Below are 57,671 nucleotides of genomic sequence, written 5' to 3'. Positions count from 1 at the left end.
GGTGACCTCTGCCTTTGCCTCCAACTCGACGCCCCGCGAGCGGGTTTCACCGAACTGCACGGTGTTGCCGGTGAGGTCGGTGCTCAGCGAGTTTTTCTGTTTGAGGTCATAGACGGCGGCGGTCAACAGGGCATTGGTGCCTGGTGGTGTATAGCGCACGCCCACTTCGTATTGTTCACCCTCGGTCGGTTCGAACGAGGTGTTGGCATTGGCGTTGAAGACGTTGGCCGGCAGGAACGACTGGCTCCAACTGATGTAGGGGGCCAGGCCATTGTCCGCCTGATACACCAGGCCTACACGGCCAGTGGCTTTCTTGTCGTCGCGTGGGGTGCGCGCGCCGGTAGCGTTGACGTAGGTGCGGCTTTCCGCCCAATCCTGACGTCCGCCCAGGAGCAGGATCCACTTATCGTCGAACTTGATCTGATCCTGTACGTAAACGCCCGCCTGGGCGCTGTGCAGGTCCGAGCCGGTGTCGGCCGACGTGATGCGTGTAGGCGCGCCGTACACCGGGTTGGCCGGGTTGAAGAGGGAGTTGGCGCCGGAGAAACGGTGTGAGTCGTAGGTCTTGTGGTAGTAGTCCACGCCGGCCAGCAGGGTGTGCTGCCAGCGGCCGCTGTTGAGGGTCCATTCCACGTTGTTGTCGCTGGTCCAGCCTTCGGAGCGCTCGCGGCGAATGCTCGCCCGGCGCGCCAGCAGACCCTGGTTGCGTAAGGCGGCGCTGCCGGTATCGGCGACTTGCATGTAGTCCCAGCTCAGGTCGGCGTCGAAGTGGCGCAGCGCGTGGCGGACTTTCAGGTCAGGCGTGAAGTTATGTTCAAACAGGTAGCCGACCGTGGTCGAGTAGTTGTTGTAGTGATCGAAGCCACGCTCGCCCGTGAACAGATCGCGGTCGACCTTGGGGTAACGGGCGCTGGACGAGGTCGTCAGGTCGTAGTCCAGGGGCGGTGCGAAACCGGTACGGGTTTCCTGATAGCTGGCCAGGAGGGTCAGCGAGGTGTCTTCGTTTGGACGCCAGGTGAAGGCCGGCGCGATGTAGCGGCGGTCGTCGTCGGCATCGGTGGTCTGGGTGTCGCTGTCGCGCCACAGTCCTGTGAGGCGATAAGAGAACTTGCCTTCGTCATCGATCGGGCCGCCCAGGTCGAAGCTGTACTGCTTGCGTGCATGGCTGCCATATTCAACGTTGATTTCATGCAGGGGCGTGTCGGTCGGTCGCTTGGTGATGGTGTTGATCAGGCCACCCGGCGACAGTTGGCCGTACAGCACCGAAGAGGCGCCCTTGACCACTTCCACGCGCTCCAGGCCGTAGGGTTCGATGCCGCCGTCATACACGCTGCCTTGCAGTTTCATGCCATCGCGCAGGATGCCGCCGGTGCCCGAGCCCACGTTGAAGCCACGGATCACGAAGTCATCCCCCACACGACTGAAACCGCCCGGCTGTGAAATCACGCCTGGCGTGTAGCTCAAGGCTTCAGCCAGGGTGTCGCTCTTGCGGTTGTCCATTTCATCGCGAGTGACGACCGAAATCGACTGCGGAATCTCCTTGATCGCCGAGTTGGTCTTGCTCGCGCTCGTGCTGCGCGTCGCGACCGGGCCGGTGAGCTGGCCTGTTGGGTTCTCGACCGCCTTCGCATTGACGTTGGTTTCCTGCAGCACCAGCGCGGTACCGGGGGCAGCGGTATCGGTGCTGTCGGCGGCGTGGACTGCGCTCAATGGCAGGCCACTGAGAAACAAGGCCAGCGCCAACGGATGGTAGTGGAAGACGTTCTTTGCGTGCATGGAGGCTCCTAAGTGTGACGTAGTTTTTTTAAGTGGGTGGGTATCAGGCCGCCCGTTGCTTGATCCCCATCAAGCAGCGGGCAGCCAACGGATAACGGTCAGGGGTAGTACTCGTCGAAGAACGTCTCGCGTTCCAGGCGCAGCAGGGCGGCTTTCTTGTGCGGCAAGGTAATGGTCTTGAGGCGGCCGTAGCCCTGGGATTCAAGGAAGCCGATCTGTCGGGTGTGGTCGATCCGCGGTTCGCCGAGGATGCGCTGGGTGCGAGGCTCGTCGATGAACATGTAATGCATGAGTGAGCGGAACCAGCCCTTGAGCTTGCCGGCGCTTTGATGCTTGCTCTCGCCAACCACGACGTGCCAGCCACGGTCGTGGTCCTGCACGTCGTAATAGGGGGCGATGCGATCTTCCTTGCACCAGTAGACCTCGAAGTAGGCGAAGGGCTCATCGTCGTAGCTGCCTATCAACGGCAACACCCGCGGGTCGTCGAGCATCTGCTGCAGGTAGGCAGCATGTTCGTCCAGGCTGCCGGTCTGCTCCCAGAAAAACGCGACTTGCTCCAGGTTCATCCAGCGGTTGAAACGCTCCAGGTCGAGCCCGAGGTCTACGGTGCGCAGGCTGAAGGTGGTGTTCAGGCCGGGCAGCTCGCGGCGATAGACTTCGCCGTGCGGGATCGGCGGGCGCTGGGGGTGACGTTTTTCGCCGCTGAAGGTGTAGCGCAGCGGCATGCCCGCGGCAGAACGGGTGGTCAGCCAGGGCAGGGGGTGTTGCCAGAAACTGCTGCGTGCGCAGGCCAGGCGGGCCGTATGGCCGTCATGGCCCAGCAGGGTGTCGAATACGCCTTCGCGTACCGCGTCGCGCGCGCGGTCGAGGGTGAGCGGGGCACTGATTTCCAGCATTGGGACACGGGACGAGTTGCAGAAAACTTGGCCAAGCAGCGCCAGCAGGCCAAGCACGGGGAATACGTCGGGCATGTTTTCCAGGCGCACGTAGCCGTCTTGCCGACGGAAATGCACGGCGTCGATGCCTTCGATGACCAGGCTGCCGTTGCCATCGTCCGCCACTTGGGCGATCACACTGCGGCCGTCAGCCAGATGTAGGGTGAAGTTCGGCGTGGTCATGATGATTCTCCGTTAGTGGTTTCTCACGTATGCCGACCCGCAGAAACCTCGCGGGCCTTGACCTGCTGAGTTCGTCCAGGGCATAGCTTAAGTAAGTCTGTAACGAATGGGAATCACAACTATTTAGAATTTGTTTAAAAAACCTGCATTCACGCTCCGTCAGCGCTTACGCGCCAACAACCACATGAAATAAGGACCGCCGATAAAGGTCGCGAACATCCCGGCCGGGATTTGCCACGGGAACACCAGGTTGCGTCCCAGCCAGTCCGCCAGCACCAGGAGCGTGCCGCCCAGCAGTGCCGAGAGCAGCAATTGCGCGATAGGCCGTTGCGCGCCGAGCAGCCGCGCCATGTGCGGTGCGATCAGACCGATGAAACTCAGCGGGCCTACTACCAGGGTCGCGGCGGCGGTCATCACGGCGGTGAGCAGCAGCAAGACCAGGCGGCTGCCGCCCAGGGAAATACCCAGCGATCGAGTGTATTCAGCGCCCAGCGGCATGATCGCCAGCCAACGGTTGCACAGCGGCGTGACCAGCAGGAACACCGCCGCAAGGGCACTGATGACCACTGCCTGGCTGGCATCGATACGATAGGTCGAACCGGTCATCCAGCTGAGCATGAGCAGCACGCGGGAGTCGCCGCTGACCATGAACAGCGCGGCGAAAGCATTGAGCAGAGTGCTCAGCGCGACGCCAATCAGCAGCATGCGATCCGGCGCGAAGGCGCTACGCCAGCTCAGCGCGACAATGGCCAGCAGGGCCAGCAGGGCGCCGAACGTGGCCGCCAGCAGCAGTATCAGCGGGTTGAAACCGGGTACGAACAGCAAGGCAAGAATGCCGCCCAGCGCGGCACCCGAACTGACCCCGAGCATTTCCGGGCTGGCCATGGGGTTGCCTGTCATGCGTTGCATCAGGGTGCCGGCCAGAGCCAGCAGGATGCCCGCGGCGAACGCGGCGGCCACCCGTGGCGCACGCCATGGCAGCAAGGCGTCGAACTCTGCGCCGCCGCTGAAATACCAGCCATCCGGGCCGCGTCCCCAGGTCAGCGCCAGGAACACGGAGGCTGCCAGCACCGCAAGCAGTATCCATGCAGTGCGTTTAAGTGGGGTGACGTGAGCGGCGGCGCGTTGGGTGGGTGCGGCGATCCGGGTTTCATGCAGGCGGGTCAGCAACACCAGCAGCAGCGGTGCGCCGAGGAACGCAGTGAAGATGCCGGTGGGCATTTCTGCGCCCAGCAGGGCCGCCGACGCCTGCACTACCTGGTCAGCGAGTAGCAGCAGCAAGGCCCCGAACAACGGGGCCCAGGCCAGCCGTTGGCGCAGGGTACGGGCACCGGCCAGGCGGGCCAGGGCGGGGGCGGCCAGGCCGACGAAGCCGATCACGCCGACGCTGGCGATGGTGCTGGCGCTCAAGACCACCGCCACCGCCAGGGCCAACAGGCGCAGGCGATTGGGCGACAACCCGAGGCTACCCGCCGCCGCATCGTTGAGGCCGAGCAATTCCAGAGGGCGAGCGAGCAGGACGGCGAGCGCGGCCGCCACCGCCAGGCGCGGTGCCAGGTGATACACATCCTGCCAGCTGTTCTGGTTCAGCGAACCCGATTGCCAGATGAACAGGTTGCTCAGGACCTCGTGGTTGGCCAGCACCAGCAAGGTGCTCAGGGTCCCGCAATACAGGTTGATGATAAGCCCGGAAAGAATCAGCGCTACCGGCGACAGGCGCCGGCTCCAGGCCAGGCCCAGCACTGCCAGCATGCCCAGGGCGGCACCGGCCAGGGCTACGCCTTCCTGCCCGCCGTCGAGCAGGCTCGGCGCATAGATTGCACAGGCGGCCAGGGCCAGGTAGGCGCCGGAAGCGACGCCCAGGGTGGTTGGCTCGGCGATGGGATTGCGCAGGACTTGCTGGAAGATCACCCCGGCCAGGGCCAGGGCCGCGCCCACCAGCAGGCTGATGACCAGGCGTGGCAGATAGCTGTAGCGCACCAGCAACGCGGGCAGATCGCTGGTTGACGCTGAGCCGATGGCATTGCTCCAGGAGTGGCCGGCCAGCAGTGAGTTGCCTTGGTAAGCGCTCAGGGCCAGGGCGATGAATAACAGGCCGAGGGCCAGCCATATCGGTTGGCGGCGCAGGCGTGAGGTGCTGTCAGGCATGCTTGGTTTCCATGGCGAGCAGTTGCTCGGTGATCGACAGGGCCAGGCGTTGCGCAGTCAGCAAGCCGCCGCTTGGGTAGAAGCGGGGCAGTGCCTGGATACGGCCTTCGCGAATCATCGGTAAGGCGCCCCAGATAGGGCTGTTATTCAGTCGGCGTTGCGCGGCCACGGCTTCGCGGGGGTTGGTGTAATACAGCAACGAGGCGTCCGGATGTTCCAGCAGCGTCTCGATGCCCACCGCGGGGCTGCCGCCCCATGCATTGGTGCGGCCCTGGTAGGCGTTGCGCAAGCCCAGTCTTTCGAGGACGGCCTGGTACATGCCCTTGGCGCCGAACAGCAGCAGGTGGCGGCCGTCTGGATTGAGGCGTGCGATATAGACCGGACGGTCGCTGATCGGCGTGAGCCTGGCGCGTAAGTTTTCGAGCAGGTCGTCCGTCTGTTGCAGCAAGGCGCGCGCTTCGTCGCGTCGATCCACCAGGGCGCCGAGGTCCAGCATCACCTGGCCGGCATTGCGGTAGGGCTGGGCATTCGAGGTATAGATGTCGAAGGTGCGCAACGGTGCGATGCGGCGCAGTAAGGTGCCTTCCAACTGCCAGGACGTGCCGATGATCAGGCCAGGCTTCAGGCGTTGCAGATACTCCAGATTCGGCTCGATACTCGGGCCCAGGTCCAGGATGTCGTCGGGCATTTCCGGCTGGACGACGAACTCGCGATAATAACTGGCGTTGACCACGGCCATGGGGGCTACACCCAGGCCTAGCAGGCTTTCGGTGAGGGCGGGCTCGAAACTGACGATATCGACTTTCGGCATTGTAGGGCCAGCGGCGCGGGCCAGCGGCGAGCCGCACAGCGCGAGCGGCAGCAGCGCGAGGCCGGTCAAGGCTCGACGGCGGGTAATGAGCATTGCAACAGACTCCGGAGCAGGCAGGTCGCCTTTTGGCGAGGATAGGAGTCTATAGCAACAGCATCTGATTCCCAATACCTGTAATAATGCCGCCGACGCGGCTTAAAGAATCTGCCGCAGGCTTCGTTTACTCCAGTGACCCCACTCTATCGACGGCGACGGCGTGACGGCCCGCGCCGGCCGACCCCAAGGAGACACCATGTCATTGTTCGGTATGCTGGTCCGCGCTTCGCGCACTCGGTTGGCCGTGGCCATTGGCGCAAGCCTGGTCTGCGGGCTGGCCAACGTGTTGCTGGTGGCGCTGATTAACCAGGCCCTGAACGCACCGCTGGACGGCTTGGCCGGCTACGCGCTGCCTTTCGTACTGGTGATAGCGCTGGTGATGGGCAGCCAAGTGCTGTCCCGCACGCTATTCGCCCATCTCAGCCAGCAAGGCCTGGCCACCCTGCGCCTGCACATCTCGCGGCATGTGGTTGCCGCGCCTTTGCGCGGTCTGGAGACCACCGGTCGCGGGCGCATCCAGGCGGCCCTGGCCGACGACACCACCACCTTGTCGAACTTCTTCACCGGTTTCCCGATGCTGGTGACCAGTGCCGTGGTGGTGCTTGGCTGCCTCGGCTATCTGGCGTACCTGTCGTGGGCGATTTTCCTGGTCTCGGTGCTGGCCATCGGTCTTGGCTCGCTGGGCTACCACCTGTGCCATTCGCACATGCTCCAGTACTTTCGCAAGGCGGGCTCCAGCCAGGACGAACTCTTCAGTCACTTCGACGCCATGGTGTCAGGTGCCAAGGAACTCAAGCTCAACCGGTCCAAGGCAAGGCGCTTTCTCGATGAGGTGCTCGTCAATGCTATCGAACAAGTGCGTCACAACCGTGCCAAGGGCCTGATGCTGTTCGCCATCACTGGCGGCTGGGGTCGCTTGCTGTTCCTGGTGTTGATCGGCGTGGTGCTGTTCCTGCGCTTGTGGATTCCTTCCGACACGGCGGTGATCACCGGCTACGTGATGGTGTTCCTGTACATGATGGGACCGCTGGAAGGGGTGCTGCTGAACCTGCCGCAGATGAGCCAGGCGCGCGTCGCCAGTGCGCGCATCGAAACCACGCTCGAACAGTTGAAGGCTGAAGCTCAACTGCAAAGCCCGATTCCCGGCGTACAGCCCAAGGGCGTGACATTGGAGCTGGATGGCCTGACCCATGGTTATTTCAGTGAGCGAGAAGACGAGGTATTCACCCTCGGTCCGGTGATGCTGACCCTCAACCCTGGCGAGATTACCTTCCTGGTGGGGGGGAACGGCAGTGGCAAGACCACCCTGGCCAAGCTGATCGCCGGCCTGTACCGGCCGGAAAGTGGTGAAGTGCGCGTCGATGGCCGGCCGGTGGCGGCGGATGAATGGGACGATTATCGCCAGCTGTTCTCGGCGGTGTTCTCCGACTTCCACCTGTTCGATACCCTGCTCGAGGCGCCTGACTCCAGTCTGGATACCCAGGCGAGCGAATGGCTGGCCAAACTGCACCTGGACCACAAAGTCAGCGTCAGCGACGGTTCGTTCTCCACCCGTGAACTGTCCCAGGGCCAGCGCAAGCGTCTGGCGTTGATCGTTGCTTGCCTGGAGGGGCGGCCAGTGATCATCTTCGACGAATGGGCCGCCGATCAAGACCCCGCGTTCCGCGAGGTGTTCTACTGTGAGCTGCTGCCCGAGCTGCGCGCCCAGGGCAAGACGCTGTTGGTCATCTCCCATGACGACCGCTACTTCCACCTGGCCGACCAGTTGATCAAGCTCGAACGCGGCCAGATCGTCCAGCGCCAGGCGCCCGCCGTGGCCTCGGGTTTGCAGCCGGTGGTCTGAAGATCGATGAAGAGGGGAGGCGCACCCCGCGCGCCTCCCCCCGTCCAATCCGCCTCCCCGCAAATAACAATATTTATCAAAGACACTTAATTCCTCGCGCATTTCTTTCGTCCTTATTAGCAGTGTTCCAGGCAAGGCCGGTCCGGCTTGTCGATTGCTTCCAAGGAGATTCGCCGTGTCTGTCGCCCCTGATCGCATCCGCCTGTTCTGCTTCGCTTGTTCTGGTGCGAGCGCCATGGCGTTCGCACCATGGCGTGCTGCCTTGCCGGCCTGGCTCGATGTTCAGCCAGTCGAGCTGCCCGGCCATGGTCGCCGCGCCGATGAGCCACTGCAGGTGGACATGCCTGGCCTCGCGGCAAGCCTGGCGAGCGAGTTGGCGCCGCTGATCGACGGTCCTTACCTGATGCTCGGTCATAGCGTCGGCGGTGTCATTGCCCTGGAAGTGGCGCATGCGCTGGTTGCCCTGGGTATTGACCCGCCCAGCGCCTTGATCGCCGTGGCCAGCACCGCGCCCAGCCAGCGCGGCGGCAATCCCGATGCGCAACCCATGAACGATGCCGAGCTGATTGCCGAGTTGCGCCGCCTCGACGGTACGCCCCAGGCGGTACTCGATGACCCCGAGTTGCTGGCCATGGTGCTGCCCGTGCTGCGCGCCGACTTCCTGCTTGGCGACCGCTATCAACCACCCGGCCGCGCGCCGTTGCCATGCGCGCTGCATGTCTTCGGTGGGCGTGACGACAGCGTCGCGATCAGTGCCCTGGCGGCCTGGGAAGTTGAATGCAGTGGGCCGTTCCAGCTGGAGATGTGCGCCGGCGGCCATTTCTTCCTGCACCGCCAACGCGATGATTTCTTGCTGCGCCTGGTGGCGCTGGTCCAGGCACAACGTCCCTCACTCCCTTCCTTGCGCGCCCTGGGCTGACCCATGCCGCACCGTCTTCCTCGTTTCGCGGAGTCTTCCATGCTTGATTCACGCTTCGACATCCGGCCCCTGCGCCATGCCAGTACCCCGTTGCCCCTGCTGATCGAGGCCCGTGAGCCTGGCCTTGATCTGTCGGCTTGCCTGTCCGATCTGCGAGGTTTGATCGATGAGCAATTGCTCAGTGCCGGTGGCGTGCTGCTACGTGGCTTTGATGTGCAGACCGCCGAGCGTTTTCGCCGTTTCGCCGTGGGCTTCGGTGCGGACCTGCTCACCTACGAATTCGGCTCCACGCCGCGCAGCAACGTCGCCGCCGGGATCTACACCTCCACCGAATACCCGCCGCACCAGCATATTCCGCTGCACAACGAGCAGGCCTACACCCGGGACTGGCCGATGAAAATCTGGTTCTTCTGCCAGCAGGCATCACCGGTGGGGGGCGCGACGCCAATTGGTGACAGCCGGGCGATCTACCGGCGGGTTGGCGAGCAGATTCGCGAGCGCTTCGCCGCCAAAGGCCTGATGTACACGCGCAACTACGGTAACGGCCTGGACGTGTCCTGGGAGCAGGTGTTCAACACCGAGGACCGCAGCGTCGTGCACGCCTACTGCGAGGCCCATGGCATCCGCCTGGAATGGAAGGAGGACGGTGGCCTGCGCACGCGTCAGGTCTGCCAGGCGGTGGCCACTCATCCACGCACCGGCGACGCGGTGTGGTTCAACCAGGCGCACCTGTTTCATGTTTCCAATCTGCCCGAGGAAGTCCGCGAGACGCTGCTCGATCTGGTCGAGGAAGAGGACCTGCCGCGTAACGTCTATTACGGCGACGGCAGCCCGCTGGAAGAAACCCTGCTCGAAGACATCCGTGGCGTGATGCGGCAGGAGCAGGTCGAGTTCGCCTGGCAGGACAACGACGTGCTGATGCTCGACAACATGCTCACCGCCCACGGCCGTGCGCCCTTTGAGGGGCCGCGCAAGGTGGTGGTCGCCATGGCCGAGCCCCATGGCGCCGACAGACGCTGAGCCGCCCTCGACTTTTACTGAATTTTTTTGCGATTGCAGGAGGACGCCCCATGGCCATCCCACATCAGCCTCAACCCCAATCCCTCATCGAGATGCTGGCGCAGCGCGCCGAACAACAAGGCGAGCAACTGGCCCTGCGTTTTCTCGGTGACGGCAACGAAACCACCGAGCTGTACACCTATGCCCAGCTCGACGCCCGGGTCCGTCACCTGGCCGCCTGCCTTGAGCAACGCGCCGAGGAGGGTGATCGCGTACTCCTGCTGCTGACCAACGGCCCTGACTACATCGTGGCGTTTTTCGCCTGCCTCTACGCGGGGCTCATCGCGGTGCCGGCCTATCCGCCGGAGCGCAATCGCCAGTTCCATGCCGAGCGCCTGCAAGGCATGGCCATGGATGCCGAACCGTCGCTGATTATCTGCGAGCAGGGCGCGCTGGAAGCCTCCCTGCTCTTGCGTGACGGCCTGACCCTGGCGAACCGGCCGGTCGTGGCAAGCGTCCAGGACCTGGAGGCCCAACCGGCCCAGGCCTGGCAGGCACGCGAAGTGCCGGGCGACACCATCGCCATGCTGCAATACACCTCGGGTTCCACCTCCGAACCCAAGGGTGTCGAAGTCACTCACACCAACCTGCTGGACAACCAGCGCCTGCTGCAAATGGGCTTCGGCACCCGGCCGGGCGATGTATTTGTCAGCTGGCTGCCGCTGTACCACGACATGGGCCTGATCGGCGGCATGCTGCAACCGATCTACGCCGGCGTGCCGCTGGTATTGCTGACCACCCAGCACTTCCTCGCCCGGCCGGCGCGCTGGCTGGAAGCGATCCACCGCTATGACGGCACCTTGAGCGGCGGTCCGGACTTTGCCTTCCGCCTGTGTACCGAAAGCGTGCGCGACAACCTGCTCGCCGAGCTCGATTTGAGCCGCTGGCGTGTGGCGTTCTGCGGCTCCGAGCCGGTGCGTGCCGATACCCTGGCCGATTTCGTTGAGCGCTTCTCGCCGGCGGGGCTGTCGGCAACCACGCTGCACCCATGCTATGGCCTGGCCGAAGCGACCTTGATGGTTACCAGTAATATCCGGGGCGGTCCCTACTACACGCTGCATGTCGACCACGAAGAACTGGCCCATGGCCGAGTGGTGCCCGATCCGTCCGGCACCGAAGTGGTCAGCAGCGGCGGGTTGCTGTTCGACGATCAGGTACGCCTGATGGACCCGCACACGCTGCAGCCCGTCGCGCAAGACACGGTCGGCGAAATCTGGGTGCGCGGCCCCAGCGTCGCGCGTGGTTACTGGCGCAATCCCGAGGCCACCGCCAAGACGTTCCTCGACTTGCCCGATGGGCGTTGGCTGCGCAGCGGTGATCTGGCGTTTCTGCACAACGGGGGTTTGTTCATCACCTCGCGGGCCAAGGACGTGATCATCATTCGCGGCCAGAACCGTTACCCACAAGACATCGAAAAAGCCGTGGAGCAGGGCGTCGAAGCGGTACGCAAAGGCCGCGTCGCCGCGTTCCCGGTACAAGTCGACGGCCGGGAATGCATCGGCATCGCCGCCGAGATCGGCCGCAGCGTGCAAAAGAAATTCGATCCGCAGACGTTGATCGATGCCATCGACCGGGTGGTCAGTGAAACCCAGCAGGAACCCGCCAGTGTCATCGCCTTGCTGGAGCCGGCGGCCTTGCCCAAGACCACCAGCGGCAAACTGCAACGCTCGGCCTGCCGCCTGCGCCTGGAAACCGGCGAACTGGGTGCCTATTACGTTTACCACCGTCCGGTCGCGGGCCTGGTCACCGCCGGCCAGGGCGATGCCCCTCAAGGTGATACCGAGCAGCGCCTGGCGACCATCTGGTCCGACGTGCTCGAGGGCGCAGAGGTCAGCCGTGACGATGTATTTCTCGCCAAGGGCGGTCATTCCCTGGCCGCCGTGCAGGTGGTGGCGCGAGTGCGGGCCGAGTTCAATGTCGAGTTGCCGCTGAGCGCGCTATTTGCCGCCAAACCCCTTGCCCAGTTGGCTGCCATGGTTGACGCCGCGCCGCGTCTGGCCGACGGCGTGCCATTGCGCCGCGAACAGGCCAGCGGGCCGCAGGCCATGTCGCCGGTGCAGCGCAGCCTGTGGTTGGCACAACAGTTGGGCGGCGAACAGGGCAGGGCAGCCTATAACATGGTCGCCCGATTACGCCTGCGCGGCGACCTTCGGGTGGACGCCCTGCAGGCCGCGTTGGGCGATCTGATCCAGCGCCAGGCGAGCCTGCGCAGTGCCTTCGTGCCGGGGCCCGATGGCGTGGCGCTGGTGCACTGCGCCAGCCAGGTTGAACTGGCGTTGCCGCTGCTTGACCTGAGCGGCCTGCATGACGCAGAACAGGCCACCGCGCTGGCCGTGGCCGAAGCCGAAGCCGCCGGGCAGCCGTTCGATCTGCAACGGCCGCCGTTGCTGCGCGCTACGCTGCTGCGACTGAACCACCAAGAGCACTGCCTGCAACTGAGCATGCATCACCTGATCGGTGACGGCTGGTCATTCGGCGTACTGGTCCAGGAACTGGGCGCGCTTTACCAGGCACAAATGGCCGACAGCGAACCGTCGCTTGCGCCCTTGAACATCCAGTACAGCGATTACGCGGCGTGGCAGAACGCCAAGGCCGGCAGTGCCGAGCGCCAACGTGAACAGGACTTCTGGCGCGATTACCTGCGCGGCGCAGCGCAGCAACTGGCCTTGCCCACTGATCGCCCACGCCCGGCGACGCCACAGACCGCCGGCGCAAGCGTGACCTTCCAGCTCAGTGCCGAGCAGGTCGCACGTCTTGAAACGCTCGGTCGCGCCCACGGCGCCAGCCTGTTCATGGTCCTGCGCGGGGCCTTTGACTGGCTGTTGCATCGCATCACCGGCCAGGATGATCTGGTCTACGGGACGGATATCGCCGGTCGGCCACGTGCCGAGCTGGAAAAACTCATCGGCTTTTTCGTCAACATCGTTCCGCTGCGCGCCCATGTCCGTGAGGAGCAGTCGTTCAGCCAATGGCTGGCCCATATCAGCGCGGATTCCCTGGCGGTTTTCGAGCAGGCGGACTTGCCCTTCGAGCAGATCCTCGACGCCAGTGGCGTGGCCCGCGAGCGCCAACGCAACCCGCTGGTACAGGCGCTGTTTGTGCTGCACAGCATGCCGCGCGGGCAGTTCGCCGTGCCGGGGCTGCACGCCGAGTTGCTTGCCGCGCCGGCGCAAACCTCGAAGTTCGACATGGCCCTGTTTCTGACCCCCAACGCCCAGGGCCTGGGTGGCGAATGGGTATTTGCCACCGCGATCCTCGACGAGGCGCGGGTACGCTGCTGGGCGAATGCCTGGGTCGACCTGCTCGAACAGATTCTCGCCGCGCCCGACCAGCCTCTCGCCGCACTGACCCTCGGTGCCCTGCAACCCGCGCCTGTCGCCCCAGCCAGCGGTCGCTCGCGGCTGGAGGCCAAGCGCGACAAGCTCAAGTCCTTCACCCGCCAGGCTGCGCCGTCCGCTGGCGCATCCGCGGTGCGTTGCACTCCGCTGAATGCCGACAGTCAGTTCCCCCTGGTGATCGAGCCGGTCAGTGCCGACCTCGACCCGTGCGTCTGGGCCAGCGAGCATCGCGAGTTCATCGAAACCCAGCTGCGCCGTCATGCCGGCTTGCTGTTCCGAGGCTTCGGCTTGAGTACCGCCCAGGATTTCGAGGCCTTCGCCGAGGCCATCCAGCCGGGTTTGTATGGCGCCTATGGCGATTTGCCGAAGAAAGAGGGCGGGCGCAACACCTACCGTTCCACGCCTTACCCCGAGCAGCAAATGATCCTGTTCCACAACGAAAGCGCTCACCTGCGCCGCTGGCCGCGCAAGCAGTGGTTCTTCTGCGAGCTGCCATCGCCGGTCGGCGGCGCCACGCCCATCGTCGACTGCCGGGCCATGTATCGCGCCTTGCCGGCCGAGCTGGCCGAGACCTTCGAGCGCAAGGGTTTGTTGTATGTGCGCACCTTTACCCCGGGTTTCGACGTGGACTGGCGCGACTTCTACAAGACCGACGAGCGTGCGGTAGTCGAGGCGGCGTGCCGCGAGCAGGACGTGGCGTTCGAGTGGTTGGCCAACGGTGGCCTGCAGACCCGCACGCCGTGCCCGGCGGTGATCCGTCATCCGTACACCGGGGAAAAGTCATTCTTCAATCAGGTCCAGTTGCACCACGACTATTGCCTGCAAGCCGACGTGCGCCGCGACCTGCTTGGCATCGTCGGTGCCGGGCACATGCCGCGCCAAGTGTATTTCGGTGACGGCACGCCCATCGATGACGCAGTGATGGAACAACTGGGCCAACTCTATGAAGCCTGCGCAGTGCGCTTCGACTGGCAACGCGGCGATGTAGTGATGCTCGACAACATGCTTGTCGCGCATGCCCGCGACCCGTTTGAAGGCCCGCGGCGGATCGTCGTGGCCATGGGCGAAATGACCGACCGCAGCGTGTTTGACAACGCCGCCGAAGGCACCGTCGAACGCACTGGCCTCCCTGTTTAAGGACATCCCCGATGAACGATCTGAGCCTTGATTTGACCGTGCAACACACCCTGGCCTTGAGCCCCGAGCAGCGCGCCTGTCTGCTCGGCCACGACCCTGCGTGCCCCGATGCGGGCAGCCACCGTCTGCGCCTCGCGATGACGGCGGCCGATGCGGCGGCGGACCTCCCCACGGCGCTGCAACGCTACGCGGCAAGCCAGCCGATCCTCGCCGCGCGCTGGCTGCAAGTTGCCGGTTTCCGGGGCTGGCGCCAGGCCTTGCCGAATCAGGGCGGCGCGGTGCGTTGGGTGGACCTGGACAGCACGGCGCCCGCCATAACGCTGGGCGAAGACGAAGTGCTGGCGGTCAGCCGCCGAACGCTTGTGGACGGCGCGGTCGAAGTGGAATTCGTGGCTGCCGCACTGGCCCTGGACCCACCGAGCCTGGAACGCCTGGCCGCCGATGTGCTGGCCTTGGCACGCGGTGACACGCCGCTGTCCAGCGAAGTGGGCTATGAACACTACGTGCAATGGCGTCAGGACATGGCTGCCGACGAAGATGCCGCCCAAGGCCGTGCCTATTGGCAACACGCCCAGGTCGACCCCGCCCAGGGCGCCGCCTTGCAGCTGGGCCTGCGCGGCAGCCCGGCGACGGCTCAGGCCGAGCGCCTGAACGTGCGGCGCCAACTGTCGGGGTCACAGCTGCGCGGCGCCCAGGCCTTGGCGGATGGCCTCGGCCAACCCCTGGATTTCGTACTGCAAGGTCTGTGGTGGGCGCTGTTGGGGCGCGTGAGCGACCAACCGAGTTTCGTTGGCGGTTGGCTGCACGATTGCCGTGGCGACTATGACCACTTCGAACACACCTTGGGCGTGTTCGAGAAAATCCTGCCATTGCGCGTCGATCTGGACCCGGCGTGCCGTTTCGCCGACTGGTTGCAACAGGCCGAAGGTCGCCTGGGCGATCATCTCGGCTGGCAGGAATACTGCCCCATCGAGGCGCCGACCAGCACCGCGCCGCTGCTGGCGGGGTTCGTCTTTGAACAGGCACGCCTCGCGCCGGGTCAGGTGCTTGCCTACCCCAACCGACCGGCCTTTGAATTGCTGCTGCACGTGCGTGCGTGGGGCGAAACCCTGCACCTGAACCTTGAAGCCAAGGGCGCTGCCTACAGCGCCGTGGGCCTTGAGGTGCTGCTCGAACAATTGTGCACGCTGGTGGTAACCCTGCCGGCCGACGGCCATATTGCCCTGGCCGACCTGGAGCCGATTGGCGCAGGCGAGCGCGAACGCTTGTTGGCGCTGGCCCCAACTCATCCGCTGTCCAACGGTGAGTGGCTGCCGCAACTGCTGGCCCGGCATGCCCGGCAGACACCTCATGCCATGGCCCTCAGTGATGGTCGACAGCGCCTTGATTACACCACGCTGCAGCAGAAGGTCACTCGCATGGCCGGTTGGTTGCAGGGCCAGGGTGTCGGCGCTGGGCAGTGCGTGGCCATCGAGAGCGAGCGCTCGCTGCAAGGCGTGCTGCAGATTCTCGCTGTCCTCAGCGCCGGCGCTTATTACTTGCCGCTGGAGCCGGCCTGGCCGGAGGAACGTCGTCATGACCTGTTGACCCGCGCCGCGCCCGCCCTGGTGCTGTGCGACCCAGCCTCGAGCAGCGCCCAAGGTCCATGGCCGAGCGCCAGCCTGGAGCAAGCGCAAAACGATGCCGAACTGCCGTTCGTGCCGCCGACGCTCAGCGACCATCAGCTGGCCTATCTGTTGTATACCTCCGGCTCCACCGGCGTGCCCAAAGGCGTGCTCATCGAGCATGGCGCACTACGCAACTATGCGCATGCGGCCTGCACGGCGCTGGGCCTGGAGCCTGGCATGCGCCTGGCCCTGACCAGTCCGCTGACCGTCGATCTGGGCCACACCTTGCTGTTCGGCGCCTGGCAGGTTGGCGCCGAACTGGTGATCGCCGCCCAGGACGATCTCGCCGATGGTGCGGCGTTCAGGCGTTTCCTGCTCCGGGAGCGTCCGGATGTGGCGAAGTTCGTACCGTCGCACCTGGCGGCTTTGCTCGAAGGCGACGCGCCCCTGTTGCCCGGCACCCTCATTCTCGGCGGCGAAGCCACGCCGCGCCGGCTGGTTGAGCAACTGTTCGCCCAGGCGCCGACGTTGCGCCTGTTCAACCACTACGGCCCCACCGAAACGACCGTCGGCGTGCTGTTTCATCAGCTACGCGCCGACGCGCCGGACCGCGACGACCGAGTGCCGCTGAGCCGCGTCCTCGCCGGCAACCGCGTGTACCTGCTCGACGAGCACCTGCGCCTGGTGCCCACCGGCGCCTTGGGCGAGTTGTACATCGGCGGCGCGCAGCTGTGCCGTGGCTACTTGGGTGAGTCCAACGCCGAGCGCTTCGTAGACGACCCCTTCATGCCGGGCCAGCGCCTTTATCGCTCCGGCGATCTGGGCCGGTACCGCGCCGAGGGTGGCCTGCAATTGGTCGGCCGCCAGGACCATCAGGTCAAGTTGCGCGGTCAGCGCATCGAGCTGGGTGAAGTGGAGGCGGCCTTGTTGACCTTGCCTGGGGTTGACCAGGCTGTGGCGCGGCTGTGGGCACCCAGTGAAGGGGCGGCGAGCCTGATCGCCTACGTGGTCCTCACCCAAGGCGTTGCCGACGACGCCTTGCCACCGTTGTCGACGGCCCTGGCCGAGCGCCTGCCCGACGCGTCGTGCCCGACACGTCTGCTGGTCTTGCCGAGTCTGCCGCGTCTGTCCAATGGCAAGGTCGATCGCCATGCCTTGCCCGATCCGGGTCAGCTGGCGCGTCGTCAACCCGCGCGTGCACCGACCAGTGAGCTGGAAGCCAGCCTGCGTGATGCGATGGCCGAACTGCTGGGCTGTCCGCCGACCGCCTTGGGCGTGGATGACGATTTCTTTGATGCCGGTGGCCACTCGCTGCTGGTGATCAAGCTGTTGGCGCGCTTGCGCACGATGTTCAAGCTCGAAGTCCCGCCGGGCGTGGTCTTTGACCACCCCAGCGCGGCCGCGCTGGCTGTGGCGCTTGGCGAACTGGCCGACCCGGCGCGCCTGGAAAAGGTCGCCCGCCTGCGCCGCGAGCTGGACAGCCTCAGCGATCAGGAGCGCGCCGAGTTGCTCGCCAAGGCCCGCGCCGCCAAGGGCCTGGCGGCCCACTGACAATGGGCCGGCGGATGCCGGCCCCCTTTATTCCGGATTGGATTGACCATGACCGATATCGACCGCGATGAACTGCTTGCCCTGCTACTTGATGATGAAGCGCCAGCCGCACCCACCGGGCCGGGCCGACGCACCGAGAATGGGCCGGCGCCGCTGTCGTTCGCCCAGCGTCGCTTGTGGTTTCTTCAACAATACGAAGTGGACAGCCCGGCCTATAACTCGGCACGGGCGCTACGCATTCATGGCCGGCCGGATGTCGCCGCATTGCAGGCCGCCTTGTGTCGGCTGATCGAACGCCACGCCAGCCTGCGCACGCGCTTCGTGCTGGTCGATGACCGGCCGATGCAGGTGATCGAACCTCGTGTGGATTTCCACCTCGAATGCGTGAACCTGCCCGCCGACGCCAACCTGGAAGCCGAACTGCGCCATCGCGTCGCCGTGCCGTTCGACCTCGGCCAGGCGCCGCTGCTGCGCGCCAGCCTGTTGTGCGACGAAGACGGGGCGGTGTTGCTGCTGTGCCTGCACCATATCGTCGCCGACGCCTGGTCCAACCCGCTGCTGATCGCGGACCTGGGCCAGGCCTATGCCGCCGCATTGGGCGGCAACGACCGCGCCTTGCCGAGCCTGCCCCTGGATTACGCCGACTACGCGACCTGGCAGCAGCAACGCTTTGCCGGTGAGGGGGCCTCCGAAGGCCAGGCGTATTGGCGCGAATATCTGGGCCAGGACGTGCCGGTGCTGGAACTGCCCACCGATCGCCCACGCAGCGCCGTGCCACGTCTGGACGCCGCACGCCACGATATTCGTGTGCCGGCTGCCACTGCCCAGGCCGTGCGTGAATTCTGCCGCCAGCAGCATTGCTCGCCCTTTGTGTTGTTGCTGGGCGCCTGGCAAGTGTTGCTGGCGCGCTACAGCGGTCAACTCGACTTCGCCGTCGGCGTGCCCAACGCTGCACGCAGTCATACCCAGGTGCAGGACATCGTCGGTTTCTTCGTCAACACCCAGGTGTACCGCGCCCGACTCGAGCGACAGCTGACCACCCGACACCTGTGTGCCCGCCTGCGCGATGAAAGCCGCATCGCACTCGAACAGGCAGAGTTTCCGTTCGAGTGCGTGCTGGACGGCTTGAACCTGACCCGCGACCTGCATCACACCGCGCTGTTCCAGGTGCTGTTCAATTTCCGCCATTCCCGCGACGCCCAGGCCTTGCATCTGCCGGGGTTGAACGTGCAGGTTCTGGACATCGAACTGGAAAGCGCGCGCTTCGACCTGAGCCTGGACGTCATCGCCAGCCCCGACGGTATTGATTGCCGGTTGGAGTACGTCACCGCGCTGTATGACGCCGCGACGATCGACCGACTGGGTCAGCACCTGTGCCAGTTATTGCAGGGCATGGTCGCCGCGCCCGACAGTGCAGTGTTCAGCCTGCCGCTGATGGGCGTGGCCGAGCGGCAACAAGTGAGCGCCTGGAACGCCACCGAAACCCGCTATGCGCAGTACCCGAGCCTGCCTGCATTGATCGCAGAACAGGTACGTGCCACGCCTGACGCTTTGGCGCTTGTGTACGGCGACACACGCCTGAGCTATGCCGAACTGGACGCGCGCGCCAATCAGCTCGCGCATTGGCTGCAAGGCCAGGGCGTGGGCCCGGATGTGCCGGTGGCGGTTTCGGCCGAGCGTTCGGTGGAACTGGTGGTGGCGTTGCTGGGTGTGATCAAGGCCGGTGGTGCGTATTTGCCGCTGGACCCGGAGCATCCGCGTGAGCGTTTGCAAGGCATGCTCGCCGACAGTGGCAGCCCGTTGCTGTTGACGCAAACCCACCTGCTGGACAAGTGGGCGGGCGATGCCGGCGTGCCGGTGCATGCCCTCGAAAGCTTGCCGCTGGCGACCCAGTTGCAGACGGCGCCGAGGGTCGATATCGGCCCGGAAAACCTGGTGTACTGCCTGTACACCTCCGGTTCCACCGGCAAGCCCAAAGCCGTGGGTAACCGTCACGCCGGCTTGCTCAATCGTCTGCAATGGATGCAGGCCGAATATGGCCTGACGGCCAGCGACCGCGTGCTGCAAAAGACTCCGTACAGCTTCGACGTGTCGGTGTGGGAATTCTTCTGGCCGCTGCTCAGTGGCGCGGCGCTGGTCATGGCGCCACCCGGTGCGCACCGGGATCCGCAGCTGCTGCGCGAGTTGATCGTCGAGCACGGCATTACCACGCTGCACTTCGTGCCGTCGATGCTCCAGGCCTTTGTCTCGGCCGGCGAGTTGCCCGTTTGCACCTCGCTCAAACGCATCATTTGCAGCGGCGAAGCCTTGCCTGCGGAGTTGCAGCGCCAGGTGCTGGCGCAGACGGCCAGCGAGTTGCACAACCTCTACGGCCCGACCGAAGCGGCCATCGACGTCACGTCCTGGGCCTGCCGCGAGGATGGCAGCAGCGTGCCGATTGGTCGTCCTATCGCCAACACGCAAATCCATATTCTCGACGCCGACCTCAACCCCGTCCCGGTGGGCGTGGCGGGTGAGTTGTACATCGCCGGGGTCAACCTGGCGCGCGGTTATCAGGCGCGTCCGTCGCTCACCGCCGAACGCTTTGTCGCTAATCCGTACGGTGCGCCGGGTGCGCGCATGTACCGCAGTGGTGACCTGGCGCGCTGGCGTGCCGATGGTGCGATTGACTACCTCGGACGCCTGGATCACCAGGTCAAATTGCGCGGCCTGCGTATCGAGCTGGGCGAGATCGAAGCGGTGCTGCTCGCCCATGCCAACGTGCAGGAAAGCGTAGTGATTGCCCGCGACGACAAGCTGATCGGCTACTGGGTTGGCGACGCGACCGAAGAGGACGTACTCAAGGCGCACCTGGCGTTGCATGTCCCCGAATACATGGTGCCGTGGCGCCTGGTGCGGCTCGATGGCATGCCGCTTTCGGCCAACGGCAAGCTCGATCGCAAGCAGTTGCCGCAGCCTGAAGGGCAGGCCGCTGCCGAAGGTTACGTGGCGCCGCGCAGTGAGGTCGAGCAGGCCCTGGCGGCTATCTGGGCCGAGGTGCTGGGCCTGGAGCAAGTCGGTATTACCGACAACTTCTTTGAGCTGGGAGGGGACTCGATCCTGTCCTTGCAGGTGATCAGCCGGGCACGTCAGGCTGGTTGGCAGTTGAGTCCGCGCGACCTGTTCCTGCACCCGACGCTGGCAGCCCTGGCCCATGCGGCGCGCAATGCCCGCCAGGGTGCCGAACAGCAGCCGGGCGTGACCGTCGGGCCTGCTCCGCTGACGCCGATTCAGCATTACTTTTTCAGTCAGGAGATTGCACAGCGTCAACACTGGAACCAGTCAGCCTTGCTGCGTCCGCTACAGGCTCTGCAAGCCGAACCCCTGCGCGCCAGCCTTGCCGCCCTGACTGAACACCACGCCAGCCTGCGTCTGCGTTATCAGCAGGACGCCCATGGCACCTGGCAACAGGGCTACACCGAGGTTTCCGATGACAACCTGCTGGTGGAGATCGACGCCTCGGACGCCGAGACCTTTCTTCACGAGGCCGAGCGCCTGCAAACCAGCCTCGATCTGCATAACGGTCCCTTGTTGCGCGCCGCCTTGCTGGCTTTGAGCGATGGCAGCCAACGGCTGTTGATCGTGGTCCATCACCTGGTGGTGGACGGCGTGTCCTGGCGAATCCTGGTGGAAGACCTGCAGCAAGCCTATCGACAGCAGAGCGCAGGCCAGGCGGTGACGCTGGCGCCGGTGGGTGCCAGCTTCGCCCAGTGGGGCGAGCGCTTGCAGGCATTTGCACAAAGCCCGGTGCTGCTTGATGAGCTCGATTACTGGCGCGCGCAGACGCTTGGGCAACCGGCACAAGACCTGGGGTGTGAGGGCCAGGCGGTAGAGCGCCGATTGCGCCTGCCGGCCGAACTGACCCGGCGCCTGCACAAGGAAGCGCCAGGTGCCTATCGCACGCGTCTGGATGAGCTGCTGCTCGTCGCCTTGGCCCGCGTGCTCTGCCGCCAAAGCGGGCAGGCGTCGCTCAGCGTTGCCCTGGAAGGTCATGGACGCGACGCGTTGCCTGCGCCTTACCACGAAGGCTTGAATATCGAGCGCAGCGTCGGCTGGTTTACCAGCCTGTACCCCGTGCGCCTGAGCCCCGGCCTTGGCGACCTGGGGTCGGCGATCAAGGCGGTCAAGGAGCAACTGCGCCAGGTGCCGAACAAGGGCATCGGCTACGGTGCGTTGCGCTACCTCGGCCCGACGTCCGCCCAGGCATTGCTCGCCGAGCAGGCCCCGCCGCAAGTGATGTTCAACTACCTGGGGCAATACGACGCCAGCCTCGATGGCCAGCGTCTGTTTGGCCTTGCCAGTGAACCGCAAGGCCGTCAGCGCGACGATGCCGCGCCCCTTAGCCATGCGTTGACGGTCAATGCGCGCCTGGTTGAAGGCCAGTTGCAATTCGAGGGCCGCGCCGATCCTGGACATTACAGCCCCTCGCAGCTGGAGTGCCTGTTGGACGACCTGCGCGCCGAACTGAGCCTTGTCGCCGCCCATTGCCTGCTCCCCGAAAACGCCGCGCTGACGCCTTCCGACGTGCCACTGGCCGGGCTGACTCAGGCCCGGCTGGATGCCTTGCCTTTGGCCGCGCGCGACGTGGAAGACCTGTATCCGCTGTCGCCCCTGCAACAGGGGCTGCTGTTCCATTCCCTGCAAGGCGATGCCGAATCGGCCTACGTCAATCAGATCGACGTGGTGCTTGAAGGACTCGACCCGCAACGCTTCCTGCAGGCCTGGGAAACCACCGTGCAACAGCACGCCACATTGCGCAGCGTGTTTCTCTGGCAGGCTGAACTCAGCGTGCCGCTGCAAGCGGTGCTGCGCCGTGGCCCGGCCGTGGCGCAACTGCATGACGCCCGCGGGCTCAGCCAGCAGGCGCTGGACGAGTGGGCCAACGCCGAACGCGTGCAAGGTTTCGACCTGGCGCGCTTGCCGCTGCAACGGGTGCAACTGTTACGCCTGGATGCCAACCGCTGCCGCATGATCTGGACCTTCCACCACATTCTTCTCGATGGCTGGAGCAGTGCGCGGCTGATCGGCGAGGTGCTGCAACATTACGCGGGCGAACGCCCATTGGCGCCGCGCAGTCAGTATCGCGACTACATCGCCTGGCTGGGTGCCCAGGATGGACTGGCGGCCCAAACCTACTGGCAAGCGCGCCTGGCGACGATGGAGGGCCCGACCCTGCTCGCCGAAAGCCTGCCAGGCCGGGATACCCAAGGGCTTGGCGACGCGATCGGGCATGGCGTGATCCGCAGCGGCCTGTCGGTTGCGGACAGCCAGCGCCTGCGCCAGTTCGCCCGCCGCCAACGCGTGACGCTCAACACCCTGGTGCAAGGTGCCTGGGTCCTGCTGCTGCAAACCTATACCGGGCAATCATCGGTAGCCTTTGGCGCGACAGTCGCGGGGCGCCCCAGCGCGCTGGACGACGCCGAAGCCGTGGTGGGCCTGTTCATCAACACCGTGCCGGTGATCGCCACTGGCGACGCGGGCCAGGTGGTGGGCGACTGGTTGCGTGAACTGCAAACCCAAAGCGCCGAGGCGGGTGAATTCGAACACACGCCGCTGGCCGATATCCAGCGGTGGGCGGGGGTGAGTGGACAAAGCCTGTTCGACAGCCTGCTGGTGTTCGAGAACTATCCGGTCGATCACGCCATGCGCCAGCGCAGCGGCGTACGTATCGAAGCGTCGAGCACGTTGGAAGCGACTCACTACCCGCTGTCGCTGGCAATCTTCGCCGGTGAAACGTTGGACATTACGTTCGGTTACCGCCGAGATGCGTTCGCCACCGCCCGCGTCGAGGCCCTGGCCGGGCATCTCAACAGTCTGTTGCTTGGCCTGATCGCCGATGCTCACCAGCCGTTGGCCGCGCTCAGTCTGCCGACTGCTACCGAACACACTCAACTCATGGCCTGGAGCGCGTCGGACTACGTGCCGCCGGCGTTCGCCAGCGTGCAGCAGCGTATTGCCGCCCACGCGGCGGCAGACCCGCAGCGCGTGGCCCTGATCTGTGCCGGCCAGACCCTCACCCGTGGCGAGCTGGAGCAACAGGCCAACCGCCTGGCCCACCTGTTGATTGCCCGTGGCGTCTGCGCCGAAACGCGCGTCGGCGTGGCCTTGCAACGTTCCAACCGGCTGTTGGTGGCGCTGCTGGCGGTGGCCAAGGCCGGTGCGGCATTCGTGCCATTGGCGTTGGACTACCCCCGCGAACGCCTCGGCTATGTGCTGCAAGACAGCGGCATGCGCCTGCTGATCACCGAGCAGATGGCCCTGGAGCGCCTGCCCGAAGCGCCGGGCCTGGCGTTGCTCGATCTCGACACGCTGGACCTGGACCGCTACAGCGACCAGGCCCCCGACGTCGAGGTGCACGCGCAAAACCTCGCGTACCTGATCTACACCTCAGGCTCCAGCGGCACCCCCAAAGGGGTGGCCGTGGCCCACGGCCCACTGGCCATGCATTGCGACGCCACCGCGCCGTTGTATGACATGAGCGAGGAATCCCGTGAGTTCCACTTCATTTCCTTTGCCTTCGATGGTGCCCATGAGCGTTGGCTGACGGCGTTGACGTGCGGCGCCAGCCTGGTGCTGCGTGACGAAGAGCTGTGGTCCGCGGGGCGTACCTTGCAGGCATTGGCGGACCATCAGGTCACCAACGCGGGCTTCCCACCGGTCTACCTTGGCCAACTGGCTGTCGAGGCCCAGGCCCAAGGCAGTGCGCCGGCCTTGGATCTGTATTCCTTTGGCGGCGAAGCCATGCCGCAGGCCAGCTTCGAGCGCATCCGCCAGACCCTGGCGCCGCGTACCCTGATCAATGGCTACGGGCCGACTGAAACCGTGGTCACTCCACTGGTATGGAAAGTGCCGGCCAGCCAGGCCTGCCTGTCGGCTTATGCGCCAATCGGCCGTCCTGTTGGCGACCGCCGCGCCTACATACTCGACGCACGCCTGCAGCCGGTGCCGGCCGGGGTGAGCGGTGAGCTGTACCTGGGCGGCACGGGCCTGGCTCGTGAGTACCATGGCCGACCGGGGATGAGTGCCGAGCGTTTTGTGCCCGACCCCTACGGCGTGCCCGGTGCGCGCATGTACCGCACCGGCGACCGTGTGTTGTGGGGCAGCGAAGGGGTCATCGAATACGTCGGTCGCATCGATCAGCAGATCAAGATTCGCGGCTATCGCATCGAGCCCGGTGAGATCGAGGCGCGCATCCAGCAGCACCCTGAAGTCGAGACCTGCGTGGTGCTGGCCTTGCCGTCGCCGACCGGTCCGCGGCTGGTCGCCTATGCGGTGGCGACCCTCTCGGCGGATGAGCCGAGCCTGGAGTCGCGGGTCAAGCAGGCGCTGGCCGGGCAGTTGCCGGACTACATGATTCCGGCGCGACTGGTGTGGTTGCCACGCTTGCCGGTCACCCCGAACGGCAAGCTCGACCGGGCCGCGCTGCCGACCCCGGACTGGCAGGTCCAGGACGGCGAGTTCATTGCGCCCAGCGGCAAGGTGGAAACCCTGCTGGCCGACCTCTGGCAACAGTTGCTGGGGCATTCGCAGGTCGGCGCGACCGACAACTTCTTCGAGCTGGGCGGCGACTCCATCGTCTCCCTGCAATTGGTGGGGCGTGCGCGTCAGGCCGGCGTGATGCTGACGCCCAAGGATGTATTCGAACAGCAGACGATCCGGGGGCTGGCCCAGGTGGCCAAGGTTCAGGAACATGTCGAGCAGGCACAAGGCCCGGTCACGGGGGCTGCGGCATTGACGCCGATCCAGGCCTGGTTCTTTGAAAGCCCGATCCATGCGCGTCAGCACTGGAACCAGTCGGTACTGTTGCAACCGCGAGAAGCCTTGGATGCGACGCTGCTGAGTCGTGCATTGCAGGCGTTGGTGGAGCATCACGACGCCTTGCGCCTGCGCTTTACCCAGGACGCCGACGGCCGCTGGCAGCAACACCACGTCGAGACGGCGTCGGTGCCGCTGGATCAGGTGCAGGTGACGGACGCGGCACAATTGACCAGTGCCTGTAGCCGCATTCAAGCCGGGCTGAACCTCAGTGAGGGGCCGTTGCTGCGTGGTCTGCTGCTCGAGAGTGCGCAGGGGCCGCGTTTGTTGCTGGCCGCGCATCACCTGGTGGTGGACGGTGTGTCCTGGCGCATTCTGCTGGAAGACCTGCAACGCGCCTATCGCCAGCTGCAGGCGGGCCAGCCACTGGATTTGGGTCACAAAACCACTGCGTTCCAGCGTTGGGGCGAAGTGCTCCAGGCGCAGGCTCCCGCGCGTGAGGTGGAGCTGGACTTCTGGCGTGCCACTCAGGCAATCGGCGTGACCAGCCTGCCCTTGATGGATGAACTGGGCAGCCGTCGCCGCGACCAGGTGCGTGAATGCCAGGTGCGCCTGGACGAGCCACTGACGCGCCAATTGCTGACCCAGGCGCCACAGGCCTATCGCAGCAGAGTCGATGAGTTGCTGCTCACCGCGCTGGCCCGTGTGGTCCTGCGTGCCACCGGTGGCGAAAGCCTGCTGGTCGGCCTGGAGGGCCATGGCCGTGAAGCCCCGGCCGACTTCAGCGATGTTGACCTCAGCCGCAGCGTGGGCTGGTTCACCAGCCTTTACCCGGTGCGCCTGCAAGCCGACCCGTCCGCGCCGGCCGGCGCGGCGATTCGGGGCATCAAGGAGCAACTGCGCCAGGTGCCGGATCAAGGTATGGGGTATGGGATCCTGCGCTACTTCGGTGAACCGCAGGTGCGTGCCGAACTGGCTGCGGGCGCGCAACCGTCGATCACGTTCAACTACCTTGGCCAGACCGACCGTGGCCTGGATGCACAGGGGTTGTTCGGCATCGCACCTGAGCGGGGCGGTGATGACCAGGCGGCCGATGCGCCGCTGGGCAACGAGCTGATCATCAATGCCCAGGTGCGCCAGGGCGAGCTGCACATGAACTGGCAGTACAGCGGCGCGCGGCTGGCGTCGGCCTGGGTCGAACAGTTGGCGCAGGCATGCCGTGCCGAGCTGCAAGGCTTGATCGAACATTGCCTGAGCCCGGACGCGCAACGCTTCACGCCCTCGGACTTTCCGTTGGCAGGGGTGGACCAAGGCACGCTGGAAGGCCTGCTGTTGCCCGCCGACACCGAGTTGCTTTATCCGCTGTCGCCGTTGCAGCAGGGCATGTTGTTCCACGCCTTGCAGGCCCCGGACGAAAGCCACTACCTCAACCAGTTGAGCCTGGCCATCGACGGCCTCGATGCTCTGCGTTTCAAGCAGGCGTGGGACACTACCGTGGCGCGGCATGACGTGCTGCGCACCCGCTTCCTTTGGGAAGGGCTGAGCCAGCCGCTGCAAGCCGTGCTTCGCAGCGTGCCGTCGCCGGTGCGCCTGCTCGACTGGCGCGAGCGCGCGGACCGCGAAATCGCCGTCCAGACGCTGGCGGAGCAGGAGCGTAACGAGGGCTTCGACCTAGGCACCGCGCCCTTGCTTCGGGTGCTGTTGGTACGTCTGGGCGAGCAACGCTATCAGCTGATTTTGACCAGCCATCACCTGTTGCTCGACGGCTGGAGCTCGTCGCGACTGATCGCCGAGGTGTTGCAGCACTACCGGGGCACGCCGCCTGCCGAGGTGGCAGGGCGTTTCGTCGATTATGTGCAATGGCTGCAACAGCGTGATCTGGCGCAGCGTCAGGCGTTCTGGCGCGAGCGCCTGGTCGATCTGGATGAACCGACCTTGCTGGTCAACACCGTGACCGGTGAGGGCGAGGGGGTTGGTCACCGCCAGCACCATTGGCAATGCGATACGGCAATGACCGCGCGGCTGAGCGCCATCGCCCGCCGCGAGCGCGTGACCCTGAACACCTTGGTGCAAGGCGCCTGGAGCCTGTTGTTGCAGCGCTACAGCGGGCAGGCCACGGTGGCCTTCGGCGCTACGGTGGCGGGCCGTCCGGCACAGTTGCCGGACTCCGAACGCACGCTGGGGCTGTTCATCAACACGTTGCCGGTGATTCAGACGCCACCCGCTCAGCAGCCGTTGGGCGAATGGCTGCGTCAGTTGCAAGCGTTCAACAGTACGCTGCGCGAACATGAACATACGCCGTTGTTCGAGATCCAGGGCTGGGCCGGGCAGGGGGGCCAAGCGCTGTTCGACACCTTGCTGGTCTTCGAAAACTACCCGGTGGAGCAGGCCCTTGGTGAAGCCAGTGGCTTGCGTTTCTGGCCCGTGCAGCGCCACGAAACCACGCACTACCCATTGACCCTGGTGATTCATGCCGGCGCGCAGTTGCAGATCGAATTCAGCTACCGCCAGGATGCCTTCGCCGCAGCCGATATAGCCCGTTTCAGCGAACACCTGGCTGGTTTGCTGGAGCAGTTCGAAGACAGCAGTCGTCCGTTGGCGAGTCTGACCTTGTTGAGCCCTATCGAGGTGCGTCAGATCGATGCCTGGAACGCCACCGAAACCCGCTATGCGCAGTACCCGAGCCTGCCTGCGTTGATCGCCGAACAGGTATGTGCCACACCTGACGCTTTGGCGCTGGTGTACGGCGACACACGCCTGAGCTACGCCGAACTGGACGCCCGCGCCAACCAACTCGCGCATTGGCTGCAAGGCCAGGGCGTGGGGCCGGATGTGCCGGTGGCGGTTTCGGCCGAGCGTTCGGTGGAACTGGTGGTGGCGTTGCTGGGTGTGATCAAGGCCGGTGGCGCGTATTTGCCGCTGGACCCGGAGCATCCGCGTGAGCGTTTGCAAGGCATGCTTGTCGACAGTGGCAGCCCGTTGCTGTTGACGCAAACCCACCTGCTGGACAAGTGGGCGGGCGATGCCGGCGTGCCGGTGCATGCCCTCGAAAGCTTGCCGCTGGCGACCCAGTTACGGACGGCGCCGAGGGTCGATATCGGCCCTGAAAACCTGGTGTACTGCCTGTACACCTCCGGTTCCACCGGCAAGCCCAAAGCCGTGGGTAACCGCCATGCCGGCCTGCTCAATCGCCTGCAATGGATGCAGGCCGAATATGGCCTGACGGCCAGCGACCGCGTGCTGCAAAAGACTCCGTACAGCTTTGACGTGTCGGTGTGGGAATTCTTCTGGCCGCTGCTCAGTGGCGCGGCGCTGGTCATGGCGCCACCCGGTGCGCACCGGGATCCGCAGCTGCTGCGCGAGTTGATCGTCGAGCACGGCATCACCACGCTGCACTTCGTGCCGTCGATGCTCCAGGCCTTTGTCTCGGCCGGTGAATTGCCGGTTTGCACCTCGCTCAAACGCATCATTTGCAGCGGCGAAGCCTTGCCCGCCGAGTTGCAGCGCCAGGTCCTGGCGCAGACGGCCAGCGAGTTGCACAACCTGTACGGCCCGACCGAGGCGGCCATCGACGTCACGTCCTGGGCCTGCCGCGAGGATGGCAGCAGCGTGCCGATTGGTCGTCCTATCGCCAACACGCAAATCCATATTCTCGACGCCGACCTCAACCCCGTCCCGGTGGGCGTGGCGGGTGAGTTGTACATCGCCGGGGTCAACCTGGCGCGCGGTTATCAGTCGCGTCCGTCGCTGACCGCCGAACGCTTTGTCGCCAGCCCGTACGGTGCGCCGGGTGCGCGCATGTACCGCAGCGGCGACCTGGCGCGCTGGCGTGCCGATGGTGCGATTGACTACCTCGGGCGCCTGGATCACCAGGTCAAGTTGCGTGGCCTGCGTATCGAGCTGGGCGAGATCGAAACCGTACTGGTGAACCATGAGGCGGTTCGCGAAGCGGTCGTGGTTGCCCAGGGCGACAAGCTGATCGGTTACTGGGTCGGTGAGGCCTGTGATGAAGCAGCGCTTAAATTTCACCTCGGCCAGCACGTTCCTGACTATATGGTGCCGTGGCGATTGATGCGGTTGCCGGCGATGCCGCTCTCGGCCAATGGCAAGCTTGATCGCAAGCAACTGCCGCAACCCGAGGGGCAGGGCGCGCCGAGTGGGCATGTGCCACCGAGCAGCGAGGCTGAACGGGCCCTGGCGGCTATCTGGGCCGAAGTGTTGGGCCTGGATCAGGTTGGGGTCACCGACAGCTTCTTCGAGCTGGGTGGGCACTCGCTGAGCGTCATGCAAGTACGCGCCCAATTGCAGCAACGTCACGGCTGTCACCTGCCGATCAACGCCTTCTTCGATCACGTCACCGTGCAGAAGCTGGCCCAGCAACTGCCGAGCGATTTGTTCGCCGCGGCGGTCGAGCATCGTGAGCGCCTGGATGACATGGCGCGCTGGCTGGATGAATTCGAGGTTTGAGATGAGTATCGATCCGCACCAAATCGCTCGGCGTTTCGCCGAGCTGACACCTGAGCGGCGCCAGGCCTTCCTCGCCAAACTCGAGGAAAACGGTATCCGCTTCACCGATCTGCCCATGGTCGCGTTGCCGCGACCGGACGTTTCGCCGTTGTCCGCCGCCCAGCGCGGCCTGTGGATCGCCTGGCAGCGCGAGCCCGACAGCCCGGCCTACAACCTGGCGGGCGTGCTGCGCCTCGGTGGTGTGTTGGACGTCGACGCCCTGGAGCAGGCTTGCAATGATTTGCTCGCCCGCCACGAAGCGCTGCGCACCTCGTTTATTCAGGACGCCGACGGCGAGCCTCAGCAATACATCAATCCCGTGCGGTTTCAGGCACTGGCGTGCCTCGAACCGGACGAGCAGGCCTCGCAGCAGCGAGCCCGGACGCTGACCTGCGAGCCATTCGACCTGCTGGCCGGACCGGCAGTGCGCCTGGAGTTGCATCGCCTGGGCGCGCAGCAGCATCGGCTGGTTATCGTCCTGCACCACATCCTCGCCGATGGCTGGTCCATCGGCCTGATCATCGAAGACCTGGCCGCGGCCTACGCCGCGCGCTGCCAGGGGCAGGCGGTGCAATGGTCGCCGCTGGCCGTGCAATACGCCGATTACGCCGGTTGGCAGCAACGCTGGCTGGATGCTGGAGAGCAGGCCCGGCAACTCGATTATTGGCGAAAGCAACTCGGCGACGATCACACCCCCCTGGCGCTGCCGCTGGACCGCCCGCGCAGCGCGGTTCGCGACCCGCGTGGGGCGAGCGTGCGCGTGCAATTGTCGGTGGACACCAGCGAGCGCTTGCGCAACCTGGCCAAGGCCAACGGTGCGACCACCTTTATGGCCATGCTGGCGCTGCTCAACCTGTTGCTCGCTCGCCAGAGTGGTGCCGACAGGGTCTGCATCGGCTCGCCGCTGGCCAACCGCACCCGCGCCGAAACCCAGCGCGTGGTGGGCTATTTCACCACCCTGAGCGTGTTGAGCAACCGCATCGACGAGTCAGGCAGTTTTATCGAGCTGCTGAATCAGGTGCGCGGCACCTTGCTCGAGGCTCAGGAACATTCCCAACTGCCGTTCGACCAACTGGTGCAGGCCCTGGCGCCACCCCGTGAGGCGGGTACGCATCCGCTGTTTCAGGTCAAATGCACGGAGCAATCGGCCAGCCGCCCGCAGCGTTTCGCCGACCTGTCCATGAGCCTCGACGGGCTGGCGGCGGGCGAAGTGCATTTCGATCTGAGCGTGGATTTCACTGACCGTGCCGATGGCATCGAAGCACTGATCGCTTACGCCTGTGATCTGTTCGACGACGAGCGCATCGAGGGCCTGGCCGAGCGTCTGTGCGCACTGGCGGATACCGTCAGCCGGGCGCCGGGCCGACCGTTGCTGGAACTGGCCGTCGCACCCATAGACCGCGACGATGCCCCGGCAATCGCCGCCGAAGATGTGCTTGACGCCTGGCAACGCCAGCAGCGTCTCAACCCTGACGCCGCGGCCTTGACCTGCAACGGCGCGACCTTCACTCGCGCACACATCGACCACGCCGCCGATGCCCTTGGCCAACATCTGCTGGCCCGTGGCGTCGGTCCCGGTGCCAGAGTGGCGCTGCTGACCGGACGCACGCCGGAACTGGTGGTCGGCATCCTGGCGGTGCTCAAGTGTGGCGCTGCCTATGTGCCCATCGATTTGCGCTGGCCGGCCGAACGTCGTGCGGCGGTGTTGGCCGACAGCGGTGTGTGCCTGGCCCTGGGTGACAACCCCCAGGTGCCCGGCCTGGACTGGCTGGCGCTGGACCTGAACCTGCCGACGCCTTCGCTGCTGACGGCCTGGCCGGTGCAGGTGCCACAGTTGCCGGCCTATTTGATCTACACCTCGGGTTCCAGCGGCACGCCCAAGGCGGTGGTCGCCAGTCGCGGCAACCTGGCCGCGTATATCGCAGGGCTGGGCCAGCGTCTGCAATTGCCGGCGAACTGCAGTTTTGCCATGGTCTCGACGGTGGCCGCCGACCTCGGTCATACGGTGCTGTTCGCCGCCCTGAGCCAGGGTGGTGTGCTGCACCTGGCCGCCGATGAGCAGGCTTTCGACCCCGACGCCTTTGCCCAGTGGCAAGGCGAGCAGGGCGCCGATGTACTGAAGATCACTCCCAGTCATTTGCAGGCCTTGCTTAACGCCCGCGAACCGGCTCGAGTCCTGCCACGGCACACCTTGATCCTCGGCGGCGAAGCCACTGCCTGGCGGCTGCTTGATGAAATTCGCCAGCTTGCTCCGCACTTGCGCGTGTTCAACCACTACGGCCCCACCGAGACCACGGTGGGCGCGCTGTGCCAGGACGCCGCCAAGGTAGATCGCCTGCGCGCTCGCACGTTGCCCATCGGCACTGCGCTGGCGGGCGGCCAGGCCCGGGTCCTGGATGCTTATCTGAATCCGGCGGACCGCGGCGTAATGGGCGAGTTGTACCTGGGCGGCCCTGGTGTCACCCAAGGGTATTCGGGCCGACCGGGCTTGACCGCCGAACGCTACGTGCCGGACCCGTATGGCGCGCCCGGTGCGCGCCTGTATCGCAGCGGCGATCGCGTGCGCCGCCTCGACGATGGCAGCCTGGAGTATCTGGGCCGCAGCGATGATCAGGTGAAAATTCGTGGCTACCGGGTCGAGCCGGGTGAAGTCAGCACCGCGATTCGCCATCTGGCCGGGGTGCGCGACGCGGCGGTGATCGCCGTGCCCGGTGAAGACGGTGGCGACCAGTTGCAGGCTTATCTGGTGCTCGCGGCCGGGACTACGCTGGACACCGTGCGACAGTCCTTGGCGACCCAATTGCCGGACGCCTTGGTACCGTCCCACTGGACCGTGTTGGAGCAACTGCCCCTGACGGCCAATGGCAAGCTTGACCGTCGCGCCTTGCCGACGACGCCGACCCCCCAGCCTGTGAGGGAGGGCCCGCGCGGTCCGGTGGAACAGGCGCTGGCGCAGTTATGGAGCGACCTGCTGGGGCGTAGCGATATCGCGCGCGACGCATCGTTCGGCGAACTGGGCGGTGACTCGCTGCTCAGCCTCAAACTGCTCGCGCGCATCCGCAAGCAGGGCCTGCAAGGAGAGCGCAAGCTGACCCTCGCCGACTTGCTCAATGCGCCGAGCCTCGCCGCGTTGGCCGAACGCTTGGCTCCGCCGCCGGTGGCCGACCCGGAGGTGGTGTTTTTGTCGCGTTCGGGCGCCGGCGTGCCGCTGTTCTGCCTGCCGGGGCTGATCGTCAACAGCAGCGAATTCAAGCCGCTGGTGGACGCCCTGGGCGGCGAACGGCCGGTGTATGGCTTTGTCAGCCATGTCTATACCGAGCAACGCTGGCGTGGCTATGACTTACCCGCGCTGGCCGGTGAGTACGCTGACTACATTGCCCGCACCGTCAAGGGTGGACGCTGCGCCTTGCTCGGCTGGTCATCCGGAGGCGAGTTGGCCCTGGAGACCGCGCGCTTGCTGCAAGGGCGCGCCCATGTCGATTTCCTTGGCTTGGTGGATGTGTTCGAGTCGGTGCCATTCCATCCACAGCAACCGCTCGACAAGGCCGCGCGCGCCCAGGCGCAGCCGCTGCTGGAAAGCTGGTTGGCCCGCTCGGCCATGGCCACTCAATGGCGGGGGTTGTTCGCGCTGATGGACGACGCTGAGCGCGATGCCCTGGCCGGATATGTGCTGGCGTGCGACGGGCAATTGCCCTGCGACGGGCCGGATTTACTGTCTCGGGAGTTCGAGCAGTGGGCGTTGCTCGACAAGCGATTGAAAGCTGCCCGACAGGTGCATGCGCCACTGGCCATCGATGCGCATGTCTGGCAGGCCGACGACTCCCTGACCCGCAGCGAACGCCTGCGCGACTGGAGTGCCTTGGTCAACGTCGTCGAGCAGCGCTGCGTGGCGAACGCGCACCACCTGGACATTATCCGCCACCCGCAATTCATGGCAGAGCTGGCGCGGGCCTTGGCGGCCCTCGAAGCCGGCAAGCGAGTGGAGGGCGCTGGATTCGCCAAGGCCGCGAGCGTTTTCTGAAAACACCTTATCCGGCGGCCGGTCCTGATGTTCCGGCCCGCTCTCCCACCCTCTCTGGAAGGAATCGGTCACATGACCCAGCACCTCACCCCGACGGCTCCCCACGACCTGATTGGCATTGGCTTCGGCCCTTCCAACCTGGCCCTGGCCATTGCCTTGCAAGAGCGCGCGGAGCAGGGCGGCAAGGCCTTCGATGCGCTCTTCCTGGAGCGCCAGAGCGACTATAACTGGCACGGCAACACCCTGGTCGCCCAAAGCGAACTGCAGATTTCCTTCCTCAAGGACTTGGTGACCCTGCGCAATCCGTCCAGCCGTTTCTCGTTCGTCAATTACCTCAAGGTCCATGGTCGGTTGGTGGACTTCATTAACCTGGGCACGTTCTACCCGTGTCGCATGGAGTACAACGACTACCTGCGTTGGGTCGCTACGCAATTCGCCGAGCAGAGCCGTTATGGCGAGCAAGTGCTGCGCGTCGAGCCCGTGGTCGAAGTGAGCGGTCGGGTGCGGCACCTGAATGTCATCAGCCGGAACCTGCAAGGTCACGAAGTCAGCCGCCAGACCCGCTCGGTGATCGTCAGTACCGGTGGCACACCGAAGGTTCCCCAGGCGTTCGCCGGCTTCAAGGACGACCCACGGGTGTTCCACCATGGCCGTTACTTATCGGCCATGGCCACCCAACCGTGCACCCGTGGCGAGCCGATGCGTATCGCCGTGGTCGGTGCCGGCCAGAGCGCCGCCGAGGCGTTCATCGACCTCAATGACAGCTACCCGAACTTGCAGGTCGATATGATCCTGCGCGCCGGTGTGCTCAAGCCTGCTGACGACAGCCCGTTCGTCAACGAAATCTTTGGCCCCGATTACACCGATCTGGTGTTCAACCAGCCGGAAACCGAGCGCGAGCGGCTGATCCGCGAGTATCACAACACCAACTACTCGGTGGTGGACCTGAACCTGATCCAGCGCATCTACGGCATTCTCTATCGGCAGAAAGTCTCCGGCATCGATCGCCACGGTTTCCTCTGCCGGCGGACCATCGACAGCGCCAGTGAAGTGGATGGTCGCGTGCAATTGCAACTGCGCGAGCTGGACACTGGCGGCACCGAGACGCGGCGCTACGACGCGGTGATCCTGGCTACCGGCTACGAACGTCGTTCGCATCGCGAATTGCTTGCCCCACTCCACGACTATCTGGAAGATTTCCGGGTCGATCGCGATTATCAACTGCTGGCGCGCCCTGCACTGGAAGCACCGGTCTTTATCCAGGGGTTCAGCCAGCAGTCCCACGGCCTGAGCGACACGCTGTTGTCTGTCCTGCCGGCGCGCTCCGGGGAGATCGCCGCTGCCCTGGAAAAGCGACTGGAGGGCATTCAAGCGCCCCAATCGGCCCCTGAAACGCGCCGCGCGGTCGGTCGAAGCGTCTCGGCCTGATGGGCTGAATATTCACAGCCGATCGGGTATGCTGGGTAAATGATGTTGTTTCTCGTTTGTCAATTTCTATGAACAAGGGTGCCAGGGGCTGATGATCGACGTGCTTGCACCATTGTTTCGTGGTGATTTCGAGTCCTACCGTGACGTGTTGGTGCTGGCCGACGATCCTCGTCCGGCCATCCCTTACCAAAGGCTGTTGGCGCCCGACGCTTTTGACGACTTGCAAGGCCGCTTCGGCCAGCGCTACGACGGCAGCGACCGCCGTGCCTTGGTGTCGTTGTGGGCCAAGCACTACATCGTCAAACTGCTGCCACCCGTGATGGGGGCCACGTTGTTGTTGCGCTGGCGTCTGCCGCTGTCCCTGGCCGACACCGCCCTGATGCTGAATGAAGAGTTCCTGCCCCAGGCGTTTCGCCTGATAGGCAAAGGCGAGCCGTTCGCGGCCGAGGTAAGTGATCCGTTCGAGCTGTTCTCGGGCTTGCTGGACGATCACTTGCAGCCGCTGTTCCAGGCCATGGCCAGCCAGGTGAAGCTTTCGCCCAAGGTGCTGTGGAGCAATGCCGGCAACTATTTCGAAAACCTGCTCAACCTGATGGCCAAGGCCGGCATGCCCGCCGAACGCTTGGCGCCAGGCCGCCTTTTGCTGGAAACCAAGACCCGCCCCGACGGGCGCCGGAATCCGCTTTTCCAGCCTGTGCAGTATCTGCCCATCATCGATGAACAGGGTCAAGCCAGCCTGCGCCGCGAGCGCAAGGTCTGCTGCGTGCGCTATCTGTTGCCTGAGCTTGAGCTATGCGGCAACTGTCCCCTTAAGGTCAAACCATCCGGCAAGCTGGCTTGTGTCTGAGGGCTAAAAAGGCCGGACAAGCCGCGATCGGGTCGAATCGTCAGTAGTGAAAACTGATCGCCGAGCCATCGCGCGGGTGCGGCATGACGCCCATGCTGATGCCATAGATGGACTCCAGCACTTCACTGTTCATCAAGTCCGCCGGTGGACCCTGGATCAGTAACCGGCCGCTGTGCAACGCCACCAGGTGGTCGCAGTAACGTGCAGCCATGTTGATCTCGTGCAGTACCACGACCACGCCCAGGTCCAGCTTGTGGCTCAGCTCGCGGATCAATCCCAGTACCTCGACCTGATGCGCAATGTCCAACGCCGAGGTGGGCTCGTCGAGCAGCAGATAGCGGCTGTTCTGTGCCAGCAGCATGGCCAGCCAGACCCGCTGGCGTTCGCCACCGGAGAGGTTGTCCACCAGGCGGTCGGCATAGGCGGTGGTGTGAGTCAGTTCCAGAGCCTGTTCGACCTGCGCGTGATCCTCCTCGCTCAAACGCCCCAGGGCGCCATGCCACGGGTAGCGGCCAAAGCGCACCAGTTCGCGCACAGTGAGGCTGTCGGCGGCGGGCAGTTGTTGCGGCAAGTAGGCCACCTGCCGTGCGAAGTCGCGGTTTTTCCAGGCCGACAACGGCACGCCATCGAGCGTTACCGTTCCCCGGCTCGCGGCTTGCTGGCGGGCAAGCAACTTGAGGAGGGTCGATTTCCCGGAGCCGTTATGCCCGATCAAGCCGATGATCTGACCATGGGGCAGGGTCAGGTCCAGCGGGTGCAGGAGGGTGCGCTCGGGGATTTCGAAAGAGAGAGCCTGCAACTCGAACATTGGAAGTCCTAGGGTAAAAAGACACTAATCTAGATCAAACAAGAAGCATTATCAAAGATTGTGTGGCGCGCGTGGGAGCGGATGGTGTGTCACACCAACCGACCTTTGCCCGTGCAGCGGTTTATGCGTGGGGCCAACGGGTGATATTCGGCAGTCGCCGGTTCGCTGGGCGACACCTGCCCCTGCCACCTGCGCAGCTGACTTGCAACGCACCGACCCTCTCAGTCAGCAAAAAAGCTGAGCCACCGAAAGCAGGCAAATCACCTGGGCAAACAGCTGTGCTCGAATTGGATGTTTCATCGACGTGACCTCATTGACAACTGCTGGCTTCAGTGCCTTAGCCAATCTACCTACACGCGCCAGGCCACTCAAAAATTGAGGTGCCGTCCTGGCTCGCCAACAACACACGCAGTTGTTCTAGACAGTATAGGCGCTCAAGTGCATTCGTCATGGATCGCTCTGGCAAGCGCTTCTCAGAGCATCTGTCGACGCTTGCCGCACTTTTTTGCATTTTTTCGCTCTATTTCTGTCCCAGCCCCGCCAATTTCCTGTGTGGGCGCAAGCACAAGATCGGGTGCCGATGGATTGCACGTTTACTGTTTCAAAAAGTCGTCGAGGGCACCGGCCGTTATTGCTGGCTGCGGTGTTCGTGCTCTGCGCCAGCGGCTGCAGCCAGCAGCAGGGCCGGGATATCGCCAAGCAGTTCAGTAACGGCAAACCCGATGAATTCTTTCAGACCAGCGTCGATCGCATGGCGACCCTGGGCATGCGCGATAATCTGCAAAGCCTGTATATGCTGATGAGCAAGCTCTATCTGCGTAACCCTAGCCAATGGCGGCAGTCCGGTTACCCGGACGCGGTGAGTGCCGAGCGCGAAATTCGCCAGGCCATCGAGCAGCGCCGAGCGCTGCCGGCCCTTGGCGACCGTCGCGACCTGGCGGCCTTGAGTTACTCCTTGAGCCCGGAGTTCAAGGGCGATCGGGTCGGTGCCTTTATCTACGCGATCGGCAGCATGTTGGTGACTGCCCATGGTGGGCGCACTGAGTTCTACATCACCGACTCGATCAACCCGCAGTTCGTCAGCAACGCTGCACGCAATATCGAGAAGGCCACCTGGCTGCTCGGCAAACGCCAGGACGCCAACGGTGTGCTGCTGTTGTTTTCCAATGAAATATCGGAGGAGGGCAGTAACCTCAGCTTTGCGGTGGAGTTCGGCAAGATTGTCGCGCGGCTCGACCTGTTGACGCAGATGCTCGATGAGCGCTATCGGCGTATCGGTCTCAACTATGCGCAGAGTTTGTTGTTGATGAATTTTTTGCCGGTGCAGTGAGTGTGGTGTGATCGGTGCGGTGTTTCCCTTTTCATTGTAGGAAGCGGCCTATGTTGCATTCCGATGCTTGAAACACTCCTGCGTCAGCAATAGCCTCGGACTTTTCCGAAAAGATGAGGCCCGACTTTGGGAAAGCGAAAAACGGTGTGGCCGACGGATCGCGAAATACGCCTGCGCTTTATCCTCTTCGCGGTGATTGACGCCGCAAGTGCCGAAGGCGTTCCTGCCGAATTGTTATTGCCTGCGCAGAAGCTGCTGCGTGATGCGCCAACCCAGGCGCAGTTGCTCGATACCCTTGGGACGATCCTGGCGACCGACGAAATGTACGGTTTCAGGTTCCCGCCGGGATCGGAAGCTGAAGAGCTGATGCAGACGCTGGAGCTGCCTGCCTGCAAAAATAGCTGAGGGTTGCGTGACTGTTCGTCGTCTTGTGCTTAAGTTGAAGGCAGTACGGTCGATGCAGTCAACATAACTCCCAGGGATGCGCATATGTTTAATCGACGCTTGAAGAAGGATCTACAGGATCAGGACGACGAACTCTTCCTGTTGCGTCAACTCGTTGCGCAGTGCGATCGCGGCAAGCTGTCGATCTGCCTGGATGCCGATTTTCGGATCACCACGATTAACGAGGCGTTCGCCCGGGTATTGGGGTATTCCCGCGAGCAACTGCAGGGTCGGCTGCTGGGCGAGGTCGTTCCGCCCTACGTCAAGGATTTGCCCTGCTTTCGCAATTTCAACGCGGCGGTCGCCCGGTTCGAGCCGGTGACCGACGACTACCGCTACCTGCGCAGCGACGCCAGCCTCGCCTGGATCAACCTGACCTGGTACCCGATCAAGGGCCGTAATGGCCAGCTCTCGCACCTCCAGGGCTACGGCACCGAAGTCACTCACTCCATCGAAAAATCCAAGGAAAACGAGGCGTTCATCAACGCCTTGTTACGTTCAACGGCCGTCATTCAATTCAAACTGGACGGCACGGTGGTCAACGCCAATACCCAGTTTCTCAATGCCATGGGCTATACCCTCGAGCAGATCGTCGGTAAAAAACACAGTATGTTTTGCACCCCCCAGGATGTTGCGTCGCCCGCGTATGCCAGTTTCTGGCAAACCCTCAATCGCGGTGAGTTTGTTGCCAGTCGCTTCAAGCGGGTGGACAGCCGCGGCAATGAGGTCTGGCTCGAAGCGACCTACAACCCGGTGCATGACGCCGAAGGCAATCTGTGCAAGGTGGTCAAGTTTGCCAGCGTTGTCACTGACCAGGTACTGCGCGAATCCGAAGTCAAGGAGGCCGCCGGGGTGGCGTACGAGGTGTCGCTGCAAACGGATGTCACCGCCGAACGCGGTGCAACGGTTGTGCAGAATACTGTGCAGACCATGCAGAATATTGCCGCGCAGATGCAGTCGGCCACCTCCAGCATCGAGGCGCTGGGCAAACAGTCGTTGTTGATCAGCGCCATCGTGCAGACCATCGGCGGCATTGCCGCGCAAACCAACCTGTTGGCCCTCAACGCGGCCATCGAGGCGGCGCGCGCGGGTGAACAGGGGCGCGGCTTTGCGGTGGTGGCCGATGAGGTCAGGCAACTGGCCAGTCGTACCAGTGCGGCGACCGAAGAGATCGTCAGCGTGGTTCAGCAAAACCAACGCCTTGCCGACGAAGCCATTACCGAGATGTTCAGCAGTCGCGAGCAGGCCGAGCAGGGGCTGACACTGGCCAACCAAGCCGGCGCGGTGATCACCGAGATTCAAGGGGGGGCCAAGCAGGTGGTGAGTGCGGTCGGGCGTTTTGCGAACGAGTTGTCATAGGCCTGGCGCTACGCGGCCCGACGTCACCTGCGCAGAGGTGACGTTTGCATCGGACGATGGGGCATCTATTTCGCTTTCGTCCTGAAAGCGATCGCACTTATTCGATTTCGCGCGCTTTAAATAATCCGTTTCCGACACTGTTGTGGGAAGGGGCTGGTCCGTTAATAAGGCGTGACCTGGAGGGCATGCAGGTCTTCCCATGACTGTCAGCGTGAAGGGCCTGGCCTTTCATGCCCCCCGATTCCAAGGACCTGCACCATGTTGTCGCGTCAACCTCCACTGTTTTTCGCTGCCTTGACCCTCAGCTCGCTTGCCAACGCCGACGAACTGCAATTGGCTCCGGTGCAAATCACCACCTCGCAGGCGAGCGCCGCTGAAGTGGCCCAGGCCGAGCTGCGCAGCGTGCCGGGCGCCACCAACTACATCGACATGAATACCGTGCAGCAAGGGCGCGTCAGCACTAACGAAGAGGTGTTCAAGTACCAGCCCGGGGTTTATGCCAAGGCGGCGAACAACGAAGGCGTCAAGTTATCCATCCGCGGTTCGGGGCTTAATCGTGGCCCGGGCGCCCATGCCTCCGGGCTCTACGAAATGTTCGACGGCTTGCCGTTGACCGGTCCGGGTGGTACGCCCTATGAACTCAAGGACCCCTTGTGGCAAAGCCGCGTCGAGGTGCTGCGCGGCGCCAACGGGTTTGATCAGGGGGCGTTGGCGCTGGGCGGCGCGGTCAACTACGTGACCCGCACCGGCTACGACGCGCCCAAGTTGCAAGTGCGCTACGAAGCGGGCAGTCGTGGTTATGCCCAGCGCGAGATCAGCTCGGGGCAGGTGCTGGGGGACGCTGATTACTACCTTAGCCTCACCGACTCCGAATCCGACGGCTATCAGCATCAAAGCGCGGCCAGCGCCAAGGGCGTGGCGGCCAACTTCGGTTATCGCTTCAGCCCGGAGCTGGAAACCCGCTTCTACTTGCGTTACCGCGAAACGGCCAACGACACCCCCGGCAGGCTTACCCGCTACCAGATCAGTCACGACCCGCGCGCCGCCAGCAGCCTCAACGTCGCCCGCGATTCCAAGCGCCTGCAGCCGGGGTCGACCTGGCTCGCCAACAAGACGACCTTGCAGCTCGATGACAGCTCCCGTATCGAGATGGGGCTGGCGTACCACGATTACCCCATGGACCTGCGCGAAGGCAACAACCGCCTGAAAGTCGCCTACACCGACATCAGCAGCACCTTCAATTACATTCGCCAGGACAGCCTGTTCGGTCACGCCAGCAAAACCACGCTCGGCCTGCGCACCACCCAGGCGATGCCCAACAACGGCACCTCGGAATACGTACGCACGCCGGCCGGCAATACCGCCGGCTACGCCCCCGGCACCAAGACCCGCGACTACAGCTACCTGGGCTCCGACACCGTGCTGCATGTCGGCAATGACCTGGAGCTGATGCCCGACCTGTGGCTGACCACCGGCCTCGCCGCGATCTACACCCGCCGCGAAACCCAGGTCACCTACCCCGAAGGCCAGGCGCCGCTCAGCCAGCATGATTGGGACTACGCGCCGCGCATCGGCCTGCGCTATGACTTCAACCCGCAACTGCAGGTGTACGGCAACCTGAGCCGCTCGGTCGAGCCACCGCATGCGTGGTCGATGATCTGGGGATCCAACAAGTACTTCACCAGCGGGGCCGCCACCGGGTTGGCGCGTGAAGGCGTGAGCCTGAAAAACCAGACCGCGACCACCCTGGAAATCGGCGGGCGCGGTGACGCATGGCTTGGCCAATGGGACCTGGCGCTGTACCGCTCCGAAGTGCGCCACGAACTGCTCAGCGTGGAAACCCAGGCCCAGACTGCAACCACCAGTGCGGTCATTGCCGAATCCAACGCCAGCCCCACCGTGCACCAGGGCGTGGAGCTGGGCCTGCTCAGCCCACTGTGGGACGGCGGCGGCACCGGCAGGCTCGACCTGCGCCAGGCCTACACCTTCAGCGACTTCCACTACCGCGACGACGAGCGTTTCGGCGGCAACACCTTGCCAGGCATCCCCAAGCACTACTACCAGGCGCAACTGCGCTACAGCCACCCGACCGGTTTCTACAGCAGCTTCAACACCGAGTATTCCTCACGGGTGGCGGTGGACTACGCCAATTCCTACTATGCCGCGGCCTACACCCTGTTTGGCGCGACCTTCGGTTACGACGCCCCCAATCAGGACTGGCAAGCCTGGGTCGACCTGCGCAACCTCGGCAATCGCCGCTACGCCAACACCGTCACTGCGGGTTACGACGACAAGGGCCTGGATGTCGCGCGCTCCACGCCCGCAGAGGGGCGGGGTATCTACACCGGCGTGTCGTGGAGCTGGCGCTGATCTGCCGATTCAGCCGTGACCTTGCCGCAACCGCTTGTACAAGGTGTTGCGGCTCACCCCCAGCTCCCGCGCCAGGTGGGAAATATTCCCGCCGGCGGCCTTCAAGCGCTGCGTCAGGTCGATGCTGTCGTCCCATTCCTCAGTGGCAGGCGGTGGCGCGGCCACGTTGAGGTCCACAAAAAAATCATCCGGCAGATGCTCGGCGCGAATAGGCTGCTCCTCGGCCATCGCCAGCGCTACCTGCAACACGCTGCTCACCTGCCGCAAATTTCCCGGCCACGGGTGCTGCTCGAACAATGCCAGCACTTCGGCGCTCAGGCCGGCCCATTGAGTCGGTTCGCGGTGTTGCTGCCACAGCTGCTGAAACAGTGCCCGTTTGTCGGTACGCTCGCGCAGTGGCGGCAACTCCAGGGTCAGGCCGCCGATGCGGTAGTACAAGTCTTCACGAAAACGCCCGGCCTGGACCAGCTCGCGTAACGCGCGGTTGGTCGCCGAGATAATGCGCAAATCCACCGCGAACAACTCGCTGCTGCCCACCGGTTGCACGCAACGTTCCTGCAATACGCGCAGCAGGCGCGCCTGGGTCGGCAACGGCATATCGCCGATCTCGTCGAGAAACAGTGTGCCCTTGTCGGCCTTGCGGATCAGGCCGATGCTGCCTTTCTGATTGGCACCGGTGAACGCGCCTTTTTCGTAGCCGAACAGTTCCGATTCCACCAGCTCCGCGGGAATCGCCGCACAGTTCACCGCGATAAACGCCTTCTGGCTGCGGGAGCTGGCTTGGTGCAAGGCTTTGACGAACACTTCCTTGCCTACGCCGGTTTCGCCGTGGATCAGCAGCGGGATGTCTTTTTCCAGCAGGCGCTCGGCCTGACGCACGGCTTTTTCCACGCGAGCATCGCCGAAATGCAGAGTCTTGAGGCCAATCGACACCGGCTTCGGCGCAACAGGCTCACTGAACACACGCGCCTGTACCGGCATCTGTCTGGGACGTTTCAGCAAACACTGGAAGCGGTTGCGTCCTGCCGCCTGCAACGAAAACGGCAAACCTTCCGGTTGGTTGAGCAGCTCCAGCAACGAGACTTTGAACAAACTGTCGATCATCACCCGCGACAGACTGATGCCCAGCAGGTTGTCGGCGCGCCGGTTGGCCGACAACACCTGGCCGCTTTCATCAAAGATCAACAGACCGGCCCACTGGCTGTCGAGGTTGCTCAAGCCGGTGTTGAAGGTCAGTTGGAAATGCTCGCCGCGAAACAGGTTGAGGATCAGCCGGTTTTCCACGGTCTGGCTCATCATCTTGACCATGCCCAGGGTGTGGGAGGGCGGCAGGTAGCTGTCGCTGGACACATCCAGCACCGCGATGATTTCGCGCTGGGCATCAAAGATCGGCGCCGCCGAGCCGGTCATGAAGCGGTTGGCCTTGAGAAAGTGTTCGTCATGTTCGATATGCACCGCCTGGGCACAGGCGAGCGCGGTGCCGATGGCATTGGTGCCGCTGCAGCGCTCCATCCAACTGGCACCGGCGTTGAAACCCCGCGCCAGTTTCGGCTCGATAAAACGTTGGGTGCCCCACGACGTCAGCACCTGGCCCTGGTTGTCGGCCAGCATGATCAGGCAATTGGAATTGCTGAGGATGTTCTCGTAATAGGGCAGGACCTCCTGGTGGGTGGTCTGCACCAGGGAATGCTGGCTTTCCAGCAATTGGCTGATGCCCTCGGCCGGCAGCTGGTCGAAGCTGGGCGTGCTTTGGTGGTCCAGGCCGAACGCGCGGCAACGGCGCCAGGAGTCCTGGATGATGGTGTCGTGGGGCAAGGGTTCGGCCATGCTGACCTTCTTTTTATTGTTATGGGGCTTGCACTATTTATCTGATGCGACGGGGACAAAAACTGTGGGAGGGGCAATCCCCTCCCACAGTTGTTCTCCAGTGCCCATAAAGTGTTGTTCAGAACTGTTCATTGTCAACCCCCAACCTGTTCAGTTGTTCAGTCAGATTGTTCACTCCCGAACATCCCCTTTACCCCATTTCCTTGTGAATCAAACACCTGCCGCTCTTGGCACGAAATTCGCTCTGACGACTGGCCAGATTCATTCCAATAATAAAAAAGGTCGTGTCATGTCATTGACCCTGGAACATGTCTCCCGCGTTGTCGAAGGCCAGACCTGGATCGACGACGCCACCCTGCGTTTCGAGCCCGGCTCCTTCAACGTATTGCTTGGCCGCACCCTGTCCGGCAAGACCAGCCTCATGCGCCTGATGGCCGGGCTGGACAAGCCCGACAGCGGCCGCATCCTGATGAACGGCGTCGATGTCACCCACAAACCGGTGCGCCTGCGCAATGTGTCGATGGTGTATCAACAGTTCATCAATTACCCGACCATGACCGTGTTCGAAAACATCGCCTCGCCGTTGCGCCAGGCCGGTGTGTCCAACGAGATCATCCAGAGCAAGGTGCTGGAAACCGCCAGGATGCTGCGCATCGAGAAGTTCCTCCAGCGCCACCCGCTGGAGTTGTCCGGTGGTCAGCAGCAACGCACGGCCATGGCTCGCGCGCTGGTCAAGGATGCCGAACTGATCCTGTTCGACGAGCCGCTGGTGAACCTGGACTACAAACTGCGCGAAGAGCTGCGTCAGGAAATGCGTGAGCTCTTCCAGGCCCGCCACACCATCGCCGTCTACGCCACTACCGAGCCCAACGAGGCCTTGGCGCTGGGTGGCACCACCACCATCCTTCACGAAGGCCGGGTGATCCAGAGCGGCAAGGCCGCCGAGGTGTACCACCAGCCGCAGACGGTGCTGGCCGCCGAGCTGTTTTCCGAGCCGCCGATCAACCTGATGCCGGGGCGCATCAGTGGCAATGAGGTGAGCTTCGCCAACTTCGTGCACTTCCCGCTGAACGTCGACCTGCGCCCCATCGGCGAAGGCGAGTTCCGCTTTGGCGTGCGCCCCAGCCATATCAGCCTGGTGCCGAGCAACGATGATGACCTGGAGCTGGCGGTGACTGTCGAAGTCGCCGAGATCAGCGGTTCGGAAACCTTCCTGCATGTGCGCAGCGAGCACTTCCTGCTGGTGCTGCACTTGCCCGGGGTGCATGAGTACGACGTCGACGCGCCGATCCGCGTGTATATCCCCACCCATAAACTGTTTGTGTTCGATGGTCAGGGCCGTTTGGTCCAGGCCCCCGGACGCCGTGTCGCGAGGGTTGCCTGATGGCCGAGATCCATTTGCAGAACCTGGCGCACAGCTACAGCCCGACGCCGAATGGGCCGGAGGACTACGCCATTCGGGAAATGAACCATGTGTGGGAGCAGGGCGGGGCCTACGCCTTGCTCGGCCCGTCCGGCTGCGGTAAGTCGACCCTGCTCAACATCATCTCCGGCCTGCTCAGCCCGTCCGAGGGCCAGGTGCTGTTTGACACCCAAGTGGTCAACGACCTCACGCCGGAGAAACGCAACATCGCCCAGGTGTTCCAGTTCCCGGTGGTGTACGACACCATGACGGTGTTCGACAACCTGGCCTTCCCGTTGCGTAACCAGGGCATGGCCGAGGCGAAAATCCACAGCAAGGTGCAGGAAATCGCCGAGGTCCTCGACCTGCAAAACCTGCTGACCAAAAAAGCCCGTAACCTCACCGCCGATGAAAAACAAAAAGTCTCCATGGGCCGTGGCCTGGTGCGCGACGACGTCTCGGCGATCCTGTTTGACGAACCGCTGACGGTGATCGACCCGCACCTGAAGTGGAAACTGCGGCGCAAGCTCAAGCAGATTCACGAGCAGTTCAATATCACCATGGTCTACGTCACCCACGACCAGCTTGAGGCCTCCACCTTCGCCGACAAGATCGCGGTGATGTACGGCGGGCAGATCGTGCAGTTCGGCACGCCACGGGAACTGTTCGAGCGACCCAGCCACACCTTTGTCGGCTATTTCATCGGCAGCCCTGGGATGAATCTGATCGAGGTGCAGGCCGAGGCGGGCGGGGTGCGGTTTGCCGGCACCCATCTGCCATTGCCCGAGGCGTTGCAGCAACGTATTGAAGCGACGGACTACACGAAACTGCAGGTGGGCATTCGCCCGGAGTTTATCCACGTGTGGGACGAGCATAACCCCGATGCCATGCAGGCCGATGTCACGCATCTGGAAGACCTCGGCACCTACAAGATCATGACCCTCGACCTCGACGGCGCGCGGCTCAAAGTGCGCCTGGCCGAAGACAAACCGGTGCCCGAAGGTCGTGCCTCCATCAGCTTTCCCGCGCAGTGGCTGATGGTGTACGCCGACGACTATCTGCTGGAGGTGCAGCCATGAACAAGGTGCAGAACAACAAGGCCTGGTGGCTTGTGTTGCCGGTGTTCCTGCTGGTGGCGTTCAGTGCGGTGATCCCGATGATGACCGTGGTCAACTACTCGGTGCAGGACATCTTCGACCAGTCCAGCCGCTACTTCGTCGGGGCCGACTGGTACAAGCAGGTGCTGCTCGACCCGCGCCTGCATGACTCGCTGCTGCGCCAGTTCATCTATTCGGCCTGCGTGCTGCTGATCGAAATCCCGCTGGGCATCGCCATCGCACTGACCATGCCCACCAAGGGTCGCTGGTCGTCGCTGGTGCTGATCGTGCTGGCGATTCCGCTGCTGATCCCGTGGAACGTGGTGGGTACCATCTGGCAGATTTTCGGCCGCGCCGACATCGGCCTGCTGGGTTACAGCCTCAACGCCCTGGGCATCAGCTACAACTACGCGGCCAACACGGCGGACGCCTGGGTCACCGTGCTGGTGATGGACGTGTGGCACTGGACCTCGCTGGTGGCGCTGCTGTGCTACTCGGGTCTGCGGGCGATTCCGGACGTCTACTACCAGGCCGCGCGGATTGATCGCGCGTCTGCGTGGGCGGTTTTCCGACATATCCAGTTGCCCAAGATGAAGAGCGTGCTGCTGATCGCGGTGATGCTGCGCTTCATGGACAGCTTCATGATCTACACCGAGCCGTTCGTACTGACGGGCGGCGGACCGGGTAATGCCACCACGTTCCTAAGTCAGACCTTGACCCAGATGGCTGTAGGCCAATTCGACCTGGGCCCAGCGGCGGCGTTTTCCCTGGTGTACTTCCTGATCATTCTGTTGGTGTCCTGGCTGTTCTACACCGCCATGACCCACTCCGACGCCAACCGCTGAGGCCGCCAACATGAGCAAGCGCAAGGTAATCCCGCTGTTGATCTACATTCTGTTCCTGCTGGTGCCGATCTACTGGCTGCTGAACATGTCCTTCAAGAGCAACACCGAAATCCTCGGCGGGCTGACACTGTTTCCGCAGGATTTCACCCTGGCCAACTACAAGGTGATCTTCACCGACCCGAGTTGGTACACCGGTTATCTCAACTCGCTGTATTACGTGAGCCTGAACACGGTGATCTCCCTGAGCGTGGCGCTGCCGGCGGCCTATGCCTTCTCGCGCTACCGCTTCCTGGGCGACAAGCACCTGTTCTTCTGGCTGCTGACCAACCGCATGGCGCCGCCGGCGGTGTTTTTGCTGCCGTTCTTCCAGCTGTATTCGTCCATCGGCCTGTTCGATACCCACATCGCCGTGGCCCTGGCTCACTGCCTGTTCAACGTGCCGTTGGCGGTGTGGATTCTGGAAGGCTTCATGTCCGGTGTGCCCAAGGAAATCGACGAAACCGCCTACATTGATGGCTACTCGTTTCCCAAGTTCTTCGTGAAGATTTTCATCCCGTTGATCGGCTCCGGCATCGGTGTCACCGCGTTTTTCTGCTTCATGTTTTCCTGGGTCGAACTGCTGCTGGCGCGCACGCTGACCTCGGTCAACGCCAAGCCCATCGCGGCGGTCATGACGCGTACGGTGTCGGCGTCGGGGATCGATTGGGGCGTGCTGGCGGCGGCGGGGGTGTTGACCATCCTGCCCGGCATGCTGGTGATCTGGTTTGTTCGTAACCACGTGGCCAAGGGCTTTGCCCTGGGCCGGGTCTGAGGAGTCGATGATGGAATGGATGGCCTGGACCACCCCCACTGCACTGTTCTTTGGCGGCATCGCGCTGATCCTGGCGGGCATGACCACCTGGGAACTGCGTTCGCCGAGCATCCCTCGGCGTGGGTTTCTACCGATCAGCACCACCCGTGGAGATCGTTTGTTTATTGGTCTTCTCGGCAGCGCCTACCTGCATTTGCTGGTAATTGGCGTGACCGGCTGGAGCATCTGGGTGGCGTCCGCGCTGTCCCTGGTGTGGCTGTTGAGTGTGATGCGTTGGGGCTAATGCCCTTGTGAATAAACCACCAGGAGGTCTCTATGTTGAATAAAAACAATAAGCTGCGACATAGCATTTCATTGGCCGCCGTACTGGCCCTCAGCGGTTTGAGCGCTACGGCCTGGGCCGATGCGTATGAAGATGCCGCAAAAAAGTGGATCGGCAGCGAGTTCAAACCGTCCACCCTCACCGAAGCCCAACAGCTCGAAGAGTTGAAGTGGTTTATCAAGGCGTCGGAACCGTTCCGTGGGATGAAGATCAACGTGGTGTCGGAAACCCTCACCACCCACGAGTACGAATCCAAGGTGCTGGCCAAGGCTTTCACTGAAATCACCGGGATCAAGCTGACCCACGACCTGCTGCAGGAAGGCGACGTGGTGGAGAAGCTGCAAACCCAGATGCAGTCGGACAAGAATATCTATGACGGCTGGGTCAACGACTCGGACCTGATCGGTACGCACTTTCGCTACGGCAAGACCGAATCCATCACCGACCTGATGGCCAACGAAGGCAAGGACTTCACCTCGCCGACCCTCGACCTCAAGGACTTTATCGGCCTGTCGTTCACCACCGCGCCGGACGGCAAGCTCTACCAGTTGCCCGACCAGCAGTTCGCCAACCTTTACTGGTTCCGCGCCGACTGGTTCGAACGCCCGGAGCTCAAAGCCAAGTTCAAGGAAAAATACGGCTACGACCTCGGCGTGCCGGTGAACTGGTCGGCCTATGAAGACATCGCCAAGTTCTTCAGCGAAGACGTCAAGGAAATCGACGGCAAGCGTATCTATGGGCACATGGACTACGGCAAGAAAGACCCGTCCCTGGGCTGGCGCTTCACCGATGCCTGGTTCTCCATGGCCGGGGGCGGCGACAAGGGCCTGCCCAATGGCTTGCCGGTGGACGAGTGGGGCATTCGCGTGGAGGACTGCCACCCAGTGGGTTCCAGCGTCACCCGCGGCGGCGACACCAACGGCCCGGCTGCCGTCTTCGCGACCCAGAAATACGTCGACTGGATGAAAGCCTACGCGCCACCGGAAGCGGCGGGCATGACCTTCTCCGAATCCGGCCCGGTGCCGTCCCAGGGCAACATCGCCCAGCAGATCTTCTGGTACACCGCGTTTACCGCCGACATGACCAAACCGGGCCTGCCGGTGGTGAACGCCGACGGCACGCCGAAATGGCGCATGGCACCGTCGCCCGTCGGACCTTACTGGGAAAAAGGCATGAAGAAGGGCTATCAGGACGTAGGCTCCTGGACCTTCCTCAAGTCGACGCCGGAGAAACAGAAACTCGCGGCCTGGCTGTACGCGCAGTTCGTGACCTCCAAAACCGTGTCTCTGAAGAAGACCATCGTCGGCCTGACGCCGATTCGTGAGTCGGACATCAACTCCCAGGCCATGACCGACATGGCACCGAAACTCGGTGGGCTGGTGGAGTTCTACCGCAGCCCGGCCCGTGTGGAATGGACCCCGACCGGCACCAACGTGCCGGACTACCCGCGCCTGGCGCAACTGTGGTGGAGCAACATCGCCTCGGCCGCCAGCGGCGAAAAAACCCCGCAACAGGCGCTGGACAACCTGGCCAAGGAACAGGACGCGATCATGACGCGTCTGGAGCGCTCCAAGGTGCAACCGGTGTGCGGTCCGAAAATGAACCCCGAGCGTGACGCGCAATACTGGTTCGACCAACCGGGTGCGCCGAAGCCGAAACTGGCGAACGAGAAGCCTAAAGGCGAGACCGTGACCTACAGCGACTTGCTCAAGTCGTGGGAGGCGGCGCGTAAGTAAACGCTTCAGGCAGGGAAGGACAGAACGGCACGCCAGCGTGCCGTTTTTTTGTTTGTGGGTGAGCTAACTGATGCCCCGCGATTTGAATGTGGGAGGGGCGGTGCGACGATTCGACTTGCTCCCGATGGCGGCTAAACCGGCATCCCTGCCGGTTTACCCCCCAAATCAATATCGAATTGCGGCCAGCGTGTTTGACGGGGCGCCTGAGATCAAGATCAAAAGCCAGAGCCAGAGCAACAGCCAGAGCAACAGCCAGAGCAACAGCCAGAGCAACAGCCAGAGCACCAGCAAACAGTCCCCTCCGCGCTATACCCATCGACCGCTTATCCCCACCCTCCCAAACCCGATTGAATTTTCCCCACCCCACAATGTTCTTCCCTATAGAAGCGCCGCACAGCGAGCGCTCTTGCGGGGTCTTCATGCAAGAAGGCCAGGTTGTATAGGACATTGCGGGAACTGCCATCATGACGTTACTAACGGCGCTGTCGGGCCAGCCGGCCTCTGTGCATTACTCGGGCTGCGGGGAGTATCAGCGGGTCTATCAACAACTGCATGGCGAAGCGCCGAACGCTTGTGCGCTTGCTCGCGAGTTCCTGCACTCGCAGTTGGCCCTGGTAAAAGACGCTGACAGCGAGCTTCCCGACGAACCGGAACACTTGTATGCCTGGGTCGAGCAGCGTTGCGCCGTCGTGGCCCAGGCCTACGCCGAGTACCTTGAACAACGTCGGCAAGGCCGGCCGCGTCGTTACTTTCGCAACAAGGCCCATGCGCTGTATGTGCTGCAACGCGTGGCCCCGACCAAACAGGTCGATGGCGCCTGGCTCTACGGTTTGCTGCGTTACTGGCAGGACCAGCGCTTCGACGGGCTGCTCACCACTTACCTGGAAGAGCTGGGCGATGGTGATGCCGCGCAGAACCATGTGGTGATCTACCGCAAACTGCTCAGTGACCACGATGCCGACAGCGACGCGGGCCTTGAGGATGAGCACTACCTGCAAGGCGCGCTGCAAATGGCCCTGGGCCTGTGCACGGAAGAATTCCTGCCGGAGGTCATCGGCTACAACCTGGGCTACGAACAGCTGCCGCTGCACCTGTTGATTACCTCCTATGAACTGAGTGAACTGGGCATCGACCCTTACTACTTCACGCTCCACGTGACCATCGACAATGCCAGCAGCGGCCACGCCTGCAAGGCGGCGCAATCGGTGCTCAACCTGTTGCCGCTGGGCGAGGGCAGGTCGCAGTTCTACCGGCGCGTGGCCCAGGGTTATCGCCTTAATGACCTCGGCCCAGGCACGACGGCGGTAATCGATAGCTTCAACCTCCAGGACGAAGTGGTGGCGATGCTCGAACGCAAGCGCACTTTCGGCCAGCACATGCATTCGGACTATTGCCGCTTCGAGGGCAAGACCGTCAACCAGTGGCTGGCCACGCCGGGGCAGATCCCCGATTTTCTCCAGGCCTTGCAGGACAAAGGCTGGATCAAGCTCAACCAGGCCCCGGCCAACAGCCGTTTCTGGCAGTTGATCGAGGGGGCTGGGGCAGCGATGTTCGGCGTGTTCAGCGGCTATGAAAAACAGGTCCTGCATGACTGGATTGCCGGTGACTGGAGCCGCGACCAACGCGTGCCGGCCGCACGGCCGGGGCGCGGCAGCCCGTTTGCCCGCGCGCAACAACGCCCGGCAGACCCGGACACCCAGGCGTTGGTGGAATCGCTGAGCAACCTGACCGGCGAACAACAACTCAACGCGCTGATCCCATGGCTGTCCGCGCGCCGTCATTGCACTCCTGCCGGGCTGTATGCCACTCGGCGTTTTATCCAATTGCGTGCGCGTCTGCGCTAAGGAACGGCCCATGTCTGCACAACAACTCGCCGACCGCGCCTTACTCAACCTGGGCAAGGGCCTGAAGGAGAGCGGCTACCGGTTCATCACGCCCACGCCCTTGACCCACGAACGTGTCTATCGACGCCTGGCGACCCCGCTGGCGATGAACCTGCGTGACGTGTTCGGCTGGTCGATGCCGTTTGACAGCGACCTGCTGCCCGACGCCTTTCGCGATGAGCTGCAGCAAGCGGACGTGATCGAAAAACACGACGCGTTGTGGCGCAGTACCGTGCGCTGGTCGAGCCTGGGGGATCTGCTGTTTGCGCATTCACCGTACCCCACCACCCAGGCGGACGCGGTGTTTTTCGGCCCCGACAGCTACCGTTTCGCGCAGGTGATCGAGGCCCATCTGCAGCAGCGTTTCGAACCGATCAAGTGCGCTGTCGACATCGGCTGCGGCGCGGGTGTCGGCGCGCTGGTCATCGCCCAGGCGCGGCATGACGCACAGGTGCTGGCGGTGGACATCAACCCCCGCGCCCTGCGCATGAGCGCGGTGAACGCCGAGCTGGCGGGGCTGAGCAATGTCAGGGTGTACCAGAGCGACCTGCTGGCGAGCCTGGACGGCACATTCGACTTGATCGTCGCCAACCCGCCGTACATGAACGACGACCGTCAGCGTGCCTACCGGCATGGCGGCGGTGCATTGGGTGAGCAGCTGTCGGTGCGCATCGTCAGCGAATCCCTCGGGCGCCTGGCCCTGGGCGGCAGCCTGGTGCTGTATACCGGGGTGGCGATGGTCGCCGGCGGCGATCCTTTCCTGGAAGCGGTCGGGCCCTTGCTGGCCAACGATGCCTTCGGCTGGACCTACCGTGAACTGGACCCGGATGTTTTCGGCGAGGAACTCGACAAGCCCGGCTATGAGCGCGTGGAGCGGATCGCCGTGGTCGCGCTCACCGTCACCCGATTGCGCTGACCGCCCATGCTGACCTTCGGCATTGAAGAGGAATACTTCATCACCGACCTGCACAGTCGCCAAATGCTCAGCGAGCCCCCGGCGGCGGTGCTGGCGGCGTGTCGACGAGCGATCGGCGCAGGGTTTGCCTTCGAGATGTTCCAGGGGCAGATCGAAGTGGCATCGCCGGTGTTCAAGGCCAGCCGCGAAGCCGCCGATTACCTGGCCACCGTGCGGCACAACCTGGCTGAATCCCTGGGTGAATTCGGCTTGGGCATTGTCTGCGCCGGCAGCCATCCGCTGGCGGCCTGGCGCGAGCAGAAGCCCACGGTGCAGGCGCATTTCGAGCAACTGTTCGAGGACATGCAACAGGTGGCGCGCCGCAGTCTCTTATGCGGGCTGCATGTGCATGTGCAGGTACCGACAGAGGTGGATCGCATCGCGGTGATGAACGAGGTGTCGCCGTGGCTGCCATTGTTGTTGCTGCTCAGTTGCTCATCACCGTTCTGGGAGGGAGCGCCCAGCGGGTTCATGAGCTACCGCCAGGCCGCCTGCGATGAATGGCCGCGCATGGGCGTGCCGGAGCATTTCGAAGACTGGGCGGGCTACCAGCGCTACCTGGCATTGTTGCACCGCGTGGGTGCGATCAAGGCCGATGGCAACGGCTGGTGGGGCATCCGTCCGGCGGCGCGTTACCCGACGCTTGAGTTGCGCATGACGGACGCGTGTCCCCGGCTGGGCGATTCATTGGTCCTCGCCACGCTGTTTCGCGTGATGGTCACCCATGCCTGCGCGCTGGCTCGGCCCGGTGCCAGGTTTACCGCCCAGACGCGCTGGCTGCTCAAGGAAAACCGCTGGCAGGCCAAGCGCTATGGCGCGGCGGGCACGTTTGCACTGGACGACCAGGGCACCATCGGCAGTGCCGAACAGTGGTTGCAGCAGGCCGCGCAACAGTTTCGCGCGACCGCCGAGGCCATGGGTGAGTCTTTGGTGTTCGAGCACGCCCTGGCGCTGTTGCGGCGCGGAAACAGTGCGCTCGATCAACTGGAGTGTTTCGCAGACGCCCTGGCCAAGGGCGCGGATGAGCCCGCCGGGTTACAGGCAGTGGTCGATCGTTTGCTCGCCCAGAGCCGTGGCGACCTTTGATCGGCTGCCCGCGTACGCCAAGGGAACGCCCGCACTGACGGCCGCCCCTAATGACTGACTCTACTCAATAACCGGAGTGCAGCTCATGCGAGCCATGACCTATCAAGGCGCCCATAAGGTGCAGGTGGACACCGTCCCCGATCCCATCATCGAACAACCCGACGACATTATTCTGCGGGTCACCGCCACGGCGATTTGCGGCTCTGACCTGCACCTGTACCGCGGCAAGATCCCGACGGTGGAACATGGCGATATCTTCGGCCATGAGTTCATGGGCATTGTCGAAGAAACCGGCCCCGGCGTGACGGCGGTGCAGCGCGGCGACCGCGTGGTGATCCCGTTCGTGATTGCCTGCGGCGAGTGTTTCTTCTGCCAGCTGCAGCAATTCGCCGCCTGTGAAACCACCAATGACGGCCGCGGCGCGATCCTGAATAAAAAGGCGATCCCGCCGGGTGCTGCGCTGTTCGGCTACAGCCGCCTGTATGGGGGCATTCCCGGTGGCCAGGCCGAACTGGTGCGGGTGCCCAAGGCCAACACCGGGCCATTCAAAGTGCCCGGCGTTCTGGCGGATGAGAAGGTACTGTTTCTCTCCGACATCCTGCCCACTGCGTGGCAGGCGGTGACCAACGCCGGGATTGGCCAGGGCTCCAGCGTAGCGATCTACGGCGCCGGGCCGGTCGGGCTGCTGAGCGCGGCGTGCGCGCGGATGCTCGGCGCCGAGCAGATTTTCATGGTCGACGATCACCCGTATCGACTGGACTATGCGCAGAAGATGTACGGCGTGATCCCGATCAACTTCGAAGACGACGATGACCCCGCCGACACCATCATCCGCCAGACCGCCGGCATGCGCGGGGTTGATGGCGTGGTGGATGCTGTTGGTTTCGAAGCCAAGGGCAGCACCACCGAAACCCTGCTCACCACCCTCAAGATCGAAGGCAGCAGCGGCAAGGCGTTGCGCCAGTGCATCGCTGCGGTGCGCCGCGGCGGGGTGGTCAGCGTCGCGGGGGTGTATGCCGGGTTTATCCATGGCTTCATGTTCGGCGATGCGTTCGATAAAGGTCTGACGTTCAAGATGGGCCAGACCCATGTGCAGCGTTTTCTACCGCAGTTGCTGGAGCATATTGAATTGGGGCAGCTGAACCCGGAGGCGATCATTACTCACCGTCTGTCGCTGGAACAGGCGGCGCGTGGCTATGAGGTCTTTGATAAAGCCGAGGAGGAGTGCCGCAAGGTGATTCTGGTGCCGGGCATTGATGATCGGCCGCTGACCGAACCGCTGGACGACGAACTGACGCCCGCGTTTCGCGTGCAGGGGGCACCGGGCTTCTAGATCGGATGCAGTCTGAATCTGGGAGGACCGTACGATTCGACGTGCGCCCTCCCAGGGTTGATATACACCAGGGTCAGGCCGACGCTTGCGGCTGAATGTGCAACTCACCGTCTAGGGTCTTGACCAACCCACTGGCCAAGAACAACGGTGCCAGGCGCTTGTGCAGTTGCGGTTCGACGAACTCTTTCACCGTCTCCAGTTCCAGCACGCCACTGAGCGGCAGCTCGGCCTTGGTGTACGACAACCACGCCTTCTTCAACGCCATCAACACATCGCCACCGGCCGTGGACGCAAAGCGGCGGTGGGTGGGTTTGCCATCGAACTCGAAGGTGTGCTGGAACGCATAGCCGGTTTCATCACCGCCGCTGGCCGTGCAGCGGATGCAGGTACACGGGCCGTCGCCGAAGGCACTGCGCAGGTAGGTGTTGAAGTCCACCACCGGCTTGAGTGACAGGCGCTTATCCACCGCGAACAGATCGCCGGTCATTTTTTCGTCAGTGTTCAACGTGCATTTCCTCGCAGGTTGGTGGCAGTTTTTCAAGCGCGGCACAATACCAGCCACGCGCGGGTTTGGGGATTATTTGCAGAACAATCGAGAAGACCGCATTGCCGTGCCCACCCCAGCGCGGGGCAAGCCCGCTGTCACAGTTGACCTTCGTTGTTTGAGCACTCAGCGAAAGAACTCCCCCGGCGTTGCATCGAACTGCTGGCGAAACGCGTTGATAAACGCCGAGGTGGACTCATAGCCACAGTTCAGCGCCACATCCGTCACCCGATCGCCTTGCTCCAGGGCGGGCAGGGCGCTGAGCAGGCGCAAGCGCTGGCGCCAGGCGCGGAAGGTCAGGCCGGTGTCTTTCAAAAACAAACGGCTGAGGGTCTTTTCGCTGAGCCCCAGTTTCTCGCTCCATTGGCCCAACGTGGTCTGTTGCTCCGGGCGCAGGCTCAGGCTGCGGTAGATCTGCCGCAAGCGGGCGTCGAGAGGGAGGGGCAGCATCAGGTCCACCTGGGGCGCGGCGGCGAGTTGGTCGAGGATCACCTGGGCCAGACGCCCATCCGGACCATCCTCGGCGTACTCCACCGGCAGCTCGCTGAAACTGCGGATCAGCTCGCGCAACAGGCTGCTCACCTCCAGTACGTGACAATGCCCGGCCGCCCAGGCGGTAACGCGGCAATCCAGATACAGGCTGCGCATCTCGGTGTGGGGCGCGCTGTAGACGCGGTGCGGCATGCCCGCCGGAATCCACACCGCGCGTTGCGGCGGTGCGACGAAGCGCCCGGCGCTGGTCTGGATCTCCAGCACCCCGGAAATCGCGTAGGACAACTGCACCCATGGATGGCTGTGCCGACGTGTCAGCGCGCGGTTGGGCAGCGATTCGGTGCGCCCATACACCGGCCGTGGCAGGCTGGACAGCCCGGGAATGCTGCGGCGTACGGTTTTTTCCTGTCCTTTAGGCGGCATTTACTGGCTCATTGGCGTTAGTCGGTAACAGGCCGTTACGTTAGAGTCGCCACGACGTTCTTGGCAACCCCTGGAAGATGCGCTTATGACTCGCCCTCGTTTCCTGCCCGACAATTTCACCCTGACGCTGATCGCCACGGTGGTCCTTGCCTCCCTGTTGCCTGCCAGCGGCCAGACTGCCGTGGCGTTCGGCTGGGTGACCAACCTGGCCATCGCGCTGCTGTTTTTCCTGCACGGCGCCAAGCTGTCGCGCCAGGCCATCGTCGCCGGGGCCGGTCACTGGCGCCTGCACTTGCTGGTGTTCAGCCTGACCTTCGTGCTGTTCCCGCTCCTGGGGCTGGCGCTCAAGCCGGTGCTGTCGCCGCTGATCGGCAAAGACCTGTACATGGGCATGCTCTACCTCTGTGCCTTGCCGGCCACCGTGCAATCAGCGATTGCCTTCACCTCGCTGGCGCGCGGCAATATCCCGGCGGCGATTTGCAGCGCGGCGGCCTCAAGCCTGTTCGGCATCTTCCTCACGCCGTTGCTGGTGACGTTGTTGCTCAACGTGCACGGCGAGGGCAGTTCCACTGTCGATGCGATCCTCAAGATCAGCGTGCAACTGC

The 57,671-nt window shown here is 63.8% G+C and carries 32 protein-coding genes and 1 pseudogene (2 of these 33 only partly in view); 25 read left to right on the top strand and 8 right to left on the bottom strand.

All coding sequences use genetic code 11. From position 1 onward, the window contains the following. From V6M90_RS21825 to V6M90_RS21810, 4 genes are all read right to left on the bottom strand, one after another. Positions 1 to 1,776, bottom strand: partial view of a TonB-dependent siderophore receptor gene (locus tag V6M90_RS21825; RefSeq protein ID WP_141064380.1) — the 5' portion only. Its footprint begins 396 nt before the window's first position; only the first 1,776 of its 2,172 coding nucleotides appear in the window; it begins with the start codon at positions 1,774 to 1,776; the stop codon falls past the left edge of the window. Positions 1,777 to 1,874: 98 nt separating this feature from the next. Then, positions 1,875 to 2,894, bottom strand: a complete 1,020-nt coding sequence (locus V6M90_RS21820; protein WP_332847134.1) for a GNAT family N-acetyltransferase — start codon at positions 2,892 to 2,894, stop codon at positions 1,875 to 1,877. A gap of 159 nt (positions 2,895 to 3,053) precedes the next feature. Then, a complete protein-coding gene (fhuB, locus tag V6M90_RS21815) occupies positions 3,054 to 5,042 on the bottom strand; it encodes a Fe(3+)-hydroxamate ABC transporter permease FhuB (RefSeq protein ID WP_332847133.1) in 1,989 nt (662 codons plus the stop codon). Then, positions 5,035 to 5,946: an ABC transporter substrate-binding protein gene (locus V6M90_RS21810; RefSeq protein WP_003174657.1), complete on the bottom strand. Its 912-nt coding sequence runs from the start codon at positions 5,944 to 5,946 to the stop codon at positions 5,035 to 5,037. Before V6M90_RS21810 ends, fhuB begins: the two co-directional genes overlap by 8 nt. Positions 5,947 to 6,145: 199 nt before the next feature. Between V6M90_RS21810 and V6M90_RS21805 the strand changes: the two genes are divergently transcribed. The 9 genes from V6M90_RS21805 (at position 6,146) to fhuF (ending at position 35,999) form a co-directional block, all read left to right on the top strand. Then, entirely contained in the window at positions 6,146 to 7,792 is a 1,647-nt protein-coding gene (locus V6M90_RS21805) for a cyclic peptide export ABC transporter (RefSeq protein WP_305427350.1), read from the top strand. A gap of 175 nt (positions 7,793 to 7,967) precedes the next feature. Next, positions 7,968 to 8,711, top strand: a complete 744-nt coding sequence (locus V6M90_RS21800; RefSeq protein ID WP_003174654.1) for a thioesterase II family protein — start codon at positions 7,968 to 7,970, stop codon at positions 8,709 to 8,711. Between the two features lie 39 nt (positions 8,712 to 8,750). Next, positions 8,751 to 9,731 (top strand): TauD/TfdA family dioxygenase, encoded by a 981-nt coding sequence (locus tag V6M90_RS21795; RefSeq protein ID WP_003174653.1) that lies wholly within the window; start codon positions 8,751 to 8,753, stop codon positions 9,729 to 9,731. A gap of 50 nt (positions 9,732 to 9,781) precedes the next feature. Beyond that, entirely contained in the window at positions 9,782 to 14,245 is a 4,464-nt protein-coding gene (locus tag V6M90_RS21790; protein WP_332847132.1) for a condensation domain-containing protein, read from the top strand. An 11-nt stretch (positions 14,246 to 14,256) separates the two neighbouring features. Then, on the top strand, positions 14,257 to 17,403 hold the full coding sequence (locus V6M90_RS21785) for a non-ribosomal peptide synthetase (protein ID WP_332847131.1): 3,147 nt from the start codon (positions 14,257 to 14,259) through the stop codon (positions 17,401 to 17,403). Between the two features lie 48 nt (positions 17,404 to 17,451). Beyond that, the gene (locus tag V6M90_RS21780) at positions 17,452 to 29,664 is read left to right on the top strand and encodes a non-ribosomal peptide synthetase (protein ID WP_332847130.1); all 12,213 of its coding nucleotides are present in this window, start codon (positions 17,452 to 17,454) and stop codon (positions 29,662 to 29,664) included. 1 nt (position 29,665) lies between these two features. After that, positions 29,666 to 33,724: an amino acid adenylation domain-containing protein gene (locus tag V6M90_RS21775; protein WP_332847129.1), complete on the top strand. Its 4,059-nt coding sequence runs from the start codon at positions 29,666 to 29,668 to the stop codon at positions 33,722 to 33,724. A gap of 72 nt (positions 33,725 to 33,796) precedes the next feature. Then, on the top strand, positions 33,797 to 35,152 hold the full coding sequence (locus V6M90_RS21770) for a lysine N(6)-hydroxylase/L-ornithine N(5)-oxygenase family protein (protein ID WP_332847128.1): 1,356 nt from the start codon (positions 33,797 to 33,799) through the stop codon (positions 35,150 to 35,152). Between the two features lie 91 nt (positions 35,153 to 35,243). Beyond that, positions 35,244 to 35,999 (top strand): siderophore-iron reductase FhuF, encoded by a 756-nt coding sequence (gene fhuF / locus V6M90_RS21765; RefSeq protein WP_332847127.1) that lies wholly within the window; start codon positions 35,244 to 35,246, stop codon positions 35,997 to 35,999. A gap of 40 nt (positions 36,000 to 36,039) precedes the next feature. Here fhuF and V6M90_RS21760 read toward each other — a convergent pair whose 3' ends face one another. Then, positions 36,040 to 36,807, bottom strand: a complete 768-nt coding sequence (locus V6M90_RS21760) for an ATP-binding cassette domain-containing protein (RefSeq protein ID WP_078825086.1) — start codon at positions 36,805 to 36,807, stop codon at positions 36,040 to 36,042. A gap of 580 nt (positions 36,808 to 37,387) precedes the next feature. On the opposite strand from V6M90_RS21760, the gene V6M90_RS21755 reads away from it, so the two are divergent. From V6M90_RS21755 to V6M90_RS21740, 5 genes and pseudogenes are all read left to right on the top strand, one after another. Then, complete coding sequence (locus V6M90_RS21755; RefSeq protein ID WP_042944903.1) at positions 37,388 to 38,137, top strand: hypothetical protein; 750 nt, start codon at positions 37,388 to 37,390, stop codon at positions 38,135 to 38,137. A gap of 126 nt (positions 38,138 to 38,263) precedes the next feature. Next, a complete protein-coding gene (locus V6M90_RS21750; protein ID WP_003174641.1) occupies positions 38,264 to 38,542 on the top strand; it encodes a hypothetical protein in 279 nt (92 codons plus the stop codon). 84 nt (positions 38,543 to 38,626) lie between these two features. Continuing rightward, positions 38,627 to 39,391, top strand: a pseudogene (locus V6M90_RS30250) (PAS domain-containing protein); the annotation flags it as partial. Next, a complete protein-coding gene (locus V6M90_RS30245) occupies positions 39,365 to 39,940 on the top strand; it encodes a methyl-accepting chemotaxis protein (RefSeq protein WP_408637330.1) in 576 nt (191 codons plus the stop codon). The pseudogene V6M90_RS30250 and the gene V6M90_RS30245, both read left to right, overlap by 27 nt. Positions 39,941 to 40,198: 258 nt before the next feature. Then, the gene (locus tag V6M90_RS21740; protein WP_332847125.1) at positions 40,199 to 42,310 is read left to right on the top strand and encodes a TonB-dependent receptor family protein; all 2,112 of its coding nucleotides are present in this window, start codon (positions 40,199 to 40,201) and stop codon (positions 42,308 to 42,310) included. A 9-nt stretch (positions 42,311 to 42,319) separates the two neighbouring features. Here V6M90_RS21740 and V6M90_RS21735 read toward each other — a convergent pair whose 3' ends face one another. Continuing rightward, a complete protein-coding gene (locus tag V6M90_RS21735; RefSeq protein WP_305427339.1) occupies positions 42,320 to 44,137 on the bottom strand; it encodes a sigma-54-dependent Fis family transcriptional regulator in 1,818 nt (605 codons plus the stop codon). Positions 44,138 to 44,426: 289 nt separating this feature from the next. Between V6M90_RS21735 and V6M90_RS21730 the strand changes: the two genes are divergently transcribed. The 10 genes from V6M90_RS21730 to V6M90_RS21685 all read left to right on the top strand — a co-directional run bounded on the left by V6M90_RS21730 (position 44,427) and on the right by V6M90_RS21685 (position 55,607). Continuing rightward, positions 44,427 to 45,521, top strand: coding sequence for an ABC transporter ATP-binding protein (locus tag V6M90_RS21730; protein WP_078825079.1), 1,095 nt, complete (start codon positions 44,427 to 44,429; stop codon positions 45,519 to 45,521). Beyond that, complete coding sequence (locus V6M90_RS21725; RefSeq protein ID WP_141064765.1) at positions 45,521 to 46,618, top strand: ABC transporter ATP-binding protein; 1,098 nt, start codon at positions 45,521 to 45,523, stop codon at positions 46,616 to 46,618. The genes V6M90_RS21730 and V6M90_RS21725 overlap by 1 nt, the downstream gene beginning before the upstream one ends. Continuing rightward, on the top strand, positions 46,615 to 47,481 hold the full coding sequence (locus V6M90_RS21720) for a carbohydrate ABC transporter permease (protein WP_003174635.1): 867 nt from the start codon (positions 46,615 to 46,617) through the stop codon (positions 47,479 to 47,481). Before V6M90_RS21725 ends, V6M90_RS21720 begins: the two co-directional genes overlap by 4 nt. Positions 47,482 to 47,491: 10 nt before the next feature. Beyond that, entirely contained in the window at positions 47,492 to 48,292 is an 801-nt protein-coding gene (locus V6M90_RS21715; protein ID WP_003174634.1) for a carbohydrate ABC transporter permease, read from the top strand. Positions 48,293 to 48,302: 10 nt separating this feature from the next. Then, a complete protein-coding gene (locus tag V6M90_RS21710) occupies positions 48,303 to 48,575 on the top strand; it encodes a DUF2160 domain-containing protein (RefSeq protein WP_003174633.1) in 273 nt (90 codons plus the stop codon). A gap of 32 nt (positions 48,576 to 48,607) precedes the next feature. Beyond that, positions 48,608 to 50,350, top strand: coding sequence for an ABC transporter substrate-binding protein (locus V6M90_RS21705; RefSeq protein ID WP_003174632.1), 1,743 nt, complete (start codon positions 48,608 to 48,610; stop codon positions 50,348 to 50,350). Between the two features lie 464 nt (positions 50,351 to 50,814). Beyond that, positions 50,815 to 52,194, top strand: coding sequence for an iron-containing redox enzyme family protein (locus tag V6M90_RS21700; RefSeq protein WP_332847124.1), 1,380 nt, complete (start codon positions 50,815 to 50,817; stop codon positions 52,192 to 52,194). Between the two features lie 10 nt (positions 52,195 to 52,204). Continuing rightward, on the top strand, positions 52,205 to 53,149 hold the full coding sequence (locus V6M90_RS21695) for a methyltransferase (RefSeq protein ID WP_003174630.1): 945 nt from the start codon (positions 52,205 to 52,207) through the stop codon (positions 53,147 to 53,149). Between the two features lie 6 nt (positions 53,150 to 53,155). Then, positions 53,156 to 54,274 carry a carboxylate-amine ligase gene (locus tag V6M90_RS21690; protein WP_332847123.1) on the top strand — a complete coding sequence of 373 codons (1,119 nt, stop codon included), beginning with the start codon at positions 53,156 to 53,158 and terminating at the stop codon, positions 54,272 to 54,274. Between the two features lie 85 nt (positions 54,275 to 54,359). Then, the gene (locus V6M90_RS21685) at positions 54,360 to 55,607 is read left to right on the top strand and encodes a zinc-dependent alcohol dehydrogenase (RefSeq protein WP_003174628.1); all 1,248 of its coding nucleotides are present in this window, start codon (positions 54,360 to 54,362) and stop codon (positions 55,605 to 55,607) included. 73 nt (positions 55,608 to 55,680) lie between these two features. Here V6M90_RS21685 and V6M90_RS21680 read toward each other — a convergent pair whose 3' ends face one another. Together V6M90_RS21680 and V6M90_RS21675 are read right to left on the bottom strand one after the other, a co-directional pair. Then, positions 55,681 to 56,112, bottom strand: a complete 432-nt coding sequence (locus V6M90_RS21680; RefSeq protein ID WP_003174627.1) for a hypothetical protein — start codon at positions 56,110 to 56,112, stop codon at positions 55,681 to 55,683. A 165-nt stretch (positions 56,113 to 56,277) separates the two neighbouring features. Next, the gene (locus tag V6M90_RS21675; protein WP_332847122.1) at positions 56,278 to 57,066 is read right to left on the bottom strand and encodes an AraC family transcriptional regulator; all 789 of its coding nucleotides are present in this window, start codon (positions 57,064 to 57,066) and stop codon (positions 56,278 to 56,280) included. Positions 57,067 to 57,151: 85 nt separating this feature from the next. Between V6M90_RS21675 and V6M90_RS21670 the strand changes: the two genes are divergently transcribed. Further along, positions 57,152 to 57,671, top strand: partial view of a bile acid:sodium symporter family protein gene (locus V6M90_RS21670; protein ID WP_003174625.1) — the 5' portion only. Its footprint extends 479 nt past the window's final position; only the first 520 of its 999 coding nucleotides appear in the window; the start codon lies at positions 57,152 to 57,154; its stop codon lies beyond the right edge, outside the window.

Origin of the sequence: Pseudomonas lactucae, from assembly GCF_036688725.1 — a bacterium.
GTDB classification, from domain to species: Bacteria; Pseudomonadota; Gammaproteobacteria; order Pseudomonadales; family Pseudomonadaceae; genus Aquipseudomonas; species Aquipseudomonas lactucae.
Note: the sequence above shows the minus strand (reverse complement) of the source record. Positions and strands in the feature narration are given on the sequence as shown.

What these genes read in the sequence shown, in the direction of transcription:
- V6M90_RS21755 (WP_042944903.1), top strand. Translation starts at nt 37,388, where the DNA reads ATGGATTGCACGTTTACTGTTTCAAAAAGTCGTCGAGGGCACCGGCCG.
- V6M90_RS21720 (WP_003174635.1), top strand. Translation starts at nt 46,615, where the DNA reads ATGAACAAGGTGCAGAACAACAAGGCCTGGTGGCTTGTGTTGCCGGTG.
- V6M90_RS21690 (WP_332847123.1), top strand. Translation starts at nt 53,156, where the DNA reads ATGCTGACCTTCGGCATTGAAGAGGAATACTTCATCACCGACCTGCAC.
- V6M90_RS21780 (WP_332847130.1), top strand. Translation starts at nt 17,452, where the DNA reads ATGACCGATATCGACCGCGATGAACTGCTTGCCCTGCTACTTGATGAT.
- V6M90_RS21715 (WP_003174634.1), top strand. Translation starts at nt 47,492, where the DNA reads ATGAGCAAGCGCAAGGTAATCCCGCTGTTGATCTACATTCTGTTCCTG.
- V6M90_RS21735 (WP_305427339.1), bottom strand. Translation starts at nt 44,137, where the DNA reads ATGGCCGAACCCTTGCCCCACGACACCATCATCCAGGACTCCTGGCGC.
- V6M90_RS21810 (WP_003174657.1), bottom strand. Translation starts at nt 5,946, where the DNA reads ATGCTCATTACCCGCCGTCGAGCCTTGACCGGCCTCGCGCTGCTGCCG.
- V6M90_RS21790 (WP_332847132.1), top strand. Translation starts at nt 9,782, where the DNA reads ATGGCCATCCCACATCAGCCTCAACCCCAATCCCTCATCGAGATGCTG.
- V6M90_RS21820 (WP_332847134.1), bottom strand. Translation starts at nt 2,894, where the DNA reads ATGACCACGCCGAACTTCACCCTACATCTGGCTGACGGCCGCAGTGTG.
- V6M90_RS21705 (WP_003174632.1), top strand. Translation starts at nt 48,608, where the DNA reads ATGTTGAATAAAAACAATAAGCTGCGACATAGCATTTCATTGGCCGCC.
- V6M90_RS21785 (WP_332847131.1), top strand. Translation starts at nt 14,257, where the DNA reads ATGAACGATCTGAGCCTTGATTTGACCGTGCAACACACCCTGGCCTTG.
- fhuF (WP_332847127.1), top strand. Translation starts at nt 35,244, where the DNA reads ATGATCGACGTGCTTGCACCATTGTTTCGTGGTGATTTCGAGTCCTAC.
- V6M90_RS21695 (WP_003174630.1), top strand. Translation starts at nt 52,205, where the DNA reads ATGTCTGCACAACAACTCGCCGACCGCGCCTTACTCAACCTGGGCAAG.
- V6M90_RS21805 (WP_305427350.1), top strand. Translation starts at nt 6,146, where the DNA reads ATGTCATTGTTCGGTATGCTGGTCCGCGCTTCGCGCACTCGGTTGGCC.
- V6M90_RS21675 (WP_332847122.1), bottom strand. Translation starts at nt 57,066, where the DNA reads ATGCCGCCTAAAGGACAGGAAAAAACCGTACGCCGCAGCATTCCCGGG.
- V6M90_RS21710 (WP_003174633.1), top strand. Translation starts at nt 48,303, where the DNA reads ATGGAATGGATGGCCTGGACCACCCCCACTGCACTGTTCTTTGGCGGC.
- V6M90_RS21795 (WP_003174653.1), top strand. Translation starts at nt 8,751, where the DNA reads ATGCTTGATTCACGCTTCGACATCCGGCCCCTGCGCCATGCCAGTACC.
- fhuB (WP_332847133.1), bottom strand. Translation starts at nt 5,042, where the DNA reads ATGCCTGACAGCACCTCACGCCTGCGCCGCCAACCGATATGGCTGGCC.
- V6M90_RS21760 (WP_078825086.1), bottom strand. Translation starts at nt 36,807, where the DNA reads ATGTTCGAGTTGCAGGCTCTCTCTTTCGAAATCCCCGAGCGCACCCTC.
- V6M90_RS21775 (WP_332847129.1), top strand. Translation starts at nt 29,666, where the DNA reads ATGAGTATCGATCCGCACCAAATCGCTCGGCGTTTCGCCGAGCTGACA.
- V6M90_RS21700 (WP_332847124.1), top strand. Translation starts at nt 50,815, where the DNA reads ATGACGTTACTAACGGCGCTGTCGGGCCAGCCGGCCTCTGTGCATTAC.
- V6M90_RS21725 (WP_141064765.1), top strand. Translation starts at nt 45,521, where the DNA reads ATGGCCGAGATCCATTTGCAGAACCTGGCGCACAGCTACAGCCCGACG.
- V6M90_RS21685 (WP_003174628.1), top strand. Translation starts at nt 54,360, where the DNA reads ATGCGAGCCATGACCTATCAAGGCGCCCATAAGGTGCAGGTGGACACC.
- V6M90_RS21740 (WP_332847125.1), top strand. Translation starts at nt 40,199, where the DNA reads ATGTTGTCGCGTCAACCTCCACTGTTTTTCGCTGCCTTGACCCTCAGC.
- V6M90_RS21770 (WP_332847128.1), top strand. Translation starts at nt 33,797, where the DNA reads ATGACCCAGCACCTCACCCCGACGGCTCCCCACGACCTGATTGGCATT.
- V6M90_RS21730 (WP_078825079.1), top strand. Translation starts at nt 44,427, where the DNA reads ATGTCATTGACCCTGGAACATGTCTCCCGCGTTGTCGAAGGCCAGACC.